Below are 57,404 nucleotides of genomic sequence, written 5' to 3'. Positions count from 1 at the left end.
TCGACCCCGAGACCGCGGCCTGGCAGTAGGGCGTGGGACTGGAGGACCGCACCCGTGCAGCGAGCGGTACAGGGCTGCTTGGTAGGGTTCGCGGCTTGGGCGGCCGGTGGACGGGCGGCCCGTGAACGCTCGGGAGGACCGGATGTCGGTGGAATTCGTGTACGGGGACGTGGGGGCGCCGGACCTGCGCCAGCGTGGCCTTCGGCCTGCGTCGGCGCATGACGGACATCTGCTCGTGGACATCGAGGCCGACCTGGTCATCCGGGACGGCGACCGGGTGGTGCTCGCGGAGAAGCTGTTCCCCGTGGCTGAGCTGGCGCAGGCTCTGGTGGGTTGGCTCCACCGGCCGGACGGCGAGCGCGGTGACTTCGTGTTCGACTCGATGTCCTGCGCGGAACCGGGTGCGGTACGGATGGTGGAGTCGGCCGAGGGGTGGCGGGCCGGCTCCGTCTTCGCGCCGGATGCCTGGACCTCGCCGGTCACTTGGGACGTCCTTGCAGCGGAGGTCGGACGCTTTGTGGCTGCCGTCCGCGAGGACGTGGCGGAGATCGGTGTCAGGCCCGGTCTGATTCCTGGTCTCTGAGGCACGGCCGCCCGTGTCTCATCGGCCGGCCTCGTGCACGGTCTGTGATCGGGGGAGCGCATCGTCCGACGAGGCCGAAGAGGCCGAAGAGGCCGAAGAAGGCGACGAGGACGACGAAGCCGAACAAGGCGACGAAGCCGAACAAGGCGAAGAGGCCGCATAGCGCCAGAACGGCCGCACGGCCAGCGCCGCTCCCACCACCAGGACCAGACAGGCGACAGCCGCACCCGACCACGCGAGCGTGAGGCCGGTCGCGGAAGCCATGGCCCCGGCCCGCAGATCGCCCAGGCGCGGTCCGCCGGCGACGACGACCGTGAAGACGCCCTGGAGGCGGCCCCGCATCTCGTCCGGCGCGTAGGTCTGCAGGATGGTCTGCCGGTAGACGGCGCTGACCAGGTCGGCGGCGCCCGCGCAGATCAGCAGCCCCACCGTGAGCGGCAGGCTGTGTGTCGCCCCGGCCGCCGCGATGGCCACCGCCCAGGCAGCCACGGCAACGGTCAGGGCACGCCCCTGGCGGCTCACCTTGCCGATCCAGCCGCTGAAGGCGGCGGCCACGAGTGAGCCCACGGCGACGGCCGAATAGAGCAGTCCCGCACCTCCGTGGAAGCGGGTCGAGGCGGCTTCCGGGAACAGCGCCGTGGGCATGGCCAGCACCATGGCGGCGATATCGGCCGCGAAGGACATCCACAGAACCGGATGGGAGCCGATGAAGCGCAAGCCGTCCCACACCATCCGCACGCCCCCTCGCTGCGGGAGTTCCCTCTGCATGCGCAGGGGAGGCAGGCGCACAGTGGAGTACAACAGCGCCGTGAACAGGACGGCGTCGACTCCGTAGGCCCAGGCGAATCCGTGCGGCAGGCCGACGAGCACCCCGGCCACCAGGGGACCGGCGACCTGCCCCAGATTCCCGGCGGTGTAATTCAGGGTGTTCGCGGCGGGCACCAGCGCGGCGGGTACGACACGGGGAATGATCGCTCCGCGCGCGGCGGAGGACACGGCGAAGGCGGCGGCCTGCAGCGCCACCAGCCCGAGCAGCAGCCCCACCGACCTGGCGCCCACCAGGGCCTGTACGAACAGGGCCAGGGTGACGGCCCAGGTCACCGTCGCGGAGACCAGGTACAGCCGGCGACGGTCGACCCGGTCGGCGATGGCACCGCCGTACAGCCCGAAGGCGACGAGCGGAGCGAGACCGACGAGACCGGTCAGGCCGACGTACAGCGACGAGTGGGTCAGGCCATAGACCTGAAGCGGGACCGCCACCTCGGTGATCATGGTGCCGATGTACGAGAGACCCTGCCCCGCGAGCAAGCGCCGGAAAGCGGGAACGCTCAGGGGGCGGGTGTCGAGAGCGGCCCCACGCAGCCGTTCGGACATCTTCCTCGCGGAGGGCTTACCGCGGTGCGTCCTTGCAGGACCAGGACCGGGCGTTTCCACAGGGCCGGTCCTCGTCGCAGGACCGGGCGAATGTGCAGGGCTGGGTGTCTCCGTGGGCATGTCCCACAGCCTGGCGCGTCCGGACGTTGGCGGGCTTCCGTAATTCCGCCGTTGACTTTCGTAGAACGGCCACACCGATGACCGGAGCCCCTGCCCTCCCCCCAGACCCTCCTCAGGAACGACAGTGCAGAGCTGCACTGATCACCGGGGACGGCGAACCGATTTCCTCCCGGTACTCTCTCGAAAGATGTCGGAGAACAGCCCCTCAGGAACGCGGCAGGCCATCACACGGAACGACCACGTCGCCGGAGAGACGATCGGCCGCCACCGCCACCCGTTCCACCAGTTGATGTACGTCAGCACCGGCGTCCTGGCGGTGCGGACCGAGGCGGCTTCCTGGGTCGCCTCCAGTGCCCGGGCGATGTGGACTCCGGCAGACACCTGGCACGAGCATCGCGTGTACGGCATCAGCCGGGTGCACACCTACGGATTCCCTCCGGACGACGCACCGCTGCCCGCGTCAACGCCCATGGTCGTCTCCGTCGACCCGCTGCTGCGCGAACTCCTCATCGCGGGCAGTGAACCCGGCCTGGCCCCGCCCGAAGCTGGGCGGCTGCTGGCAGTCGTGCACGACAGGCTCAGACGCTCGCACGTACAGCCGCTCAACCTCCCCACTCCGCAGGACCCCAGACTGGCCCGCGCCTGCTCGCTGGTCGCGGAGAACCTGGCGCGGCCGCGCACCGTGAGATGGCTGGCCCGGCGTTCCGGCGTGAGTGAACGCACCTTGTCGCGGTTGTTCCGGAACGAGTTCGGCATGACGTACCCGCAGTGGCGGACCGTCACCCGCGTCTTCCACGCCATGATCCTGCTCGCTGAAGGGCTATCGGTCACCGAGTCCGGCCGGAGCTGCGGGTGGGCGACCACCAGCGCATTCATCGACACGTTCACCCGCACGGTCGGCCAGACACCCGGGGGCTACCGGGCAGCGGCCCGCGGGACCGCCGGCCGGCAGCGTGCCCCGGAGCCCCCGTCGCACTAGAACCGGCGGGAGGGACGCGAGCGCTCCCGGGGACGGGCCAGTACGTCGTACGGGTACGGCAGCGGACGTTCGCTCGCCGCAGACAGGCGCGCGTCCTGCTCCGGCGTCAGCTCCCAGCCGTGAGCGCCCAGGTTGTCCGTCAGCTGTTCCAGGGTGCGCGCCCCGATGATCGGTGCCGTCACGCCCGGGCGCCGCAGCAGCCAGCGCAGTGCCACCTGGGCCGGGGTGCGCCCCGTCTCGCCGGCGACCGCGAGCACCGCGTCCACGATCCGCCAGGTCTCGTCGGTGTCCCGGTCCCGCCAGCTCTCCCGGCCCTGCTGCTCCTGGGCGGCCGCCTCCCGTGAGCCCGCCGGGGCGGCCGTCATGCCGCGCCGGTACTTGCCCGAGAGCCAGCCTCCCTGCAGCGGGCTGAACGGGATGACTCCGACGCCCTCCGCCTCGCTCAACGGCAGCAGTTCCCACTCCAGTTCGCGCGACAGGAGGTTGTAGAGCGGCTGCAGACACACGAACGGCTCCCAGCCGTGGAACCGTGCCACGTCCAGCGCCTTCTGCAACTGCGACGGCGTCACGCTGCTCGCGCCCAGATAGCGCACCTTGCCGTCCCGTACGAGCCTGTCCAGCGTCGACAGGGTCTCCTCGACCGGCGTCTCCACGTCCCACATGTGTGTCTGGTACAGGTCGATGTAGTCCGTACCGAGACGGCGCAGGCTGCCCTCGACAGCCGTCAGGATGTGTTTGCGGCTCAGGCCGGACGCGTTCCCGCCGCCGTCGCCCATCGACCCGAACACCTTGGTGGCGATGACGAGATCGTCGCGGTTGCCGCGGGCCTTGAGCCAACGGCCCAGGACCTCCTCGGACGCGCCCTGCCCGTAGATGTCCGCCGTGTCGATGAAGGTACCGCCCGCCGCCACGAACGCGTCCAGCATGCGGTGCGACACCACCTCGTCCGCACTGCTGCCGAACGTCATCGTGCCCAGACACAGTTCGCTGACGCGCAACCCCGTCCCGCCCAGGAATCGCTGCTCCATCTGCTGCGGCTGTCCCATGGTTCCCGCCCTGCCCTTCCGTCGGCCGATGGGGCCACCCAAGACGTCCGGACCGGCAGGGGCAACGCAATTTCCTGCGGCTGACGGGGCGGCGGGTGAAGGCAGGTGCGCCGGCGCGGGCCCCGGGGGCAGCCATGGCGCCCCCGAGGCCCGGCCGTGGACGTGGTGGTCGTGACCGTGACCCTGCAAGCTGTCCGCGACCCGGCTGCCGGCCTTAGCGGACGTTCACCGTGGTGGGGCCGGAAGTCCGCTGGCGTACGGGGTGGCGGTCGGCCGGGCTGAGCAGGCCGTACACCACCGCGCGGTACTGCCGGGCGCCGCTGTGCGTGGCCTTGACGTGTGCGGTGACCTGCGCGTCGTCTCCCCTTTCGACCACGGCGCCGCAGGCCAGCCGGTGCCATGCCTGCCCGCCGCCGCGGTTCTCCAGGCACACCTGCAGGTAGCTGGAGGCATCGTCGTTGCCGTGTGCCGTGACCGTGAAGGTCTTGCCGACCTGCGCCGCGGGCGGCGCCGTGATCTCCACATCACCCTTGGCGAACGCCGGCCCGGCGGCCAGACCCACCGAGGCCAGACCCAGCGCACCGATCACGGCCACCCGGCCGCTCCGCGCCTTCATCCCGGTTTTCTTCGTCCTGGTCATGGACTTCCTTCGCTCATGCGTATCTCTTGTGCCCGGGCTGCAAGCCCTTTTGCCTGCTGCCGTCGACGCTACGTCCGGGTACGGAGGTTTTGGGCCGTCCAGATGTGATCTACGTAGCGCGTTACGTAAACCCCACTTAGCCGGGCCTCTGCGGTGGGGGAGAGGAAGGGGGGGACAACCCCCGCCGACGGGGCAGGATTTCCGGATGTGATGTCGGTGGGCTGCCCCAGTGCCCCCGGGAAGCCGTGTGCTGTGGAATGGCGCGCACCTACTGCCTCTCAACTCTCCCGAGGACACATGCGTATGACGCGGCCCTTGCTCGCCTCCCTTCTCGCCACCGCGATCGGCGTGACAGCGCTACCGGCCCACGCCGCGCCCGTGGACGGTGCATCCGCAACCGGCAGCAGCGGGCGCGAACGGATTCTCCGGCACCTCGACGACCTCACCCGGAGCGGCGCTGTCGGCGCCCAGGTCCAGGTGACGGACGCGAACGGCACCTGGACGGCCCGGGCGGGCACAGCCCGAACGGACGGGGGTGCCCCGGTGCCGCGGGAGGGGCTGTTCCGCGCCGGGAGCGCCACCAAGATGTTCACAGCCGTCGTCCTGCTGCAATTGGTCGGGGAAGGGAAAGTTTCGCTGGACGCTCCGCTGGAACGCTACGTTTCCAAGGAACTGGTCCCCGCGGCGGGGGACATCACGGTGCGGATGCTCCTTCAGCACACCAGCGGGCTCCATGACGTCGCGCGCGATCTGCCACAGGGCGCGGAGCTCGTCCGCACGCGTTTTCGCCATTACGACACGGCCACGTCCGTGCGCGAGGCCGCGGCCCGGCCCGCCGTATTCCCGCCCGGCACGGATTACGGGTATTCCAACACCAACTACCTCGTCGCCGGTCTCATCATCGAGCGGGTGACGGGCTGTTCGTATGCCGAGGAGGTGAAGCGGCGGATCATCACTCCGTTACGGCTTCGGGGCACCTCCGTACCGGGGGACACCTCGTCCGTCCCGGGACCGCATGCGCACGGCTACCTCACGCTCCGCGGGACGGGCGACCGGCCGGGCCGCGTACGGCAGGTGGATGTCACGGAGCTGAATCCTTCGATGGCGGGCCCCGCCGGGGAGATCGTCTCGACCACGAGGGACCTGGACACCTTCCTCACCTCGCTCACCAGCGGAAAGCTCCTGCGCCCGGCGGAATGGACGGAGATGAACCGTACGGTGTCCGCGGGCGGTCCCGGCAGCCGCTACGGGCTCGGCCTCAAGCAGGAGCGGTTGAGCTGCGGGCGCCTGGCCGTCGGGCACACCGGCGGCATACCGGGCTACGCGACGCTTGCTTTCACGACACCTGACCGGTCACGCCGAGTCGTACTGTCCGCGAATCTCGCCGACTGGCCCGCCGACCCGAGCATCGGCAACCCCATCGACAAGGTGCTGGACGACGCGGTCTGCGGCTGAGGACGCGACGGTTGCCGAAGCGGCGGCGGAGGCACGTTGCGCCGCCCGGGCGGGCTCTTTCGGTAGGGAAGCGGTCCCACCCGGGCGGCGTGCGAACATTTTCGTCCGCCTTTTCGAACCATTCGTAAAGCGGCGTGGGTCTCCTCCGGATCTGGAGAGAATGACGAGGTCACCAGGGGATTCACTGGTGGTGTCGGACCGCCTCGGACCGGGGTGCGCGTCCCTTGACCGCCTCCCGGGGGCGGAGGATTCTGAGGGGCGCGGGCCGCCGCAGGGGGAATCGTCGGTCCGGGCACGGGTCGGGGGACGCTATGGCGGGACTCAACGTTGCGGCGACATGGGTGGGTACCGGCGCGCTGGGGCCGGGGTGGCGTTCGGTGGTGTGGGTGCAGGGGTGCCCGTTCCGCTGCCGGGGCTGTATGTCTCCGGACTGGATACCGGACGTGCCCGCCCGTGCGGTTCGGCCGGCCGAGCTGGCTGCCGAACTCCTCGCGGACCCCGCCGTCGACGGGCTGACCTTCTCCGGCGGTGAGCCGATGCAGCAGGCCGCGGGGCTCGCCGAACTGGCGCGCGTGGCCCGCGGGGTGCGGGAGGTCAGCGTCGTCTGTTTCACCGGTCACCGCTTGGAGGGCCTGCGGGCCCGGCCGCCCGGGCCCGGCGTGCGGGACCTGCTGGGCATGGTCGACGTCCTCATCGACGGCCGGTACGTCGCCGCGCTGGACGACGGCCGGGGACTGCGCGGCAGCAGCAATCAGCGCGTCCACCACCTGACCGGCCGCCTCGCGGGGTGCGGGTACGACTTCGCGGGCCGCGACCGCAGTGCGGAGATCGTCATCGACGGGCGCGCGGCCCTGCTGATCGGGGTGCCGCCGCCTCTCCTGCTCCCCGCGTTCGACACTGCGGTCGACCAGGTACGGACGTCACACATCGGGGGGAAGCCATGAGCGGCGGCAAACGCATTCTGGTGGACGAGTCCGAATGGTTCCGCATCCAGCGGGAGGCTTCACGGCAGAAGGACGTGCTCCGTAACGTCCCGGCGTTGATCCGGGAGATACGCCGGCAGACACAGGACGATCTGGAGCGCGTCTTCGGCGTCATGGAGGACCGCCAGCGCTCGGTGGAACAGGTGGTCGAAGGGCTGAGCGAGCAGACCCGCCGGCTGGAGACGGAGACCCAGCAGCGGCTGCGGGCGCAGGCGCGACGGATGGCGGAGGACCTGCGGGCCACCGCGGAAGAGCTGCGTGGCGACATGCGCCGGCAACTCGCCGACCAGCAACGCAGGTTACGGAGTGAGATCGCGGCCGAACGGGATCAGCGGCGCGCGGACATCCGGCGCATCGATACGGAGCTGGGCGAACTGGTGCAGGACCGGGAGCACGCCGCGGTCGTCGCCCGCGCCGCCCTCTCCGACGCGCGCGCCATGCACGGCCTGGTCCTCGGCACGCTGCCGCACGAACGGTACGCGCCCGGGCGGCTGCAGAGCCTGGAGGCCACACTCGACCGGGCCGGGGAGAACATCGCCCAGGGCCGGTTCGACGCTGCGCTGGCCACCGCGCAGGCCGCGTACCAGGAACTCGGCGAACTGCGCCTGGAGTTGGAGCACCGTGAGCGGGAGCGGGAGGTGCTGCGCGCCCAGGCGCGCGGCGAGCTGCTCCTGGTCCACCTGCTGATCGAGGACAGTGCCCGGCAGAACGCGCGCGACGAACACGGCGAGGTGCTCGACGGGTACGACCTCGACGTCGACTACTGGACACACGGCGAATTCGCCACCCTGCGCAAGGAGACCGAGGAGCTCCGGCATCGCATCGAGGACGACGAGCGGCCACTGTCCGCCGACGAACTGCGGGAACTCCTCGAACACCGGTCACCCGCGCTCCAGGAGCGTCTCGCCCGGCTCGTCCAGCGGGCGGGCGGCCGCCAGCTCGCCTCCCAGCAGCGGGTCAACCTCGCCGAGGCGGTCGTACGGACCCTGGAGGGCATGACGGCGTACGAACTCGACGCGACCACCTACCTGGGCGGGGACCAGCGGGACGCGTTCTTCGCCCGGCTCGTGCACGGCAACCGCAACGCGATCGTCGTGGAGGTCGCCCCCGCCGGCCCCGACTCGGGCGCGTCCGTCCTGCGGGTGCTGTCCTACGACCACGACACGGCTGCCCGTACCGAACTGGAGGAACGGGGAGCCGGGCTGATGCGCGCGCTACGGGGGCAGGGCTTCCCGGCCGCGGCACCCCAGGAGGAGGCCGGGACGCCGGATCCCGCGTACGCCGATTTCGCCACTCTGAGTGAGCCGCGTGCTCTGCCGGACAGTGAGCCGCCACCCCTGTCGCGCACTGAGCAGCGGGTCCTGCCGCAGGCCTCCACGGAAACCGAACCGGGATGAGCAGCCCCCTCGTCGAGCGGCTGGACGGGTTCCGGCTGCCGGCCGGTGATGCCCTGCTGGTCGTGCACGGCCAGGGAGTCGACGACATCTTCGTCTGCCGGGACCACGGTGTGCGCGGCATCGAGGAACTGCTGTGGGACGTCCTGCACGACGCCGGATTCACGCGCATCGTGTACTCGTCCCTGTCGCGCCCCGTGTACTTCCGCGACCGGCGCTCCCGCGACCTCACCCGACGCCGCCGCCCGGCCGCGAACCGGGGCGGCAGCAACCTGATGCGAGCGGAGTTCTCCGGTCCGCTGGGCCGGCGCATCCTGGCGGGCGGCGCGGCGACCGACTCTGCGGCGGCCGGCACCCTGCTGGGCGAGGCCCCTGCGCCGACACTCACCGATCAGCACCGGGTCATGCTCCTGGACCACCTCATGAGACAGGCCGAGCACCGTACGGCGGTCGTCTTCACGCACGCCGAGGAGTCGCTGCGCTACGAGCAGGCCGGCCGTACGCTCGCCGGCGCGCTGGCGGAGTGGGTGGAGCACGCCGAGGACCGCAATCTGTGTGTCCTGCTGTTCCGCCGCGACACGCTCGACGACGTGGAGGAGTTCGTCCGCGAGCTGCGCCGCGTCCCGCGCCTGGAGACCTACCTGGCCGACCAGCGCGGCCGCTCCGGCGGCGGCGCCACCGCCGCGATCGGCCTGCCGTCAGCGGAAGAGCTGGAGCGCCTGGTCCACGACGTGCGCCTGCGTGCAGGGCTGCGGGTCGAGGAGTGGAACGAGCTGCCGCTGGTCGCCCGGACGATGGCCGCCGCTCCCGAGCGGGCCAGGAACTGGCGGGCCCGGCTGCGTCTGCTGGCCCGGGAGAAGCGGTCTCTCGACGTCGCCGAACTGCGGCGGCGCCAGTGGGCGGGCGGCAGCCCCCAGGACGACCGGAGCGTCACCGACCGCATCGAGGCCATGGTGGGCCTCGGCTCCGTCAAGGAGCATCTGCAGCGGCTGCGCTGGCGGGCGGCCGCGGACGCCGCGCTGTGCGCCCGGGGCCTCGGCCGCGAGGCCGAGACGGGCTCTCCCCACCTGGTGTTCACGGGCAACCCCGGCACCGGAAAGACCACGGTCGCCCGGCTGGTGGGCGAGATCTACCGGGACCTCGGTCTGCTGCGCCGCGGCCACCTGGTGGAGGCGGAGGTCCCCGACCTGGTGGCGGGCGTGGTCGGCGGCACGGCGATCCGTACCCACCGGACCGTGGACCGGGCCCTCGACGGGGTGCTGCTGATCGACGAGATCTACCGGCTGACCGAGCCGGGGCGCGGTGGTTTCGGCTCCGAGGCCATCGACACGCTGCTCACCCGCATGGAGAACGACCGCGGCAGATTCGTGCTGATCGCGGCCGGCTACCCGGACAAGGTGGAGGAATTCCTGTCCGCCAACTTCGGCTTGCGCAGCCGCATACCCGCCGCCAACGTCATTCATTTCCCCGACTACGAACCGGCAGAACTGCACGCCATCCTGCTCGGCCGGCTGCGCGCACTCGGGCTGAGCTGGACACCGGCCCTAGAAGAGCTGCTGGGCGAGGTGACACGGGGCCTGCACGCCACCCGTGACCGGCAGTTCGGCAACGCGCGCGCCATGCGCGACCTCGCCGACGCACTCAAGGACGCCTGGGCGCAGCGCGTACGCGCGGTGGTGAGCGAACCACTGGAAGCCGAAGACCTTCCGGAACGCTACCGGGCGCACATCAGGGGACCGGTACCGCCGGTCGACGAACTCCTCGCCGAACTGGACGCGTTGGTGGGGCTCGTACCGGTCAAGGAGATGATCCGCGACCTCGTGTACCGGCTGCGGCTGCGCCGGTCGCACGGCGGCGAGCCGTTCCCGCCGCCCCATCTGCTGTTCGTGGGCCCGCCCGGCACCGGCAAGACCACCGTGGCCCGCCTGCTCGGCAAGCTGCTCCGTTCCCTCGGCCTGCTGCTGCGCGGACACGTGGTCGAGGTGACCCGGCCCGAACTCGTCGCGGGCTACGTCGGCCAGACCGCGCTGAAGACCAAGGAAGCGGTGCGATCGGCGGTGGACGGGGTGCTGTTCATCGACGAGGCGTACAGCCTGTCGCGCGGCAGCGAGGCCGGAACGGACTACGGCAAGGAGGCCTTGGACACACTGACCCGCGAGATGGAGGACCTGCGCGGCCGGCTGGTCGTCGTGGCCGCCGGCTACCCCGCTCCGATGGAGACATTCCTGGAGACCAACCCGGGCCTGCGCTTCCGCTTCGCCGAACGCGTGTCCTTCCCGGACTACTCGGGCACCGAACTCGTGGAGATCCTGCGCCGGATGGCCCACGACCGCGAGCCGCCCTACGTGCTGCCGGACGCCACCGTGCCGAAGGTACGGAGGTGGCTGGACAGGCAGCGCCGCGCCCACCCGGAGCACTTCGCCAACGCCAGGACCGTACGGGTGCTGCTGGAACGGATGGAGGCCCGCATGGCGCGCCGCATCGACGCGGACACACCGGCCGGGCGGCCACTGGAGTTCGTTCCGGAGGACGTGCCCGATGGTGACTGGTGAGAAGGCCGCCGCCAGGCACGCGGCCGAGGAGTCCGAGTCCTGCTGCCCGGTGTGTCTCACGACTGCCGAAGGCGGACCGGAGTGTGCGAACTGCCGCTGGACCCTCGAAGGTCCCGCAGTACTCGGCCCCCTCACCCCGGAGATCCGGCATGCCTTCGACGATCGGCTCGCCGGCGCACGCCGCCGTCTGGACCTTACGGCCGCGGCGCGGGCGGCGGGCTATCCCGGTCGCGGCGAGCCCGAGCGCCTGACCCGGCTGGAAGCACTGCTGCGCGGTGGTCCGCCACGGTCCACCGAGCGCGACCAGATGCTGGCCGAGCTGGCCGAGCTGGCCGAGGCGGCCGACGAGCTGACGGTGACGGACCTCCCCGAGCTGCTGCCCGACGGCGTCGTCATCGAGATCGGCCCACGGGGGTTGCGGGCCGTCGCGGTCCGGGACGGCGCCGAGCAGGCGGAGGCCACCGAATGGCCCTGGGCCGAGCTGCTGCCGGGGTTGCCTGACAGTGCGGACGAGACGCTGTTCTGCCTGGCGGGCGGCGTCGGTGACCGTACCACCAGGGCATCCGAGGCACGGGAGCCCGCGACCCTCCCCGCGACGGTGGACGTGCTGGCCAGCCGACTGCGCGGTTGGACGGTGCCGGAGCGCCTGCTGGCCAGGCTCATCCGGCGGTTCCCGCAGGCCCGGACGCTGTATCTGCCACCGGAACGCCCGGAGCCCGGCCCGCTCCGGCATGCGGGCGGATTCACCGCCGCTGTCTGCCGCGGCGCGCCCGACTCGGACGACGTACTCCTCGTGGGCGGTGGCCAGGACGGCTCCGTCACCGTCTGGAAGCTGTGGCAGTGCTCGCCACTCGCCTCCCGGAAGCTGCACGACCGAAGGGTCACCTGCGCCGACCTCACCGAGGACGGCCTGTCCGTCGTGTCGGGCGGCCAGGACGGAGCGGTGCGGCTCTGGTCGTTCGCCGCCTCCGGCAGGGCCCGGGTGCTCGCCTGGCACGACGGCTGGGTCAACGCGCTACGGCGGCGGGGCGGCGTGGTGTTCAGCCTCGGCGACGACGCCTGCGTACAGCGGACCGTGCTGGGCGCGGCCGGAGCCGTCGGCGCCGTGCTCGCCCGGGTCGGCTGGGCCTCCGCCACCGCGCTGGAGGTCACCGGTGACGGACGCGTCGTGATCGTCGCGGGCGCCGACGGGGCGAGCCTGTGGGACGGCAGGAGCGGTGCGCGCACCGGCCGCCTCACCGCGGCACACGAGGTCGCCTGCCTGGCGCTGGACCGCACGGACCGGCTGGTGGCACTCGGCTGCGCCGACGGCGTGGCACGGATCTGCACCCTGGGGGCCGCGCGGACCGCGGAGGCCGAGATGGACGGGCACACCGGCCCGGTGCGCCAGGTCGCCTTCGGCCCCGGAGGAGTACTGGCCACGGCGGACGACACGGGCACCGTCCGGGTCCGGGAGCGGGACGGCACGGCCCGGACGGTGGGGACCCACCCGGACCGCGTACGCGGTCTGGCCTTCACCCCGGACGGCCGGCTGCTCAGCGCGGGCGCCGACGGCCTGGTCCGCACCTGGCCCCTCGCGGGCACGCACCGAACCGACAGCGACAAGGGGGTACCATGAGCGAGGGATATCTCGGCGCGGCGTTCCAGTCGGCACGCACCCAGCTGGAGCTGACCCTCGACGACCAGCCCGCCACCGAACAGGCGACGCACGCGATCCGCGCCGCGCTGACACGGCTGGCGCGCGACGCGGAGACGCATCCCGAGCTGGGCGCGAGCGAACGGCGGCAGACCGCCGCCGCGGTGGAACTGGTCCGGGCGGCAATCGTCGGCACCTTGGCCGCCGTACGGGCACCGGCGCTGCCGCAGCCCCGCCCCTCGCCGCCGCGCCGGTCGCCGCTCCACCTGCTCCTGAACGGATTCGGCAGCGACGAGGAAGACCGGCACCGGGAGCGGGAACACGAGGAGGAACTGCTGCGCGTGCGGCGTCCGGTGGTTCACACCGCGTCGCTGCTCGAACAGCTGCACGCCGCGCTGGAGTCGGCCGACCGCCTGCTCACCGAAGCGGAGCCGCCTCCGCCGGAAAAGGTGCCGGTCGCCTGGCACGAGGACGGCGAACTCGTCAACCTGCTCCGCGACCTGATGGCGGCGCACAGCGAGAACGACGGCGAGCTGGCGTTGCGCCGGATCGCCGGGCTGCGCCGGGAACTGCCGCTGCGGCACGACATCGACGTGATCGACTTCGACGGCACGAACGAATGGATGTTCACCCTGGGCCGGCAGCCGGACGGTCCGGCTGGGGGTGACTTTCGCACGGTGCAGCCGGCGCTGGTGCTGAAGGACGGCCGGGTGCTGCGCCGGGGTGAGGCGACCACGCCCGTCGCGGCACCGCCGGGGCCCCCGGCGCAGGCTGTGGCTGGGGACGACGTACCGCAGCCCGGCCCGGGAGAAGCGCAGTCCGCACAAGCCCCGTCGGCTCCGCATGCGGAGAGCACCGACGAGCAGGCGCCCGCGGCCGACCAGGACAGGAAGAACAACGGGGGCAAGGAGCACCACGATGGCTAAGACGTCCGGCAGCACAGTGATCGTCGGATTCGACCTCGGGCACGGCGAGTCCGCACTCGCCAAGACGTACACCGACAAGACCGCGCCGCCGGTCGTCCTGGACATCGGGTCGACCGGCGCGGGCCGCCAGCATGTGACCGCGGTCGCCGAGCACCCCGGCCGCGGGGTGCTGGTGGGCCGCGAGGCCACCGAAGCGCGCGGTGTGACCTCGTTGTACCTGGCGTTCAAGTCGCCCGAGATAGAACGCGACGAGGTGCGTACCCCCATCCGTCTCTTCGTGGACAAGGTGGGCCGCGACGCGCGGGGGCGGGACCACGACCTGGGCGGTTCCCGCCCGGTCCGCTGGGTGTTCGGCGCGCCGTCGGGCTGGGACGACGATCTGCTCCGCGCCTACGGGGAGCTGCTCGGCCAGGCCGGGCTGGCGGACGTGGAGGTGGTGCGGGAGTCGCGGGCCGCGATGCTGTACGCCCGGGACTCGGGCGAGGTGCAGCTCGACCGCGACCAGTTGGGCGGCTGCGTGCTCATTGCCGACTTCGGCTCGCTGACCACGGACTTCACCGGCGTCCTCGGCTATCAGACCGGCGCGCCCATCGACGCCGGAGTGCAGCTGGGCGCCGGGCTGATCGACCGCACCATCCTGGAACGCCAGCTCAGCCGGCACCCGATGGCCGACGCGCTCCAAGAGACGCTCCACGACTCGCGATTCGAACGGCTGCGGCTGGAGCTGCTGTGCCGCGAGGCGAAGGAGACCTTCTTCCGTACCGATCCGAGCCGGTTCGTGGACGATCCCGAGGCCGCGGTCGGTACGACACGGAAAGTGGTCACCCGGGCCGGGGACGCCTACTTCGATGTCGCGCTGACGGCTGCCGAGATGGAAGCGGTCCTGGACACGCCGCAGCCCGCCCTCGGCAACCGTCCGTGGCGCCAGGCATTCAGGGACGCGCTCCACGAGGCGGCCGGCCGGCTCGGGCGGGAACCGGACCTGGTGGTGCTCACCGGCGGAGCCTCCCGCATGCACTTCGTGCAGGAAGAGGCGCGGGAGGTGTTCGGCGCGGACCGGGTGCTGCTCGGTCTGGAGCCCGAACTCGCCATCGCCCGCGGCCTGGCGCTGGCGGGCCGGATGGGACTGCACGCCGCCGGTTTCCGGGCCGACGTCCGCAAACTGATCAAAGGGGACCGGGTCGGTTCGCTGGTGCAGGACAGGCTGTCGGCGCTGGGCGCACGGCTGGGGGCGGCGGTCGCCGAAGGCATCACCGAGCGTCATGTGATCCCCGCGTTCCGCCGCTGGCGTAACGGCGACATCGCCACGCTCGACGGCATGGCGGAGGGAATATCCCGGGCGCTGCACGCCGAGCTGGCCGAACCGGGCAATGAGCGGCTGGCCGCGGCGATCGCCGCATGGCAGAACGAACTGCGTCCGGAGATAGAGGAGCTGACCCGCCCCATCTGCCACCGGTGGCACATTCCGCCCTCGGCGATGGAACTCCCCGCTGTGCAGGTCAACAGCGGGCAGCTGGCTATTCCGTTCGACTCGGCGGCGGCGACCGAGGTGCTCGACAACGTCGCCAAGGTGGTGAACGTGGTGGTGGCCGGCGTCGTCGCCATGACCCTGTTCGGCGCCGGCACCGCGATCATCGCGACGACCGGGCCGTTCGCCGTCATCATCGCCGCCGTCGTGCTGTTCATCGGGATGAACGAGGGGCGGGAGGCCGCCATGGCGAAGGCCCGGCAGGCGAACATCCCGTTGGCGCTGCGCAAGTTCGGTGGAGAGAACCGCCTGGTGTCGAAGCTGCGGCAGGGAGCCGAGGCGCAGGAGGCGCAGCTCGCTGCCGCGTTCAGCGCACAGTTCATCGAGGACGGCGGCCAGAAGCTGGTCAGCGAGATCAGTAAGGGCATCGCCGCGGACCTGGAAGCCCTCGCGCGCGACGCGGAGCTGTTCATTTCCTGATCCGGCCGCGCGGCGAGGACCCGCGGGTCACCGCGCCGGGTGGGTGGCCGGTCCTTCGTCGCTCCAGGCGACCAGGGACCGGCCTGCGGAGACCTCCTGGTCGTGGGCGTCCAGGGCGCCTGCGAGGGCTGCGTCCAGTTCGCCGAGCCTGCTCTCGACGGTGCCGAGGGCGTCTGTGATCTGCGCCAGCGCGTCATCGCCGTTTCCCGGCTCGGCGTACTCGGCCAGCGATACCACGATGCGGTGGTTGATCCGGGCCCAGGTGGTGAGCTGCGCCAGCCGTTCGCGCTCGGCGCGCACCTGGTCCGTCCGCTGCGCGGCCTCGGTCGCGGCCTCCTCCGCACCGGCCAGCTGACCCTCGGCCTCGGTGAGGTCGCGTTGCGCCTCGGCGGCTCGCTCCAGCGCCTGGCGCACCGGCGTGGCCAGTCGCGTCAGCCGCTCCTCGGAAAGCCGCAGCAGCTCGCCGCTGCCCAGGCGAACGGCTTCCTCGGTGCCGTCGGCGCGTTCGCGCAGCAGCGTCAGACGCGTGTCGAGCACATCGCGCTGCTCCTGTACGTCCTCCAGGGCCTCCACCAGCCGTTCCAGGCGGCGGACCTCGGCGACCTGGGCCCGGAGGCCCGCCATATCCGCCAGGCGTGCGTCGAGGTCGCTCCGGGTCCCGGCCAACTCGTCGAGCTGGTGACGTAACTCGCGTACTTTCGCGCCCAGGTCGGTGAGCTCCTGCTGTCCTTCCCGAAGGTAGGACACCACGTCCGGGCCGGGGCGAGCCGCCCGCAGCAACGACGGCACCGCCCCGGTGAGCCCGGACGCCGAGCCGATCGCATCGTCCAGCAGGAACACCGCCTCGGTGGCCACGTCCTCCGGTGCCTCACCGGCCAGCCGGGCGACGGCCTGCGCCGCCCACTCCAACGACCAGCGCAGAGCGTGCAACGCGTCCTGGTCCGTGCCGCGGGCCGCCGCCTCGGTCACGCGCGCCCTCGTCCCGTCATTCATTCCGTGTCCCCCGTCCTCGCTCCGACCGGGCCGTTCAGCGGCAGTAGTACCGTCTCCCCGCCGTCCCTCGGACGCAGGGCCAGCACACCGGGCCCGCTCCCCGCCGAGTGCAGGCCCAGGCGGTACCGCCCCGGGCGCAGAGCGGGACAGGGCACACGGATCTCCGCGTCGCCCAGCCGGATCCGGACCTCGGGGCGCTGGCCGTCGGGCACGTCCACGGTCGCGTCGTCAGCGTCGTCCCGTACGGACAGGGCGACAGGCCCGCCAGGAAAGGCCAGTGGGAGGTCGGCCTCGGTGAGCAGGCCCTGATGGACGCGGTGGACGCGCAGACTCAGCCGGTGGCGGGCGGTCTCGGGAACCTTGACGGAGCCGCGTGCGACGCGCAGCGCTCCCAGCGCGGCCGCGTGCTCCTCCAGAACACGGACCGGCGCGCCGGTCGCGGCCTCCTGGACGGCGGACCCGGCGAGCGGATGCCGGCGAAGGCCGCCGTCGAGAAGGATCCGCGACACGTCCTCCGGGGCCGTCGGCCCGGCCAGGACCGGGAAGAGCGCCGACCGCAGAGCCTGTTCGACGGGTGCGAAGGCGTCCAGTACGGCTCCGGCCGTCATCTCCTGCGGCAGCCACAGCGGCGCCGCCCGGTACCGGGCCTGTACCCGCGCCCGGGACAGCAACAGCGCGGCACGCCTGGCGTCCTGCGGATTCTCCGGCTCCTGCGGCGACCTGACGGGCGGACCGGCGCTCACCGTCCGCCACTCGACACCGCACAGGGTCACGAACTGCCCGCGCGCACCGCACACGGCGGCCACGACCTCGTCCGCCTCCAGCCGGCACACCAGGTGTCCGCCCGAGGACTGCTCCAGCGAGGCAGCGGCCGCCACCGCTCTCGGTACGAACTGGCGCAACGGCATCCCCAGGTCCTCGGCGAGTTCGCCGTACAGTGCCTCCCGGCGGGCCGCTCCGGACGCGTCGAACCACTCCTCCGGCACGGCGAGCACCAAGCCGTCCACCGGCTCCGTGAGACCCCGCAGATATGCCCCGGGCCCGGAGACGAAGGGCTCCGGCGGCCGGACGCCGTCCGCCGCGCCGGTCACGGCGACACCCGCCGTGACATCGATACCCACGAACACGGCCACCACCCGCCCGCGTCCACCACACCCGTGCGCACTCCGCACGCCCCAGAGTAACCCTCCAGCCGGACGCCCGTCCGTCCGCCGGAAAAATGACGTCGACGCGGAATCGGCCCCGGAGAGCGGGACTAGACTCGAAGCGCGCTGCGGTCGGGCCGGACTGGTCAAAGGGGGGCGGCACATGAGTGATCTGGTGCGGTTCAGGACAGCGGGCGGCGAGGATCTGCTCGTCGAGATCGATGACGCCTCGCCCGGCCTGGAGAACGTGGCGCGCGGCGAGAACGGCATCCTGGAAGCGGCCCGGACCCTCGACGAGATGCTCACCGGAGCCCGGCCCACGATCGACGCGGTACTGGACTGGCTCCGCCGGCTGGCGCCCGACGAGTACGAAGTCGGGTTCGGCATCAAACTGAACGCCGAGGCCGGGGTGGTCGTTGCCAAGACCTCCGCCGAGGGGCACTTCACCGTACGGCTGGGCTGGCGCCGGGACGAGCCCGCCGCGCCGGCCGGCTAGGCAGCCCGCGGTGTCCTTCCAGTGGGAACAGGCCCCCTGGCTGGTGAGCATCGCCCGTGCCGAAGACCGGCCGCCCAGCGGCGCCGGCGTACTGGTCGACGACCGACACGTACTGACCTGCGCCCATGTCGCCGCCGCGGCCGCAGACCGGGCCGAGCCGCCCGACGCCCCCCTGTCCGTGCGGTTCCAGTGGGCCGAGCCGCATGATCCGATACCGGCGGCGGTGGTGGCCGGGGGCTGGCACCCGCAGGACGTCAAGGAGCGCCGGGGCGACCTGGCCGTACTCGAACTGCAGGGTCCGTTGCCGCCGTCGGCCGCCCCCGCACCCCTGATCAGCCCCCAGGGCAGCACGGCCGACGACCACGGCTTCCATGTGTACGGCTATCCCCAGAACCACGAAACCGGTGGCGTCCCGGCCTACGGAACCGTCCGCGGCGCCGCGGAACGCGAGTGGATCGGCCTGGAGTCGGAGTCCGCCCTCGGGCACGCCCTCGCCCCCGGCTTCTCCGGCTCCCCGGTGTGGGACCGCACCCTGGGCGGCGTGATCGGCATCGTCACCACCCGGGACAGGCCGTCGCAGGGCCACGACACGCGGACGGCGTACGCGATCCCGGTCGACACCCTGGTCAGGTACTGGTCGCCACTGCGTGACCTCATCCGCGACCCGGTCAGCGAGGCGCAGCGGGCCGCACTCGAAGAACTGCTCGCCCTCCCCCTGGACGCCGCGGGCGAACTGCCCAGACTGCACGACGTCCGCATCTACGACCTGGGCGTCACCCCGTCCAAGAACCTCCAGGAGCACTCGGACCCGCCCTACGTCCCCCGGCTCCAGGAGGACCGCGCACTCGCCGAGGCGCTGCGCACCAGGCCGTTCGTCCTGCTGGCGGGGGACGCCAAAGCCGGGAAGTCCCGCACCCTCGTGGAGAGCCTGCGCCGCGTACTGCCGCACGGCACCCGTCTCGTCGTGCCCGGCCCCGCCCCCTCGGCCCCGGGCGGTATCGCCGCTCTGCCGCTGCCCACCGGGGGCGACCGCGCGGTGCTGTGGCTCGACGACATCGACGCATACCTCCGGCCCGGCGGCATGGACACCAAGGTGCTCGACGCCTACGGGGCCATGGTGCCCCCGGTCCTTGTGGTCGCCACCATCACCTCCGAGTGGCGGGACCGCATCCTCTTCCCCCAGGGAGAGGTGAACCGCGCGGCCCGGGGGGTGCTGGACAGGGAGCCGCAGCCGGTCCGGCTGCCGCGGCTGCTCCGTCAGGAGGACCTCGCGGACGCCCGTCGCCTGTACCCGGACGAAGACTTCGCCGACCGCGGGATCGGCGAGCTGATGGTCGCCGCGCCCCTGGTGGAAGCGCGCTTCAACGGCGGCCGCGCCGGCTGCCCCGAGGGGTGGGCGGTGGTCCTGGCCGCGGCGGACTGGCACCGTATGGGCTGCGAGGGGGAACTCACCGGTGCGGCGCTGGCAGGTCTCTTCACGCACTACCTGGAGGCCGGGCCGAGCCACCGCGCCGCCACCGACGCCGCCCTGCGCTCCGGGATCGCCTGGGCGACCGAACCCGTGGCGGGCAGCATCGCGCTGCTGACCGAGTACAGCCGGACCGGCGCACCGGGGCCGGGCGGCGAGGCCGACGGCCGCCGTTACGAGGCGTTCGCCTACCTGCCCGGGTACCTCGACAGCCGCGACGACCCGGACACCGAGCGCGTCCCTCGCTTCGCCTGGGACTGGGCGGTCCGCGGCACCCCCGCCGACCAACTGCTCGGTGTCGCCTTCGCCGCGTTCACCCGGGAAGAGGGCGAGGCGGCCAAGAGCGCACTGGAGCGCGCCCTCGCCGAGGCCACGGACCGCGACGTCGTCGCCTGGGCGGCCCTGATGCTCGGCGAACTGGCGATGTACCGCAGCGACTTGGCCCGAGCGAAAAGCCTGCTGGAGCGAGCGACCGACTGCGATTCCCCGGACGTCGTGTCCTTCGCCCAGGTCGACCTGGCCGCCGTACTGCAGCAGTCCGGCGACCTGGACGCCTCGCGCGCGGTGCTGGAGACGGTGATCGCCTCCGGTGACCCGCTCGCGGTGCCGCTGGCGCAGGCAAGTCTCGGCGGGCTGCTGCTCGGGCAGGGCGAGACCGACCGGGCCCGGGAACTCCTCGAAACGGCCCTGCGGTCCGGGGACTCACAGGTCGTGCCCCTGGTCCAGATCGGCTTCGGCGGTTGGATCGTGCAGCGCGGCGAGATGACCGGAGCGGCCACCACGGTCAAACGGGAGCCCTCCGGGCCCGCCTCCGCGGAACCGCCGTCCCGCTTCGGCACCGCGGGCCCGCTGAACCTGCCACGGGCGGTACGGCAGTCCGCCATCTCGTCGGCGGTGCCGCTGGCCCAGCTCAACCTGAGTGCGGCCCTGGTCGGCGAGGGCGAACTGGAACAGGCCGACGAACTGCTCCACTCGGCCCTGCGGTCCGGAAGCCCGATGGTGGTGCCGCTGGCCCAGGCGAACCTTGGGGGCCTGCACATTCAGCGGGGCGAGCTGGCAGAGGCCCGGGAACTCCTGGACGCCGCGGCGGTCTCGCGGCACGTCTTCGCCTCCGAACACGCACAGGTGACCCTTGCCTGGCTGTGCTGTCTGACGGAGAAGTACGACGAGGCGACCGAGATCCTGCGGCGTGCCGTGGACTTCACCAACCCGGAACAGGTGCTGCGGGCACGGTGCCTGCTCAGCACGGTGCACGCGGCACGCGAGGACTACGCGGCCGCCGCGGAGGAACTGCAGCCGGTGGTCGACTCCGCCGACTCCGACTGGCCGCTGCTCGCCCGTACGGACCAAGGTCTGTACTGGTGCCAGGCAGGGCAGTACGAGCGGGCCCGCACCGCGCTGAGCGAGATGGCGGGGGCCGGTCACCCGGAACAGTCGCCGCGCGCCGCCGATCTGCTGGGAGACCTGGAAGCGGCGCAGGAGAACTGGCCGCAGGCGGAGGCCGCATACCGTACGGCGATCGACGGCGCACACCCGTTCTGGTCCCGCATGGCCGCATTCGACCTGGCCGTGATGTTCAACCGGCTCGGTGACCGGCGGGGCCGGGACCTGCTCGCCGAGGTCGCGGCGTCCCGGGAACCCGACCTGGCACCGCGCGCCGCGGACCTGCTCGGGGACGTACTGGCCGCCCGAGGCGACTGGGAGGACGCCGAGGCCGCTTACCGGCTCGCCATCGACGCCGCGCACCCGCACTGGTCCGCCGTCGCCAGGCTGGACCTGGCGATGATGCTGGCGGACCGGGGCGAACTGGCCCGCTCCGAGGCTCTGTTCAGGGAGGAGTCCACGTCCGGCTCGGCACTGGCGGAGGTCGCCGAGGCATTCCTGGGCATCCTGCTGGTGCAGCAGCGAGGGCGTGCGGCGGAGGGACGTCCGCTGCTGGAGCGGCTCGTGACGTCCGACTCCGACACGGCCGCGGACCTCTGCCGGGTGCAGCTGGGCAAGCTGGCGGTGGAGGAAGGCCGCTTGGAGGAGGCGACCGCGCACTTCGAAGCCCTGCTGGACTCCACCAGCGAGGTCGCCGTCTCGGTGATCCCGCTCGCCCGCGCCCACCTGGGTGCGATCCTGCTCCAGCAAGGACACGTGGAAGAGGCACTGGAACGGCTCGACGAGACGGATTTTGAACATCCGGGCGCGGCTGCGGTGGCACTGCTGAGTTACGGCGAGTTCCTGATCGGGGTGGGCGACACCACGGCTGCCCAGGAGTACCTGAACACGGCACTCGGTATGGAGGTGCCGGACACCGTCCCGAAGATCCTCGCACTGCTCGGCGTGGCCCAGCTCGCGGAAGGCGACCTCGACGGGGCCAGGACGGCCCTGACGGAGGCGCTGGCCACCGGTGAGCCCGCGATCGAGCCGCTCACCCGCCGCTACCTCGGCAGCGCCCTGGCCAGGCTGGGGCGCCTCGCGGAGGCCCGCGACACCCTCCTCCCGCTGGCCCGCTCGGACGACTGCGTCCACCGGCCCCAGGGCCTGGTCGTCCTCGGGCAGCTGGCCATGCTCGACGGACACACCGACCAGGCGCACGACTGGCTCACCCAGGCGGCGGCGTCGGACGACCCCGAGGCCCGGAGCCGCGCCCGCCAGGCACTCGACGAGGCCGGGACCACACCTGCCCCGTCTCTGGACACCGGCCCGCCAGGCATCTCAGGCCCGGAGCCCACCGACGCGCCTCCGCCCGTTGCCCCGGCGGATCCGGCCGGCAGGCAGCCCGCTCCGCCCCCAGGCCGGACACTCCCAGGTGACGGTGACGACCAGCCCCGGCCGTCGCTCCACGCGGAGAGCCTGCCGGCCGGCCTCCTCCTCGTCTTCGGCCGGATCGCCGAGGGGGAGGGGCTGCCGGACGAGGCCCACTACTGGTTCGAGCGGGCGCTCGCCACCGGCGAGCGCACCGAGGAGGCACAGGCACTGCTGGCTTCGCTCACGAGCGACGACGGACCCGCTGCGTGACCACCTCGCTCTCATGCGCCGCCCTGTCGACTCAGTCCTTCAGGCTGTAGAAGCGGATCGGCGAGTTCGGCTGGAAACCGATACGCGGATACACCGGGGCCCCGGCGGCGGTCGCGTGCAGAACGGCGCGGGTCAGACCGGTGGCCCGGGCACCCTCGTACAGCGCCTTGCGGGTGACCGCCTCGCCGTAACCCCTGCGCTGCCACTGCGGGTCGGTGGCGACGAGTACGACGAACAGGCGGCCCTCCGCTTCGACCGTGGCGGCGCACGCCACCGGTACGTCACCTCGCATGCCCAGGTAGGCGTACACGTCGTTCTTCCAGAGCGCGGATCCGGCGAGGCCGTCGTGACCGTCTTCCAACGGGAAACCGTAAGCGCGGGAGTTGATGTCCGCGTAAGCCCGCACCTGCTCCTCGGTGCGCACGCGCGTGAACGTCAGCTCGGAGTGGGCCGGTTCCGGGATGGGAAGCAGGTCCCCGGCCATGCCCGTACCGGGGAAGGCGTACTGCAGACCCGCCTGTTCCGCCGCCGTGTCCACCGCGGAGCGGGCCTCGCCGTCGAGAAGGTCTTCGAAGAGCCACAGGAAGCCCGGGTGCTTCTTCGCACGCATGATGTCCGCTGCCTGGCCCAGGCGCTGTCCGAGAGCCTCAGCGCCGACGCCCACGTCGGTCAAGGTGACGCAGTTCCAGAATGCGAAGCGGCAGTCCGCCCAACGGACGGCGATACCCGGGAGATCGCGTACGTCCGCATGCGGGTCGCGGTCGAGCACCATGGAGCGCCAGACCACGGTGAGCTGGCGCGCCGATTCGACGGACTCCGCGAGATTCTCGGTCACCGTACCTCCTGTTGCGTCGAGTTCGTGCAGGCACCTGAGCAGCCGGCGGACGGGTCCGGTGGGTGCCTGGCGGTCAGGGGGACTCTACTGGCGACGCGTCGGTACGACGACACGGAGGCTGGACGGCACGGGATCATCGGCCACTGCCTTCGAACTGGCCGACCTCGGCGGGGGAGCCGGCATGGGGTACGCGGTACGACCGGCGCCCCACCCGCCACCACAGGGCAGCCATGCCGAGGGCCACCGCCACGGCGACGGGGGTGTAGTTGAAGGTCGTGCCGGTGACCGGGCTGGTCTGCGGCAACAGGAACAGCACCGTGACCGCGGCGGCCCACACCACCGCCACCCAGCCGATCGGCCGGCTCCAGCGGCCCAAGTGCCAGGGCCCGGGGGTGAACCGGCCGCGGTGGCGCAGCCGTAGCAGTACCGGAACGGCGTACGCCGGAGTGAAGCCCACGACGGAGATCGCGGTCACCGCCGAGAACGCCGTGGCGGAGTACAAGGACGGCAGCGCGAGCACGAAGGCGGCACCGACCGCGAGCCGGACGGCACGGGCCGGGACGGCCGTGCGGCGGCTGACCTGCCGCCACCGCGCCGAACCGGGCAGGGCGCCGTCCCGGGCGAAGGCGTAGATCATGCGACTGGCGGAGGCGGTCACGGCGTAGCCGCACAGGAACTGCGCCACGATGATCACCAACAGCAGTACCTTGGCCACGGTCAGGCCGAGGGCGTCCAGCAGGATCTGGGCGACCGGTACGCCGGTCGGCCCGGCCAAAGTCGTGGCGTAGTCCTGCACCGCGAACAGCAACGCGGCCAGCAGGACACCGCCGGCCAGCCAGGACACCGCCACCGAGCGGACGATCCCACGGGCCGCGGCGACAGCGGCGCGGCTGGTCTCCTCGCTCAGGTGCGCCGAGGTGTCGTATCCGGCCAAGGCGAACACCGGGAGCAGCATGCCCAGCAGGATCACGTAGATCGAGGAACTCCAGCCGGTGTTGTTGGTGAACTCGGAGAACACGAACCCGGCGGACCGGTGGTGGGAAGGGAGAAACGCCAGAGCGCCGACGATGACCACGGCCCCCACCAGATGCCACCACGCACTCAGGGACGTCAGGACATTCATCAGCCGAGTGCCGAAGAGGTTCAGCATCGCGTGCAGTGCGAGAACGACCGCGTACAGGATGAGCAGGGAGCCCGGAGTCGGCGTGTGACCGAACTGCAGGTTGGCCCAGGCAGCGGTGAAGGTCGCGATGCCGTAGTCCTGGGCGGCGAGCCCGCCCAGCAGACCCAGGAGGTTGAGCCAGCCGGTGTACCAGCTCCACCGCTCGCCACCGAGCTGGCGCGCCATGTAGTAGAGACCGCCGCTGGTGGGGTACCGAGAGGTGATCTCCGCCAGGGCCGCCGCCAGGCACAGCACCAGCGGCCCGGCAGCGAGCCACCCCCACATGATCACGGCGGGGCCGCCGGAGTTCAGGCCGTAGCCGAACAGCAGCAGGGTCCCTGACATGATGGAAATGACCGACAGGGAGGCGGAGAAATTCCCGAACGCGCCCAGGCGACGTTGCAACTGCTGGGTGTAGCCCAGCGATTGGAGCGCTCGCGCGTCTTCCCCGCTGTCGTGCGGGGGCTCTGGTCGCCGGTGCCGCGCACGGGCGGGAGTACGCACCGTCAGACCGCCGGAAGCCGTCGGGCGTAGACCTTGCCGCCTCCGTCGAAGAGCGCGGTGGTGCCCGAGCCGTCCACGGAGAGGGAATTCGGCGTCCAGGAGATGTCTGTGCCCTCTCCGGTCGTGCTGATGCGTTCGATGCGGCCGGTCCGCAGTTCGCGTCGGAAGATGTCGACGGCCTGGTTGGTGTCGCCAGGCACCAGGTTGTCGGCGCCCGAGGCGAAGTACAGCCGGCGGCCGTCGGCAGTCACGGTGCCGCGGTACGCGTCGTGCACGGTCCGGGTGCCCGGCAGGGGAGGGCCGGCTTTCGTGGTCGTCCCCTGTCGGAGATCGCGGACGTGGAGCTCGATGTGCGAGCCGTCCACGTCGGGGCCGTTGGACTCGAAGCCCCTGAACAGGGCGTACCGTCCGTCGGGGCTCAGGGTCGCGTACGGGTGCGCGTCGCGCAGTACCCCGTTCAGGTCGATGGAGGCGCCTTGGACGCGGCCGGTGCGCGCGTCGTAGGTGAAGAACGGGAAGGTGTGGCGCGCGGGAGGAGGCTTGGAAACGGAAGTGGCGGGGGCCGCCGGCGAAGTGCCTTGCTCCGTCGGCGGTGCGGTGTCCGCCGTGTGCGGCCGTACGGCAGGGGCCTGGCCGCGGGGGAGGAGGTTGGTGGCCTTGGAGCGGAAGCCGATGGTGGTGCCGTCCGTGCTGATCACCGGGTCGGTGGAGGGCTGGTCGGCGGGGCGGCCGTCCGCGCCGGCCGTGACCAGCCGGGTGGTGCCCTGCCGGCGGTCGGTGACGTGGATGTCGCGCCGGTTCACGGTGTACGCCACATACCGGCCGTCCCCGCTGATGGCCGGGCTCTCGGCGCTCCCGGCGGCGCTGACCAGCTCGGTGTGTCCGGTCCGGCGGTCCCGGACGAAGATCTTCCACCCGCCGTCCGCCGGCTGCCCCGGCACGACACCGGGTGCGTCGGTGCTGAACGCCACGTACCGGCCGTCGGCACTGATGGCCGCCTGACTCGTGGACCCGTCCACCTGCGATCCGTCGTCGGCGACACTGGCCCGCTCGGTGTGCCCGGTGAGCAGGTCCCGGACGAAGATGTCGTACAGACGGTTGGTGTCGCCCGGCACCAGGTTGGACGCCATGGAGGTGAAGAGGGCGTACCTGCCGTCCTCGCTCACCCCGCGGGCTTGCGACCAGTTGTCGGGCTGGGCGCCGTCGAGGCCGAGGTCCACCTGGACGACGCCGTCCTGCCGCGGGGCGGCCTGAGCCGGTGGGACGAGCCAGGTCAGCAGGACGGCAGCCACGAGCGCGCAGCTCCGGCGCGCTTGCCGCCGTCCTCTTGCGCCACCAGGCGTTCGCTGCACGAGCACCCGTCTCCCGTACGTCCGTCCCGTATGCGTCCGTCTCACCTGCATCAGTCCTCCTCTGTGGCCGGGCGCGGTCGGACAGACGTCCTCCTGGGCCCCGCCCGGCCGGCCAGGGTGAGCCAACCGGCGGAAGGCCCAGCTGGTCAACGACACGGGTGGGGCGCGGGTGGAAACGCGCCAACGGCCCGAGGGGGCCGGCCGGCGGTCAGGCGGCGAGGTAGTCGTGGACCGGCTCGGCGGGGGCGAGGGTGAGGTCGGTCAGGATGTGGCCGGCGTCGAGGACCTCGCGTACGGGCAGGTCGGCCAGGGGTGCCATGACGTGCTCGAAGAGCTGGAGGCGGGCCGGGCCGCGCCAGGCTTCCTTCACGGTGATGTCGGTGATCTGCATACGGACCAGGTCGCAGACGCGGGGCCGGAAGTCGTAGCCGGGGACCGTCTTGACGGCGAAGGTGGGCACGGTGATCTGGGCACGGGCCTCCTCCGGGTCGAGCGGCTGCCACTTGTAGGCCATGGTGGCGGTGGCGACGCGCTCGCTGCCGTAGTCGAGGGTCCCGACGAGGGCGCCGCGCTCGTGGCGCAGTGCGGGCTCGCCCGCGACCTTCGGGTAGGCGCTCAGTTCGCGGCCGGCGGCGGTGGCGCCGAAGGAGTCCAGGTACATGGCGTGCAGGTACTCGCCCCGCTCGGCTCCGTGACGTACCGGGATGACCTGACCGCACTCCGTGTACGGCCCGTAGCCGTCCACCTCGCCCATGCGCATGACCTCGAAGCGCACGAGGGGCTCGGTGATCTCCAGCGGCTCCGGGACCACCGCGCGCAGGGCGTCCGGGTCGGTGCGGTAGACGACGTTGAAGTACTCGCGGTCGGTGAAGCGGGTGGGCCGCGGGGGGTAGAGCGGGACCGTCAGGGGGGTGGTCACGGCGGCGGTCACCTGGTCGGCGCGCATGGGCTGCTCCTTCGCGGTGGCGCGGCGGGCGCCCCCTCAGTTGCATACACGGTGTATCGGATACACACTGTATCGAGAAGTTGGGTGGTGCAGCCACCCGCGTTCGGCCCCGTCCCGCTCGCGCGGCGGGGCCACGAGACAGGAGAAGTCATGAGCTTCACCCCTCCCGCCCGCCACCAGGACCGGCCGGTCGCCGTCATCGGCGCGGGCACGCTCGGCCGCCGGATCGCCTTGATGTTCGCCACCCGGGGCGGCCTGGTCCGGATCTACGACCCCGCCGCCGAAGCGGGTGAGGCGGCCTGCGTCTACGTGGCCCGCGAGCTGCCCGAGGTGGTGAAGACGATCGACGGCGGCCGTCCCGGCACCGTCGAGGCCGTGACCGATCTGGCACCCGCCCTCGCGGACGCCTGGCTGGTCATCGAGGCCGTACCGGAGCGCCTGGACCTCAAGCGGCGCCTCTTCGCCGACCTGGACGCGCTCGCCGAGCCGGACGCTGTCCTCGCCAGCAATTCCTCGTCCTACGCGACGAGCCACCTCGTCGACAGCGTGCGCACCCCCGAGCGCCTGCTGAACCTGCACTTCTACATGCCGCCCCGGCAGAACGCCGCCGACGTGATGTCCTGCGGCCACACCGACCCCGCCGCCGTCGCGCTGCTGCTGAAGGTGCTGCCCGACTACGGCATTCACCCGTTCGAGGCCCGCCGGGAGAGCACCGGCTTCATCTTCAACCGCGTCTGGGCCGCCATGAAGCGGGAAAGCCTCGCGGTGGTCGCCGAAGGCGTCTCGACCCCGGCGGACATCGACCGCATGTGGCAGGTCAACACGGGTGCCGCGGCCGGTCCGTTCCGCCTGATGGACGCCATCGGGCTGGACGTCGTCCTGGACATCGAGAACCACTACGCCGCCGAACGCCCCGGGCTGCCCGAAGGCCCCCGTGAGCTGCTGCGGGAGTACGTGGACGCGAACCGCCTCGGCGTCAAGACCGGTGCCGGCTTCTACGACGACTACCAGCGGCAGGGCTGACGGCGGGCCCGGAACGGGCGGGCACGTACCCTTCGGGAGGAACCATCACCTGCAGGGAGCGGTACGTGCCCAAGTCACCCACCAAGCGCCGGCCGGCCACGGTCGCCGCACTCACCGACAGCGCGCTCGCGCTCTTCGCCGAGCGCGGCTTCCACGCCACGTCGATCAGTGACATCGTCCAGCAGGCCGGGCTGACCCGAGGCGCCTTCTACTCGAACTTCCGGGACAAGGAAGAACTCTTCCTGGCCCTGTACGACACGCACACCGACCGGCTCCTGTCCCAACTACGGGACCAGGTCGAGACCTTCACGGACGACGCCGACCCGGTGGCCCGCGTCTTCGACCTGCTGGCCACGCACGACGCGCAGGAACACTCCTGGTTCCTGGTCTCCATGGAATTCACCCTGCACGCGGCGCGCCATCCGGACATCGCACGGGCCCTGGCCGAACACGAAGAGCGCCTCAACACCGGCCTGGCCGAAATACTGGGCCGCTGCCTCGCATCCTCCGGACACGCCCCCGACGTGTCCTCCACCGCCCTCGCCCGCCTGGTCGTGGCGCTCTACGAGGGCCTCACCGCCATGCGCGTCACCCACACGACCGCCGACGCCGACCCCACCCCCCTGGCCCGCCGGGCCCTGCCCCACCTCGTCCGCGCTCTCGGGACGCCGTAGGTCCCCGGGGCGCCGCAGGAACACCTGGAAAGGCCGGGGCCCGGAGGTATCACACCTCCGGGCCCCGGCCTTTCCAGGCAGCGCGCTGCGGTGCGCGGCGTCCGCGGCGGACGAGCCGGCCGCCGCGTCCTGCCGCCTGCCGCCCGCTGCCCCGGCTCTGCGACCGGCGGACCGTTACTTCTTCTCGTCCGCTCCGATCTTCGCGCTCTTGTCGAGGATGGCGAAGTCGACCGTCACCTGGTCGTCCTTCACCTCGGTGACGGAGATCGTCATCGACTTCGGCCGGCCCTTGTAGACGGCGGTGCACTGCATGCTCGCCGCCTCCTTCGCCGGCAGTCCGCCCGGGCAGCTCACCGAATCCGGCTCCTGGTCGCGGAAGGGGTGGCCCTTGGCGTTCTCCTCCACGTCCGCGCGCGACACCTCGTGCCCGGCTCCGCTCGCGGTGAGGACCGCCCCGCCGTTGTTCGTGTTCAGGCTCAGGGCGATTCCGCCACCCGCCGCCAGTACGACGATCACGGCCAAGGCGATGATGATGCGCTTCATGCGGTGTTCCCCGAATCTCGTTCCGGCCGGTTCCGCCCGGCTGTTCTTCCTCACCCGTCCGCTCGGACGAGGCGGAGGAGTGCTGGGCGCCGGACGCGCACAGTGCGCATCGCGTTCTCCCGTCGCGCGGTTCCCTCGTCCCGCTCCCGGACGGAAGTCAGCTTCGAAGATCACGCTGGCGTTCCACTAACGGACGGCTAATGCGGCGTAGCAGCGCACTCTCGCGGTGATTCCGGTTCCGGTTCCGGTCCCGGTCCCGGTCGCGATTCCGGTCCGTCGGTCGTCGGCCGCCGCTGTCGGCGGGGGGCGTCGAAGAGGAAGCCGGTCTCCATCGCGGGGAACGCCAGGTCGCCGGGCAAGGGCAAGCGGGGAATTCCGGGTTCCGCAGGCCGGAGAATGTCCCCCGGGGCGGTACCGTCGCCGTTCAGCGCGATCCACGCACGTGCCTCGGACGGCAGGGGCACCTCCTGGCCGTCGAACCCGACCTCCCGGAACCACCAGACGCCTTCCGCCGGCAGCCCGCCCGCGCCGGCCGGTCGCTGCTCCTGGCCGACATATCCCTTCTGACCCCACTCGTGTCCCTGCCGGACGTCGCCGACGGGCCGTCAGCCCTCCTCGCGGTGGCCATGAAGCCGCCGCACGAACCGGACCGTTCCGGCAGGTGGTCCGATCAGCGCGGTGTTCCGGCCCGGCCGCCCGAAAGACCCTTGGGCGCCATCATCAGCCTGGTGATGCCGAAGCTCACCGCCACCAGCGCGACAGCGACCCAGAAGGCGACCTGGACCGCGTGCAAGGCGGCGGAAGGGCCGCCGTACGCGGCGTTGCCGAGGTACACGCTGCCCAGGGCGGGCACTCCGAGCGTGGCACCGAGCTGCTGTACGGCGTTCAGCCGTCCGGCGGCCGATCCGATCCCCTGAGGTCGCAGCGGCTGCAAGGCGATGGTGAAGAAGGCCAAGCCGAAGAGGCCGACGCCCAGGCTGACGGGGCCCAGCGCGAGCAGACCGGCCACGATGGCCTCCCAGCTCCACCCGGACAGCGTGGCGAGGTCGCCGCCGATGACGGACATCCGCCGTCGGCCGGCGATGTCGCCCAGCCGGCCACCGGTGATCAGCAACACCGCGAACGGGAGGGTGCAGGCCGTCGTGAACCACTGGATGCTCGTCCCATGGATCAGGACACCCTCGGGAACAGGGGAGGGCACCGAGCTCGACTCACTCCGGTCAGGGTGGAGGCAGGGGACCGGCTGCCTCCAGCCAGAGCCCCGGGATCGGGGAGCCCTGCCGTCGGGGGGCCTTCCGTTGCGGATTCCCACGCGGCTGCCTGTTGTGAGGCCCGCTCGCCGACATGGTCGCGTCTCCTGGCGGGCCAACTCGGCGCGTCAACAAGGGCGTTAGCCACGCGTTAGCGGAGTGGCAGCTTCACGCCAGGGGCCCTGGACAGAGTGGGTGACGTACCGAGGAGCCAACGGCACCGACCGACCTGGGGGACCCGAAATGAGCACCGAGCCGAGCACGAGCACTGTCCGCACCACCCGCCGTCGCACGCTGCGCGTCGCTGCCGCCGCCCTGACCGCGGCAGCGGGCCTGACCTTGACGGCCTGCTCCGGGACGGACGCCACCGGTACCAAGGCAGCGGGGCGGACGAGTGCGGATATGGGTACGGATACGGGTACGGACAGGGGTACGGCCGACGCAGAGTCCGGCAGTTCGGGTTCCGCCACCGGTGAGCAGGGCGCCGGCGGCAAGGCGGGAGACGCGGGCAAGCAGCCGGGCAGTGAGAACACCGCCCGGGGCGGCAAGGCGGGCTCGGGTGTCCAGCGCTGCCACACTTCCGGCCTCAAGGCGGCCTTCGCCACCGGCGAGGACGCGGTCCCGGACCCGAACGCGGCCGGGGGCACGACCACCAGCATCGTGCTGACCAACACCAGCGGCCGCACCTGCAAGATCGGCGGCTTCGCCGGTGTGGACCTCAAGCCGGACGCGGGTGGCCAGAGCTGGTCCCTGGCCCGGTCGTCCGCCAAACACGGTTCGATCGTCCTGGGCCCTGGTGACAGCACCGACTTCACGATCAACCTCGGGATGGCCGAGGAGAACGCCGAAGGCTCCTGGAAGCCCGCCACCGTGGCCGTCACCCCGCCCAACGAGACCACCGCGCTGACCCTGAAGTGGCCCTGGGGCCCGCTCGTCCACCAGGACGGCGCCACTCACCCGGCCACCTTCGTCAACCCCATCGGCTGACCGCCTCCCGCGGGTCCACGTCGGCGCCCCTGGCTGTCTGTGGCCAAGCCGTATCCCTGGCGGACGCAGGGGCCGGCGTTGCCGTGGATCTGGGTGCTGGCGCCGCGTCGAAGGCGATGACGCAGCGCTCGTTACGGTCCGCATCGGCGGCTTGAGCAGGAGCCGTGAAGGGGACGACGGACCGTCCCGCCTACGGCAAGCACTCCGCCGAGCAGTTCTGATCCCCGTGCCTCCCGACCGCGCTTCGCGGCCGGGAGGCACGGCGCGTGCGGCAGCCGTTCTTCTCTCCGTCACACCCACGTGTCCAGCAGGTCTTCATCAAGCGGAATTGCTCCTACTATTTGAAATCCGGCGCACTGCTTTACTGGATCATTGCGTGGTTATCGGGTTAGGGTCCGTGTGACCAGCTCAACCGGGCAGCGTTCCGCAGGGGACCGAAGAGGCAGTGATGCTTCGGCGGTCCGGACGCCCCGAGGTATGTCACCTGCAGACCAGGGGGAAACTGTGAGGTGTAAGTCTGTGCTTTTCGCCTTTCGGGCGGACGCCCGTGCAGCTCTGCTGCCCGATGGATCGCCCATCCACTGTGCGCGATCCCGTGTCGCTTCCCGCTGACACCGCGGCATTCTTTCCCGTAGCTCTTTCACCTTTCACCTCTCACCTCTCACCTCTTCTTCGCCCCGGGGTCGTTGACGGCTCCGTCCGTGGCCGAGAAGCACTTCATTCCGGGACCGTGAGCGACCGCCGGGTCGTGCGTCCCGCACCACCGCGCCTTTCGGCTCGCTGATTCCCCTCGCCGCCCGCAGGGGGACCACGGCGACGACCGTACGGTTCTGCCTTTCCGACGCTGTTCCGCGGCGATGCCGCCTGCCCGCGGAACGCCGCCCGTTGCCACCCACCTTTCGCATGTCTAGCCGCCGGTACCAAGGCGGCAGGAGGAGTACTCGCATCACCATGGACACACAGCGCATGACTTCCGCACGGATGAGACGGATCGTGACGCGGGGCCTTGTGACGGCCACCGCGCTCGCGGCCGTCACGGGCGCCGTCGCGCCGGGTGCCGTCGCCGACAGCGGCCCCGGGACATCGGACGTCGTGGCCGGCCCGGGAGGCATCGGGACGTCCGACACCCAGCGCGTCGACGCCGCGGCCGTGGTGGGGCTGGACCCGACCGCCGCGGTACTCCTGCTCGGCGACTACGACTTCATCCACGCGCTGTGGCAGAAGGCCAGCGACGCGGGGGAGCGGCTGGACGCGGTACGTACCGCCGCCGAGCAGGCGATGGCCAGTGAGGTCGCCGAGGACCACGTGCGCTTCATCGTCTCCGGCGTCCACGAGGCGTACAAGCTCGACCAGCAGCGCGAGCGGGAGAAGGCCGAGGCCGAGCGGGCGGCCCGGCTGGCCAAGTCCCAGGTGCTGCTCACCGTCGGCATCCCCAGCACGCCGGAGCTGCTCGCCCTCAGCGACGACAACTTCGTCCGGGCCGTCGCCAAGCACACGGCCTCCGGCCCCGAGGTACGGGCTGCCGCGCTCCAGGCGCTGCTCGGTGAGGCGGCGGACTGGCGGGAGTTCATCGTCAACGGCGCGCGCGAGGCCCACAAGCGGGACGTGGCCAACGAGTTGAAGGAACTGGAGGAGCAGAACCGCAAGGAGGCCGAGCGCCGCAAGGAGCTGGCCGCCCGCAAGAGCGCCGCGGCCCTGTTCCGCATCGCGCCCACCGAGGCGATGCTCACGCTGAGCGATGACAACTTCATCCGTGAGCTGCTGCGCCAGGCCCCCGCCGACCTGCGCGACACCGAGCTCTACGCCGAGGGCCAGCGTGCCACCCTCAGCTCCGACGCGGCCGTGTGGAAGGCGTACATCCACACCGGCGCCGACGCCGCGTACAAGCGCGACGACGAGAACCGGCGCAAGAAGCTCGCCGAGGCGAACCGCAAGCTGGCCCTCCAGATCCAGGCTGCCGCGGAGAACAGCAAGGTCAACCCCAACCTGGCGGCCGCGGCCAAGACCGCGCTGCAGGGCAGCGACGCGGACGTCGAGCGGTTCCTGAAGCCGGACACCCAGTACCGGCTCAAGCGCCAGACCCTGAAGGTGTGGACCGTCAACCAGGTCGTGCGCCAGTCCAGTGCGGACGGCGGGAAGGCCCTCCTCAGCGACTCGATCAAAAAGACCAGCTCGGCGGCCGACCGCGAAGACGCCACCTGGGTGATCGTTCCCTCCCTCGCGAGCGAGCCCGGCTGCTACTCCTTCGAGTCCGTGCGCAAGCCCGGTTACTACCTCAGGAGCGGCAAGGCCGAGCGGGTCGGGCTCCGGGTGGAGGTCGCGGCGGACGACCGCAGCTCCAAGTTCCGCAAGAGTGCCTCGTGGTGCTTCCGCGAGACTTTCGGCGACGGCCCCGGGCCCATGCGCTCCGCGGTGTCCTTCCAACAGAACACCACGGACGGCAAGAAGTGGCTCGCGCCCACGACGAAGGACGTCTACGTGCGCAAGGAGTTCTCGTTCGACCTGCCCGGCGGCAAACCGGGAGAGGCCCAGCCGGCCCGCCCGGCGGTCTGGCAGATCGCCGCGCCGCTGGCGCCCTGACCTGCCGGCGCCGGACCGGACAGGCAGCGAACACGTACGAGGGCGCACACGCCCGCCATGCAAGCGCGGAAGGGGGAGAGCACATTGGTGGCGGATTCCGCCGCTCATGCCATGCGACGTCGGAGGTGGGCCGCGTCCTGGGTGGCGGTCGGCCTGCTGACAGGCGCCGGTACGCTCGCGGACGCGACGCCTGCCCAGGCGTACACCGTCGCGGTCGGCGCACCGGCCGGTCAGCCGTCGCAGGTGGCTGCCGCCGCGGCGGACGAGGCGCGGGCGAGTGTGCTGCGCCTGGCCAAGTCGGGGCTGCCCGCGGAGATCCGCGCGTCGGCGTGGAACGCGTTGCGCAGTACCCGGGGGGACGCGGCGATTGCGGAGTGGCTGGCCCCCGGGGGCGGCTATGACGCGGCCAAGCAGCGCGTGCGTGACGCGCGGTCGCGCAACCGGGCGTTCTGCGAACGGGTGGTGAGCACGCATCCGGCGGGCTTCTCCCCGGAGGTGCGCTCCGCCGCCGAACGGGCGTTGAAAGGTACGGATGCCGACCGGGCGGCGTTCGTGAAGACCGGCTACGCCGAAGCACAGAAGCGGGACCGCGTGCAGCGGGACGCCGACGCGCAGCACCGCCTGGAAGTCGGTGAGCGGCACCGCGCCTTCGTGCGTTCGCTCGCCGAGGCCGATCCGGGAGAGCAGGTGCGGGTGGCGGCGCAGTGGGCGCTGCGGCCCGGCTCCGTGGACGCGGACGTGGCGGAGTTCTACGGCTACGGCTGGGCCACCGGCGCGGCATTGGACGTGGAGGCGTACCGGCTGCGGGTCGCGGACACGGAGGTACGCCGCCACCACGTGCTGTCGATGCTGATCGCGCGGGCGGTGGCCGCCGAGGAGGCGCTGAAGTCGTCGGCGGACGCGGCGAAGGCGCGCGCCGAGGCCGAACGGGCCTGGCAGGCGGTGTCCGGGCACGCCGACGGCGCCCACACGGCGTGGTTGGACGAACAGCGGGCCGCCGGGGCACAGGCGGAGAGCTGGCAGAGCATCGCCAGGCTGGCCAAGGAGGGCGCGGACGCCATCTGGGAGAAGATCGCCGCCCCGGCCGAGGCACGGCAGGGCGACTGGGCCCAGGAGCGTACGGAGGCAGCCGCGACGGCCGCCTTCTGGAAGGACATGCTCGACCGGGCCCGGGACAGCGAGAACCGGGTCAAGAGCTGACGGCGCGGGCCCGGCACACCCCGCCGGGCCCGCGCCGACGCCGGTTCCCGGACACGCCATGCCATGCCACGCCATGCCTTCGGCCCGATCCCCTCCCCCTGCCCGCGCATTCAAGGGCAGGGGGTTTTCTCTTGCCCCTTCCTTTTCTTCTCCTTCCTTTTCTTCTACCGACCGATTCGTCGAAAGGGTTTCCAGTGCGGGAAAGATCCCGGCCCAGAGCCGGAACGAGACGCCGCCGTGTGACCGGCCGAATGGGCAGAGCGGCGTCCGCCGTCATGGCCTTGGCCATCCTCGTCGGCGCGGCGGGGGAATCCGGCGCCGCCGCCTTGCCGGGGCCGGACGGCACCGTCGCACTCCGGCAGGCCATGGCCGGACCGCCGAAGCCGGCGGCGGCTCCGCCACCGGCGCGGTCCGCGCTGGACCGGCTCAGCGCGGACCGCGACCGGCAACTGGTGGAGGACATCGCGGAGCTCGACGAGGAGGAGGAAGTCCGCGAGGCGGCCAAGAAGGCGTTGGAGAGTACGGACCCGAACGCGGTACGGGACTTCCTGGAGCACGGTGAGGCCGAGGCGCGGCAGCGTGCCAAGGACAAGCGGGACGCGGCCGACGCCGCCAACCGCCGCAGCATCGAAGCGCTGCGCGGCACCGGAGGCCCGTTCTTCAACGCGGAGGTCGAACGGGTCCTGAAGGGCACGGCCGGGGACCGCGCCGACTTCCTGGCATTCGGCGCCGAGATCGCCCGGCAGCGGGACAAGGCCACCGAGCAGAACGAGCAGCAGCGCGCGGCGGAGAACCGCAAGCGGGTCGAGATGCTCGTCGCGGTCGGCGGCCCCGAGGTGAAGCAGGCCGCCCAGGCCGCCCTGGCCACGGGCGACGACAAGGTGATCGCCGAGTTCCTGGAGAAGGGCTATCTGGTCGCGGCGCGGAAGGACGCGGACGACCGGGCGGCGCACGAGAAGGCGCAGAAGGAAGCGCTGGAGGCGGCGGAACGGCTGCGCGAGCTGGCGGCGAACGCGGCCCGCGCCGCCGAGGCCCGTACCAAGCTCATAGCCGCCCACGGCAGCGCGGTGCGGGCCCTCAAGGGCGCCGCGAACGCGATGACCGCGGCGGCCGCCCAGTCCCGCGAGGCCGATCGGATGCTCGCCGCCGACCGCGCCGGCAAGCGGCTCTCCGACTACGGACCGGTGAAGACGGAGATCGCCCGGCAGACCGGCAACGCCGAAGAGGCCGCGCGGCAGGCGCAGGTGGCAGCGGGCCAGGCCAAGGCGCAGGCCGACGTCCTCGTCGAGACCGGGCTGCCCCACGGCGCGCGGTGGTCGGAAGTCGCGTCGGGCATCGCGAACGCGGCGGACGCGGCGGCCAAGGCGGCGGCGACCGCACAACACGCGGTGGACGCGTCGGCGGCGGACGCGGCGGGGCTCAACTCCAAGAACCAGGCCGAGCTGCACGCGCAGCAGGCCGCCAAGTGGCGGGCGAACGCCGAGGAGCACGCCAGGGCGGCGGCCCGGCTCGCCGAGGCGGCGGACCGGCAGGCCAAGATCGCGGCGGACGCGGCGGCCAAGTCCCGCCAGGCCCGGATCGAGGCCGAGCAGGCCGAGAAGCAGGCGTGGGAGCACGCCAGGAAGACCCGCGAGGCGCGGATCGAGGCGCAGCGCCAGGCCAAGGTCGCCGCCGAGCAGCGCAAGATCGCCGAACGCGAGCGCGACCTGGCGGCGGCGGCGCGCGTGCGGGCCGAACGGGAAGGTGACGTCGCTGCCCAGGCACGCGCGCGAGCCCAGTCCGAGGCACGCACCGCCTCGTCCAGGCGGGCCGACGCGCAGGCCGCCGCCTCGGTGGCGGCGGAGAAGCGGGACAAGGCACAGACCCAGGAAGGCATCGCCGCCAAGGCCGACGGGCTGGCCCGGGGTGAGGAGAGCAAGGCCCGCAAGGCCCGTAACGACGCGGTGGAGGCCGAACGCCTCCACCAGGCGGAAGAGGCCAGGGCCAGGGCCACCGACGCGCTGGCCGCCAAGGCGAAGGGCAGCGAGCACGCCGAGACCGCGCGAGCCGCGGCGACCGAGGCGCGATCCGCCGCCGACGCGGCCGGAACCGCCGCCGGTACCGCCCGTACGGCGGCCGACCAGGCGTCCGCGGCGGCGATCCGGTCGCGGTCGGCGGCCATCGAGGCGGCCGGCGCGGCCGCGCGTGCGCGTGCGGCGGCCAGTGAGGCCACCGCGCATGCCGCGCGGGCCAACGCCGCCGCCACCAAGGCCGAAGCAGCGGCCGCCGCGGCCAACGCGGCGGCGAACGAAGCCGAGCGTCAGGCCGCCGCCACGCACGCGGCGGCACAGCGGGCCAACTCCAAGGCCGCCGAGGCCACCGCGCAGGAAGCCCGCGCCGGGATCGCCGCCCACGAAGCCTCCCGGCTGGCCGGGCTGGCCGCGACCCGGGCGAGCCAGGCCCTCCAAGCCGCCAACCGCACGCGGGAGGAAGCCGACGGCGCCACCCGCGAAGCGGCCATGGCCCGCCTGCAGGCGACGACCGCGGTCCAGGCCGCCGCGTCGGCCCGTACCACGGCCGCGGGCATCGCCGACCCCGCGAACACCGCCATCCTCCTCACCGCGCCGTTCACCGGCGCGGACGTGAACGCGGACTTCGCCGCGGAGGTGGCGCGGGCCTCCCTGGAGATGGGCGCAGCGGAGGCCACCAAGGCCGAAGCCAGAGCGGCGGAGGCGGTCAAGGCCGCCGATGCGGCCGAAGCCGCGGCCGCACGCGCCAACGCCGAGGTGCGCCCGGCCTTCAAGGCGGCGGCAGCCGCGGCGCGGTCCGCCGCGGACGCGGCGCGTTCCTCGGCGGCCGCGATGAAGTCCGCGGCCCAGGCAGCCGAGGACGGCGCCAAGGCACGGGCCGCCGCGGCACGGGCCGACGAGGCCGACGCCCAGGCCCGGGCCGACGCGAAACTCGCCCGCCAGTCCGCCGACCAGGCATTCGCGGACGCGGCGGCGGCACGCAATGCCGCCACCCGGGCCGAGGCCGAGGCCGAGCGTGCCCGCGGCGCCGCCACCGACGCGGAGAACCAGGCAGCGGCCGCCGGCAGCGCCGCCGCCCTGGCCGAGAAGGAAGCGGGCATCGCCCAGGGCGCGGCCACCCAGGCGGAGCAGGACGCGGCCGACGCCGACAAGCTGGCCGACTCCGCCGAGAAGCACGCCACCTCGGCCGAGACCGCGGCCAAGAACGCCGGCACCTACGCCAAGGAAGCGGACGAGGCCGCAAAGAGAGCCGAGGAATACGAGCGCGAGCAGCAGCGCAAGGCCAGGGAGGAGGCCGCCAGGAAAAAGGAGAAGGGCGGCAGCTCGTACTCCCTGGAGGAATACGAGCGCGAGGCCCTCGAAGCGGCGGGCATCACCGCCGAACAGCTTGCGGCCGCCGAGGCACTGGCCCAGCAGGACCTGCTGGACTACCTGATGGACAACGGCGCCGAGATCCTCGTGGAACTCGCCGCCGAGGAGATCAAGGAGTGCTGGGACGACCCCGACATCCCGACCTGCCTGTGGGCGATCGTCACCAACCTGCCCTGGGCGAAGGCCGCCAAGCTGGTCGGCAAGCTCCCGAAGATCGGCAAGGTCATCTGGGGCATCAACGGCTTCCTCGACAAGTCGGCCAAGGCGAAGAAGCTGGTCGACAAGAGCGAAGACGTCCTCGACAAGGTTTGGAAGAAGCTCCCGGCCTGCGTGAAGGACAAGAAGAAGAGCCCTTCCCCGGCGCGGAGTTCCGCGTCATCCGTGAGTGGTGCACACCGCTCGTTCGCGCTGCCGTCCGGTGGTGGCCACGACGCGGGAGGCGTGGGCCTCAAGCGCGAGGAGTTCATCGCTAAGCTGGTCGGCGGAAAGGTGGCCAAGGACGCGAACGGGCAGGACATCAAGATTGAAATGCCCAACGTGGGATCGAGCGGTCTCGACGTCATCGGACCGAACGGTGAATACATCTACGTCGGCGGTGGCGCCAAGGCCAAGAACCCCGCCAAGTTCGGCAGCGCCCTCAAAATCAACAAGTACGCCGCCGACCAGGCCGGCGTGAAGGCGATCTACTATCTGGCGGACAACACGCCGGAATCGGCCATCAAGCAGGCCAAGAAGGTATTCGGAGACGAGAATGTGCACATCTTCACACTGCCGAGCTGCTAGCCATGGCTGACGGATTCATCCGGTGGTACCGGGAATCGGCGGCCGTACCGGCCTTCGCCGAACAGACGCAGCTCTTCGCCGCACACGGCATCGCGCTCACACACCCGGTACGGGGCACAGCCGTGGTCCTCGACGTCGAAGGCGACGGTGTCCTCATGCACCAGGAGGAACTCGGCCGCCTTCTGGGCCTGCGCATCGCGTCCCTCACGATGCAGTGGTGGTTCTCCGCGGACATCGACGTGACCGACGAGTACGCGTACGAGCCGCTCGGCTGCGAGATCCAGACGCTGTGGCTGGACGGCCTCACACCCGGGCAGGCCGACACGGTCGAGGCAGCCGTCGTCGCGGCGACGACGGCCCTTCCGACACCGACCCGCGCCGTGATCGTCGACCGGCATGGCGCGGGTGACCCCGCCGACTGGGACTCGCCCGTCCTGTACGACGGAGAGAACCTGCCGACCGTCCACGACCGGGTATACGCCCGTCACCCGCTCACACAGAAACTCCTGACAGCACAACCAACCCTGAACAGCAACGAAACCGTCGGCGACCTGACCGCGGTATCCCCCACCCCCACGCACTGACAGCCGAAGACAGCACACCGCACGGCGACCGACCGGGGACCGCCCTGACACGTCGGCCGCCCGCGCGACAGGGCCGGGGACTGGAAGCGAGGCATCGACCTCCGCGCCAGTCCCTGGCCCGTGTCAGTCCCCGGCCTGACCTCGGGCGTGCACACCCGACCATAAAGAAAAGGACATGTTTCTTCAGCGGCCACCCGGAGAGCGTCCGGGAGGGCGTTCAGGAGGGTGGTGGGTTGACGGGGAGCACCGTTCCGTAGTGCCCGAGGATGTCGGTGTGTTCGGTGTCGCTGCGCGCGTCGGCGAAGCCGATCGCATGGAAGTGCCCTAGATGGCACCGGGACACCTTGGCTCGTTCTCGCGCCTCCTGGTCGGCGTTGCCGTTCTGACGTGGACGCCGGGCGCCAACGCGTAAACCTGTGGCGGACGTTCGCCCGGCGTCGGAGAATCGGCGCATGGCCTCGTCCCTCACCCCGCCGCCCGGCCTGACCGTACGCCCCGCGACGCTCGATGACTCGGCGGCCGTGTGCGCGCTGCTCAACGAGATCGACCTGCTGGAGACCGGCCGCGCCGACACCGACCTGAGCGAGGTGCAGGCGGACCTCAAGCACCCCGAAGCGGACCTGGAGCACGACTCCTGGCTGATGTACGACGCCGGGCGGCTGATCGCGTACGGTCTGCTGTGGGACGAGTCCGGCGGCGAGCGCATCGACATGGACCACTACGTCCTCCCCGGCAGACTGCCGGGCGCCCTGCACCTGTACGACCTGATGGAGGCGCGGGCCGTGCAGCGGGCGGTTGCCAACGGAGCGGCACGGGCGGTGATCCACCTGCACCTCAACACCGCACCCACCATGGACCTCGACGCGCTTCGCCGGCGGGGCTGGCGTACGGTGCGCCGTTACAACGTACTGACCCGGGCCCTGTCCACCGCCACCGACCGGCTGCCGGCCCCGCCGCCCGGCGTGACCTTGCGCCCCTGCCGCACCGAGGCCGACCGCGTGTGCGCCCACGGGTTGCTCCAGGAGACGTTCGCCGGCCACTTCGACTTCCAGCCCCGGACGTACGAACAGTGGCTGGACGACATCGACGCCGACCGCGCGGACTGGTCACTGATATGGATCGCGCGGGTGGACGGCCTCGGTGACGCCGCGGTGCTGCGCACCCACGACGCCCGCGCCTCGATGGCCTGGATCGCCCACCTCGGTGTCCTGGAGCGGGCCCGCGGCCAGGGGCTCGGCAGCCACCTCCTCCGCCACGCTTTCGGTCACTACGCCAAGCTGGGTCGGCACCTCATAGGACTCGGCGTCGACACCGACAACAGCAGCGGTGCGCTCGCCCTCTACGAACGGCACGGCATGGTTGTCGACTTCGCCGTCGACACCTGGGAGCTGGTTCGCCCGGCCTGAGCGGGGACTGCCTTGGCCGGCGGCTGAGCTGCGGTGGCTGAGCTGCGGTGGGTGTGCGGAGCTGCGCCGAGCTGCGGTACGTCTGGGGAACCGCGGTCAGGTGTGTGACGTCGACAGCAACATGCGAAGAAGTGTGGATGGGGCTGGGTCCGGAACCGTGGATGGGGCTGGGGTCGGCTGCCTGCTGGCCTTTCTGGGGGCCTGTGTGGGATTCGGAGTGTGGCTGCCCGGGGCTCGCGCCGGCCTCGGTGGAGGATTCGAGGGGGAGCGGGAGTGGAGCCTGCTGTATGTAGAGCTGCCGGTGATGGTGCTCGGTGTTCCGGCGCTCACGCTTGCGAGCTGGGCGTTGGTCCGAGCGGCCATGGGCGGTCGGGGCGGCCGTTGGGCTCGGGTGGCGGTGTCTGCGGGGACCGCGGTGGCCGCGCTCGTGGTGCTGGGTCTGGCCTGCCTGGCCTGGTGGGCGGCCCGTGACGCCGGCCGTACGCCGATCTGACCGGAGGCGGAGGCAGCAGAGGCAACAGCGCTTCTGAAGGGCGGGCGCAAGTTGGGACGGGGGCCAGCCTGGGCAGGGGCCAGTCTGGACAGGCGACAGTCAGGGCAGGCACCAGCCAGGGCAGGCGCCAGTCAGGACAGGCAGCACAAGTTCATGCCCCGCACACCTGTAGGCCCGATGCCCGTAGGCCGGAGTGCACCCCACGCCGTGATCTTCACAAACGACAGGGGGCACCCCGTACAACTCGCGCATTCGGAGCCGCACATGGACCGCAGAGCCCTTCTCGCCGCGGGCGGTGGCACCGCCCTGGCGGCCGCCGCCAGTGTTCCGCAGGCATCCGCCACTCCGCCCAGAGGTCCCGGCCGGGGCGCCGCCGTACGGTTCAACGTCATCAGCGACATCCAGGGGGACCTGCGCGATTTCGGCCGGGCCCTGGAAGACATGGCGGCCGTCAACCCGCACAGCGCCGGTCTCGCCGTCGCGGGCGACATCACACCGCGCGGTTACGACGCCGAGTACGCGCAGGTCAGCGCCGAACTGGCGCGCCACTCGCACCCCCACGAGGTGGCCTGGGCGATCGGCAACCACGAATTCTACGTACCGAAGTGGCGCGACCCCGGCACCCTGTCCCAGGACACCTGGCCCAACAACACCACCGAGGACTCCCTCTTCCGCAGCTTCCACCGCTTCGCCCGGCGCGGCACGGTCCACGCGGAAACCTCCTTCGGCGGCATCCCCGTACTGACCCTCGGCACCGAGCGGTACGCGCACTACCACGACCCGAAGCTCTGGGACGAGGTCTGGATCAGTGAGGCCCAGTTCACCTGGCTGGAGGACCGCCTGTGGCACTGGTCGCGCCGCCGCAAGCCGGTCATGGTGATCACCCACCACCCCCTGCCCGACACGGTCTCCGGCACCCGCAACAAGCTCTACGCGAGCGACTACCTCCAGGCCGACCGCCTCCTGGGCCTGCTCGGCCGCCACCCGGACGTCTTCCTCTTCAGCGGCCACACCCACTGGGACCTGGAGCTGTCCGACTGGGTGGTGCGCCGGGTGGTCCCCGGCACCGCGAACCTGAGCGGGTTCACGGTGGTCAACACCGGCGCCGTCCAGACCGGTTACCGGGACGACGGCAAGGGCGGCGAAGTCTCCGTCGGCGGGACCTTCAACCAGGGTCTCCAGGTCGAGGTGCGCCGCGACACGGTCGTCATCAAGGCCCGCGACTTCGCCCGCCGGGCCTGGCTGAAGGAGATCACGGTGCCGCTGGCGCGTTGAACGGGTGCCGCGCTCGGCCGTTCCCAACTTGCAGCCAAGCTGTTAGCCTGGCTGCAAGTTCTTCGAGGAGGGTCGGCCATGACATCCGAACGTCGTGCTCTTGAGATCGCCATCCTGGTGTGCCCCGGCTACATGCCGGTCGACATCATCGGCTTCCACACCGCCTTCGGCCTGCTGCCGGACGTGAACCTGCACCTCGTCTGGAAGAACCTGGACGAGCTCGCCGGCATGCCGCACTTCCCCACCCGCGCGACAACCACCTTCGCGGACTGCCCCGCGGACCTCGACGTCCTGTACGCCGGTGCCGTGCCGCCGGAGATCTTCGAGGACGAGGAAGTGCTCGCCTTCCTCGCCGACCGGGGCAGCCGGGCCACCTGGGTGGCCGGAGTGTGCGCCGGGTCGCTGCTGCTGGGCGCGGCGGGCCTGCTGCTCGGGTACCGCGCGACGACCAACTTCCAGCTGCACGACCATCTCACGCACTACGGTGCCGTACCGGCGCGCGGCAACGTCGTGGAGGACCGCAACCGGATCACCGCCGGCCCGGCGACCGGAAGCTTCGAGATCGGGCTGCGGCTCCTCCAGGCATTCTTCGGTGACGACGTCGCACGGAAATCGGAACTCATGATGGAGTACGCGCCCCGGCCCCTGTTCGGCGTGGGTACCCCGGAGCTGGCCGGTCCCGAACTCACCGAGCAGCTCCTCGCCAGGAGCGCCGACATGGGCGCCGTCTTCGCGCAGGTCGCGGAGCGGGCGGCCCGGCGGCTCGGCGTCCACGCGGAAACAGCGTAGGTGGCGGTGTAGCCGGCAGGGCGGGGCGAGGCGGGGGAGTGGGCGGCCGAAGGGGTGGTGCGATGCCGTCGCACTCTTCGACTCCGCGCCGGAGAGTGCAGTCCGCCCGTTTCGCTGCCCCCGGAGCGCCCGGTACGGCAAGGTCGTACCACCGCCCCGGCCGTGCGGCAGGGCGGGCCGGGGCGGACGAGGGTGAGGAGCGCGCGGTGGAAGAGAGCTGGACGGCCGACGAGTACGGAGCGTCACACGAGGGGACGGTCAAGGTACTCCTGGACGACGGCAGTACCGCCGAGCCCGTGTACTTCGACGCGGGTTCCGGAGGGTACGTACCGAGCTCCAGTCACTGGAGCATCTACGACGGCCGGAGCGCGAGGACGCCGCGCGCGTCCGCGTTCCGCGCCACATGTGCCTGCGGCTGGGTGGGGGCCAGCCATGTCCTCGACTGGGACAAGGTCGGCGACCAGCCGTTCCACACGGCCGCCGCCGCGGACGCGGACCGGTGCATGACGGACTGGGACCGGCACATCATGGAGGTGGGCGAGTCGACCGTCCCGGTGCCCGAGCGGATCGCCGAGCTGCTGGAGACGCTGGAGGCGGAGGTCGAGCGGTACACCGAGGAGTCCCCGGTGGGGGCCGTCAAGATCGCCCGTCGGATGGAGATCTCCGCGGCCAACCTGGGGTACTGGGCGGCCCGCAAGGCCCGCGGCGCGATGTCCCCGGAGGAGGTGGCCACGGCTCTCGGGCTGAGCACCCGCCAGGCCGCGAGCCTGCTGGCCCGCTTCGGCCGGTGGAGTCCGTACGTCTGATTCCGCGGACCTCGGGGTGCGGACCTCGGGTCTCGGGGGCTCGGGGTGCGGGGTGTCCGGCGTTCCGTCCGGAGCGTTCGGTCCGTCGCGGGAGTGCGGCTTGACTTAGGTATGAACTCATACCTAAAGTGGTCCGTATGACCGCCTCCCGTGCGTCCGGCCAGGACACCCACCGCATCGCCTCCGGGCTCGCGGCCGTCCTGCCCGCACTGCACCGGGCTCTCGACCGGCGGATCGTCCAGGACCTCCCGTTCCCCAGGCTTCCCGAGAGTCAGATCGCGCTGCTGCGGCACGTCGCCGAACACGACGGTGTCACCGTGCGCGCGGCGGCCGACGCGCTGCTCGTCAAGCCCAACAACGTGAGCGCCCTGGTCACCCAGCTGGCCGCCCAGGGGCTCCTGGAGCGCAGGCAGGACGCGGCCGACAAACGGGTCGCGCACCTGCACCTGACGGCAAAGGCCCGGCGCCAGGTCGCCGAGGTCGACCAACTGGTGGACGGCTACCTCGTCGAGGCGCTGCACGCCCTCACCGACGGGGACCTCGACGCCATCGGGTCCGCTCTCGGCGCCCTCCAGGGACTGGCGCAGGGGATTCATCCTGCCGCGGACTGACTGACTGATTGATTGACTGAGTGACCGCCCGGCCGACCGATCGTCCGGACTGACAATCCGGGGTGATCCGGGTCGGCAACCCGGGGCGATCCGGGTCGGCAATCCGGGCAAATCCGGGTCGGCAAATCCGGGTCGGCAATCCTGGCTGACAGCCCGTCGGCGGTCGGCGGCGATGCCGTGCTGCCGGTCCTGCCGTGACTCCGGCCGTGCCGTGTCCCATGTGCCGTCGGCAGTCCGCACCCGTCGCCGGCACGCGCCTGCATTCCGTATCTCCACATCCCCACATCTCCACCTCTCCGTAATTCTCCCTTCACAGAAGCAAGGCACCTCCATGTCCTCCTCCGTCATGGGCCACTCACCCCTGCCCACCCACACACCACCCACCCCGCCGGAACCGGCCCGGGGCCGCCGCGGGCATCCCTGGCTGACGCTCGTCGCGGTCGCCTTCGGCCTGTTCATGGTCGGCCTGGACGGTTCGGTCGTCTCGATCGCGAATCCGGAGATCGGCCGGGACCTGCACGCCTCCACCGCCGACCTGCAATGGGTCACCAACTCCTACCTGCTGGCCCTGGCCGCGACGCTGATCCTCGGCGGCAAGCTCGGTGACCGGTTCGGCCGGCGGACCTACTATCTGATCGGTGTCGCCGGTTTCGCCCTGGCGTCCGTCGCCATCGGCCTGGCCGGCTCGATCGAGGGCGTCATCGCCTTCCGCGCGGTGCAGGGCTTCTTCGGCGCGCTGCTGATGCCCAACACGCTGGGCCTGCTGCGCGCGGCCTTCCCGCCGAAGAAGTTCGGTATGGCGGTGGGCATCTGGGCGATGGTCTCGTCCGTGTCCACGGCGCTCGGCCCGATCGTCGGCGGTCTGCTCGTCGAGCACGTCGACTGGGAGTCCGTCTTCTACATCAATGCCCCCATCGGCGTCGTGGCCCTGGTGTTCAGCGTGCTCGTGCTGCCGCAGAGCAAGAGCGCGGCCGGCCGGCAGCGCTTCGACATACCGGGCGTGGTCCTTCTCGCGCTCGGTCTGCTCCTCGTCGTCTTCGGCGTCGTCAAGGGGGAGTCGTGGGGGTGGGGCGCCGGCTCGACCCTCGGAGTGCTGGCGGCGGGCGTCGTCGTCCTGCTGGGGTTCGGCTGGTACGAGACGCGCCTCGGGCGCCCGGCCCCGGCCGCCTCGGCCTCCCCGGTTTCCCCGGACTCCCGGACCGGCGCTTCCCGGACCGGCCCGGCCGAGGAACGGCGCGGGCACCCCATCCTGCCGATGCGGCTGTTCCGCAGCCCGGCGCTGACCATCGGTACGGTCATCAGCGCCGTCAACTTCTTCGTCCTGCTCGGCGTGATTTTCTTCGTCATGCTCTACCTGCAGAACGTACGCGGCTTCACGCCCGTCGAAGCCGGTGTCCGCACCCTGCCGCTGAGCCTGGCCTCCGTGGTCGCCTCGCCGCTGGGGGCGAAGCTCACCGAGCGGTTCGGTGCCCGGCTGACCATGCCGCTGGGCATGGTGCTGCAAGCGGGCGCCTCCTTCGCCATCCTCGGCTGGGGAGTGCACTCCTCGTACGCCGCCATGTGGCCGCCGTTCATCGCGCTCGGTCTCGGCGTGGGCACGGTGATGGCCGCCTCCTCCGACGCGATCGTCGGCAACGCGCCGGTCAGTGACGCGGGGGTGGCCGGGGGACTGCAGGCCACCGCGCTCCAGGTCGGCGGCGCGCTGGGCACCTCCGTACTGATGTCCCTGATCAGCGTCAGGGTCGGCGCCACCCTGACGGGCGAGCTGACCTCGGCCGGTGTTCCCGCTTCCGCCGCCGCACGGATGCACGAGGCCAAGGACGCGGTCGCGATGGGCGTGTCGCCGGTCGGCGACGGTATGCCGCAGCAGCTGAAGTCCGCGGTCGTCGAGGGGAGTGGCCAGGCATTCATCAACGGTGTGCACACCGCGGCCCTCGTCACCGGAGTGCTGTGCGTGATCGGCGCGGTGCTCGCCGCGGCCGGCGTCCGACGCGATCCGCAGGTCCCCGCCGGGCACTGAGAACGGCGGACCGGCCCGGCCGGGGCATGCCTGTGCAAGGCAGGCGCCCCGGCCGGGCCGTTGTGACGCTGACGGGGCGGGGGGCGGACCCCTTGTGTCTGGGGGACGTCCTTGACGAACACGAGTCATGCCTGTGGGACGTCCTTGATGAACACGAGTCCGTCGATGTCCGTCAGGTGGGCCGGATCGAGCGGGGCGTAGCCGAACCAGGGGGAGACGCGGGCCGCCGGCGGCGTGTCACCGAGGGCGGTGGCCAGCCGGGGAGCGTCGACGACGAAGCGGTCCTCCGGGAGCGCGTACAGCAGCCCTTCGACGGTGTCCGCCGGCGGGGCGCCCACCCCACGGTGCCACATCGTGCCGAGAGCCGTGGCCAGGACGGCGTACTCCTCGCCCAGGCGGGCGTTCACGATCGCACCGGCGCCCCACCACTCCAGCAGGGGGTGGTCCCACATGCGCATCGCGCTCTTGCGCCGCTGGAGATGGGCGTTCTGGGCGTGGACCAGGGTCGGGCCCCGGTCGACGAGGGCGAGGAGGTTGTCGGCCATCATCTGGTCCCGTATGCCCAACAGGTGCGTCATGCGGCCCGGTGACGTGTCGGCCATCCAGTAGTGGTAGCGGAGCAGTCCGGTGGCGGTGCGCCCGTACAGGCACGCCCGGTCCCAGGCGTCCCGCGAGGTGGCCGCGATCAGGTGTGGCGTGTGGGCGTGCAGCAGTGTCTCCAGATCGTCGGCGAGCAGCCGCAGTTCCCTGGCCTCGGCCGACCGGCCCACGGACTGCGACGGGTCCGTCATCGCGGCGGGACCGGTCCACCGGTCGTCGGCGCCGACCAGGCGGTCGAGGGTGTCCGCGGTGCAGGGGAGCAGGTCCGGGGCCACCCAGGTGGCGAGGTAGCCGTGGAGGGCGGTGAGGACCTGCCGTGGGCTCGCGGCGTTGGTGATCTCCAGCGGGCCGTCGAAACCGGCGAAGCGCAGCTGCTCGGACGCCGGCCGGCCGTCGTTGTACGCCCGTGTCCACCGTACGAGTTCACGGTTGGCCGCGGACGCGCCGAATCCGTGGCTGAAGCCGCGCGCCATGACGTCGTCGAGCGTGCCGGTGCCCGCGGTGACGTAATCGTCCACGATCAGCCCCGCCAGGCAGTCGCTCTCGATCGCGACGGTGCGGTACCCCTCCTCTTCGACGAGCTGCTGGAAGAGGTCGTTGCGCAGGTCGAGCAGTGTGTCCTCCCCGTGGGTGGGCTCGCCCAGGGCGAGCAGCCGCGGCCGGGCCGGGAGCAGCCGCAGAACGGCGGCGGCTTCGACGGCATGGACGGTGTCCTTGATGTCGGTTGCCATGCCTTCAACGGTATCGTTGAACCTTCGGTTGAAACTTTTGCTCTCTCACGGCGGGAAAATGGGTAAGAACCTTCAAAACGAGGGACGGCTCAGGCCGATCGACCTGGCCCGCGGGCACGGCCTGTCCACACAGGCCGTCAGGAATTACGAGGAGGACGGCATCCTCCCGGCCGCGGACCGCACACCGCACGGCTACCGCACCTACACACCCCTGCACGCGCTGGCCCTCCGCGCCTTCCTCGCCCTGATGCCCGGCCACGGCCACCAGGTGGCGGCGTCGATCCTGCGGGCGGTGAACCAGGGCGAAGCCGACGAGGCGTTCCGTCTCATCGACGAGAGCCACGCCCAGCTCCTCGAAGACCGGCGCACCCTCCAGGCCGTCGAGAGCGCCATCCGCGACCTGACGCAGACCCCGGTATCCGGGGCCGCAGCGGCAGCCGAGGCGGGCACGGTGTCCGCACCCGAGGCGGCGTCGGAGACCGGCAGTACCTTCATCGGGCCGTTGGCGGCGAAGCTGGGCATCCGGCCCGCGACGCTCCGCAAGTGGGAGAACGCCGGTCTGGTACGCCCGCGCCGCGACCAGCTGACCGGCTACCGCGTCTACGACGCGTCCGACGTACGGGACGCCCGCCTGGTCCACCAGCTCAGGCGCGGGGGCTACCTGCTGGAACAGATCGCCCCGCTGATCGACCAGGTACGGGCGGCAGGCGGGCTGGAGCCGCTGGAAGGCGCCCTGCGTGCCTGGCAGGGGCGCCTGTCCGTCCGGGCCCGCGCGATGCTGACCGGGGCCGCGGAGTTGGCGGCGTACCTGCGCGAACGCGGATGAACGGCCGGGCCGGGCCGACGGACCGCGAACTGCCCGGACAGCTCGGACCACGCGGCCCCGGACGGCTCGGGCCGCTGTCCGCTACGGCCGCGGTGCGGACCGGTCCGCCGCCGTCGCCCCGGAGCCGCCTTCGCCGGAGACCGCGCGCAGGTCGGAGTCCCAGTCAAGTTGGGCGATCAAGGCATCGTCGCCAGTGCGCCGCGGTGACGGTGCCGAGCCGGTACGCGGGGGCGTGCGCGTGCCGCGCGAAATCTGCCCGCTGACGGTGATGTTGTGCTCGACGCGGGGGCGGCGGCACGCCTCGTACAGGGCGAACGCGCGCTCCGCGTCGGGTGCGTCCCGCAGGGACTTGGCCAGGATGACGGCGTCCTCCAAGGCCATGGACGCGCCTTGGCCCGTCGCCGGCGACGCCGCGTGCGCGGCATCACCGATGATCAGCGTCCGTCCGGAGTGCCAGGGAGTGCCGGGCGGGATCTCGGTGGCGTTCGTGGCCATGATGCCGTCCGTGGCGGCGGCGACGATGTCAGCGGCGGGCGTGGCGTCCGCGCGCAGCAGGGCGACCAGTTGCTCTCGTCGGCGGGAGGGGCCGGAGGCTGCGGGCTCCTCGGTGGGAAGGGCTTCGGTGGCGACCCGGGCGAACCAGTACGTCTCCCGGTCCGGCGAGACCGCGTAACCGAAGGACGCGTTGCTGCCCCGCACCATGGTGATGTGACCGGTCTCTTCCGCCACCGAAGCGCCGCGGGTGTAGCCGTAGAAGACGCGCTGCCCCGCGGAGACGGGTTCCACGCCGGGGGCGATCGACCGTCGAAGGGTCGAATTCACCCCGTCCGCGCCGATGAGCAGGGCACCGGTGGCGACGCTGCCGTCCGCGAACCGCGCGGACACCTGGTGCGGCCCGTTCTCGAAGGACACCAGCCGCGCTCCGTGCACGATCCCGATGCCCCGGCGGACGGCCTCGGCCTGCAGGGCGGCGTTCAACGCGCCGCGCCGCAGGCACCGGTAGCGCAGCAGAGCGTCGTCGGCCTCTCCCATCGGCGCGTGCGCCACCTCGCTGCCCCGGTCGTCGAGGAGGCGCAGGGAACGCAGCGGAAAGCCGATCGAGGTGACCGCGTCCGAAGCGCCGAGCTGTGCCAACGCGCGCATACCGTTGCTGGCCAGGGTCAGAAAGGCACCGATGTCCTCGGCCGTGTCGGGATGCGCCTCGTGCACGACGACATCGAAGCCCGCCTTGTGCAGCGCCAGCGCGGTTGCCGTGCCGGCGATCCCGCCACCGACGACCAGTATGCGTTCCACGAACCACTCCGCTCTTCCGTGCGTGTCCCATGACGTGTCAAGTCTGCGTCCAGTCCGGGTGCGGCGTGGCCCCGACCCGGAGTCGGCCGGGAGTCGGAACGCGAGGCACCGTCCGTGAGCGAGTTCATCGACTTCGAGTACAAGTCCGGCCGCAACGGCAAGTGGCCCCGGTGGACAGAAACGCGTCCAGCTTCGCGACCGACGGCGTCCTGAAGGCCGGGGTGTCGATGACCTGCGGACTGGGTCTGCGCGCCGCGGCGGACCTGCCCCGGTGCCTGTCCTCGGGCACGGTCGACGTCGAAGCTCTGTTCCTCGGACCACTTCCGCATGCCCGACGGCAGGGTGGAGCCCTGCACGGCAAGCGCCTACGAACGCAAGAACCTCAAGGCCGTGGAACCGGCCGCCAAGCCCACTCCCGGCACGCCGACCGGTCCGAACGGCCGTGGCCCCGCTTGTCGAAGGCGACGCAGCGCAGTCCCCGTCCGGACAGCGGAAGCATCTGGAACTCCCCATGGCGCTGCTGAGCCAGGCCCCGGCCACGAACACCACCGGTTTGCCCTGCCCCAGTCGGTGTGGAACAGGCTGGTTCCGCCTCAGCGACGCAGGGCGGTCTCCCGCTCCATGTGCGACAGCTTCTCGGGGTTGCGTACGGCGTAGAGCCCGGTGATGAGCCCGTTCTCGACGTGCGCCGTCACGACGGTGTCCAACTCGCCGTCCAGGTGGATGAGCAGCGCCGGACCGGCATTGATCTGGGCCGGCCGCAGCGAGATCGGCCCCGTCTTGCGCAGGCCGCCGACCAGCAGGCGGGACACCTTGTCGACCCCGACGACCGGCCGCAGGACGGCCTGCTTGACCCCGCCGCCGTCGCCCAGGAGGACGACGTCCGGCGCGAGGATGTCGACCAGGGTCTGCAGATCACCCGTTTCGACCGCCCGCCGGAAGGCGTCGAGCGCGTCGCGGGTCTCGGCCGGGGAAACGGTCCCGCGCGGCCGGCGCGCCGCGACGTGGGCCCGGGCCCGGTGCGCGATCTGGCGGACCGCGTCCGGACTCTTGTCGACGGATGCGGCGATCTCGTCGTACCCCAGGTCGAACACCTCACGCAGCACGAACACCGCCCGCTCGGTCGGCGTGAGCGTCTCCAGCACCAGCAGCATCGCCGTCGAGACGCTGTCGGCCAGTTCGACGTCCTCGGCCACGTCGGGCGTGGTGAGCAGCGGTTCGGGCAGCCAGGAGCCGACGTAGGACTCCTTGCGGCGGCCGAGCGTTCGCAGCCGGCCCAGCGCCTGGCGCGTGGTGATCCGGACCAGGTACGCGCGGTGCTCCCGTACCGTGGCGAGATCGACGCCCACCCATCGCAGCCAGGTCTCCTGCAGGACGTCCTCCGCGTCGGCGGCCGAGCCGAGCAACTCGTAGGCGACGGTGAACAGCAGGTTGCGATGGGTGACGAACACCTCGGTGGCGAGGTCCGTGCCTCCGCCGTCGGCGTGCCGCTCCGCCGCGTCCTCCGCGCGCTCACTGCACTCACTGTTCACCGGGTTCACGGGTTGCTCCTGCCTTTTCGCTTCCGACCGTGGTACGCGCACAAGACGTCGGACACCACCGCGTTGTGACATCCATGGGCGGTGTCGTACGTCACACGGCCGCGCTGTCACAGGGAGCGGGGCACCGGCGTCTTGTGGTCGTTCCCTGCACACCACGAGTGAGGACGACATCATGAACGGAACCCGGTTCAACCTGTTCGAGAACGAGTTCGGTGCCAAGTTCGCCAAGCGGTTCGCCAACGCCGGCCTGCTCGTCCAGCAGTCGTCGCTGCCCAAGGCGACGCAGGAACTGATGGCACTGCGCGCCAGCCAGATCAACGGCTGCGGCTGGTGCATCGACATGCACACCAAGGACGCCGCGGCTTCCGGTGAGACCGCGGTCCGGCTCAACCTGGTCGTCGCCTGGCGCGAGTCCACCGTGTTCACCGAGGCCGAGCGGGCGGCGCTGGCGTTCACCGAGGAAGGCACCCGGCTCGCCGACGCCCACCAGGGCGTCTCCGACGAGACCTGGGCCGAGGTGCGCAAGCACTACGACGACGACCAGACCGCCGCGCTGATCGCCGTGGTCGCCCTGATCAACGCGGCCAACCGGCTCGCCATCATCACCCACCAGCAGGGAGGTACGTACGAGCCGGGCATGTTCGCTGCCGCGGTCAACTGATCGACGGGAGATCGACGAGGGGGGCCAGGGGCCGCCCGGGCCGTGCTCGTGCTCGCCCGGGCCCCTCGGCGGGACCGGAGCCTTGGGTCAGGCCGTCGAAGGGGCCCCAGGACCGGGCCCCTTCGGCTCCCAGCACAGCAGGTCACCGCACGAGCCCCGCCAGAACGTCCGGTGCGGGCGGGGCTCGGCGGGACGCGGGAGCTGCTTCCCCGCGGGGTGGTGCGCCGCCATGCGGGAGCACGGCGACGCGCCGGGGCAGGGAGCCAGCCGGGGGCCCACACCGGTACGGACCAGAGCCCGCTCAACCGTTTCGCTGGCCACCGCCAGTTCCAGGCTCCCCTGTGCGGCGTGCACGGCACCGCGTATGCCCAGGAGCGTGTAGAGGCTGGCGTTGTCGCACCAGGTGATGCCGGACAGGTCGAGCCGCAGCCGACGGTGGCCGGACTTCAGGTGGGCGACGGTGGCGTCGCACAGCAGGCGCACCGTACGCACGTCGAGCTCGCCGACGACCCCCAGTTCCGTGGCGCCGCCGGCCTCGCGGCGGGTGCTGACGGTCAGCCGGAGATCGGGTGGCTCGATCAGCGGGAGCCGGAGGAGAGAGGCCATGAGGGGCGGGCCGCTGCGCATCGGTCCCTCCAGGAGGCCGTCGGGCGGGCCCAGGACATGGCCCTTCGAACGCCGACCAGACTTCCCGGCACACCCTGCGCCCTCCGGAGCATTGAGGCCACGGTAGCGGCCGTGGCCGCAGTGTGGAAGCTGAGCTGTCCAAAGGGCCCCGGGAGGAGCGGCGGGGCCGGACTCCAGTGCGGCCGACGGCTGTCCGGACGGTCCGCGGCCGTCGGCCCGCCGCACTCAGAGGAGGCCCCGCCGCGTGTACGTGAACTCGTCGGCCGGGCCGGCCGGCCGCCGTCTGCCCGATGGGTGACCACGCGATCCGGCTCCGTGCGGAAGCGGGCGGCCCGGGAGCGAGCTGATGTCGTTCCGGGGCGCCACCTCGTCCGTGGCGTCCCTCAGTGTTTCTCGGGGACGACGAACAGGGCGCGCGTGCCGGTCAGTTCCAGGAGCTGGTTCATGGCGCGGTTGCTGGTGCGGATGGTGACTGTCTTGTTCAGGTGCTGTGCCCGGCTGCGCAGGCGCAGCAGTGTGCTTAGGCCCGCGCAGTCGCAGAAGTGCACGGCGTCGAGGTGCAGGTCGAGGCCGTGGACGGAGTGCCCGAGGGCCGCGTGCAGGCCGGGTTCGATGTGCCGGCCGGTGTCCAGGTCGAGGCCTCCCCGGATCGCGACGCGTGTGCGGTCGCCGTCCGCGGTGACCTCCAGGGCCAGGAGACACGGTTCGGGGACCACTGGTGGCGCGATGCTACGGGCGAGGGCGCGTTCGGTGTCCTGCTGGGTGAAGGGGGATGCGCAGCGCGCAGGCTCCGGCATGGCCTTCCTCTTCCTTGTCGGCTCACCTGCCTCCGCATTCCAGAGTCGCCCCTCCGGCCATACACGTCAACCGATACATGAAGAATGGTACGTGCATCTGGGTGCGTGAATCTTCCGTCGGTAGAATCAGTGCATGAATGACGTGCCGGAGCCGTACAGTGGGTGGACGTTCGTGACCAACCATGCCCGGGTGCTGGCCGCCATCGCCGACGATCACCACGCCCGCATCCGCGACATCGCGGCCCGCTGCCGGCTGACCGAACGCGCCGTCCAGAAGATCATCGCCGACCTGGAGGGCGACGGTTACCTCTCGCACATCCGGGAAGGGCGCTCCAACACGTACCGGATCGAACCCGGCAAGATCCTGCGCCACCCGGCCGAGGCCGGTCTGACGGTGGCTTCGCTGCTCTCCCTGCTCGTCCAGGACGAAGCGGACCGCGCGACGCCGCCCGACGAACGCCGCCGGCCCGGCGCGCCCTGACTTCGGGCACACACGGGCCGGCGGGGGCGGGGGAGCGGGCAGGGGCCGGTGCCACGCACCGGCCGCTCGACGGCGGCCGGTGCGGCGCTACCAGAGCACGGTCTGCCCTTGGTGGTCGACGAAGTGGAGGCCGGGCTTCCCCCGGTGGTTCTCGATCGTCTCCGCCACCCCGGGAACACTCTCCTCCACGCTGAGTTCGGCCTCCATGCCGCCGAGTTCGGTACGCACCCAGCCCGGGTCCATCAGGAGCAGGGTGCGCGGGTCCCCGGCGTAGCGGGCGGCGTAGCAGCGCATCAGCTGGTTCAGCGCGGACTTGCTCGCCCGGTACAGGTCCTGGCCGCCGCCGGTGTTCAGCGTGATGCTCCCCTGGTCGGAGGACATGACGCCGATGGTCCCGTCCGGCGCGACCAGCGGGCGCAGGAACTCCACGACCCGCATCGGGCCCAGCGCGTTGGTGGCCATGACCTCGGTGAACATCTCCGTCGGCACCTCGCCGATCGGGAGGTCGCCGCGGGTGATGGCGGCGTTGACGAAGAGCAGGTCGAGAGGGCGCCCCGCCAGCCGGTCGCGCAGTGCCGTTATCTGGTCAGGGTCGGTCATCTCCAGCGACTCGACGGTCAGCCGCCCCTCGGACGTCTCGGCCAGTTCGTGCAGGCCGGTGCGTCCGGTGCCGCGCACCGTACCGATGACGTTCCAGTCACGGCGGAGGAACTCGGCGGCGAGCCCGAGGCCCAGCGTCCGGGAGGCCCCGACGATGAGAGCGGTCTTGCGGGTGTCGGTCATGTGAATCCTGTCGTGGGTCAGCGGATCGGTGCGCTGAGGCGGAGTGGTGCACGTCGTAGTGAGGGATCGTCGTACGCGGCCGTCGCCGACCGGCGGTCGTTCGCCGCCGGGCGCTCGCAGCGGAAGGCGACTGCGGCAGCGGGCAGGTGGCAGCGGCCGTGCCCGCTCCGTACGGACGCGGAGCGGGCGGTTTTCAGGCCGGGCGCCGCGAAGTCCCGGTGCGCCGGCGGCGATCGGCGGTGGCGGTCTCCAGCGGGATGCCTGTGGCCTGGCTGCCGGCGCCGTCCACCGCGACGGTGTCGACGATCATGACCCCATTCTCCGAGCGGTTCGTTGGGGCGTCCAATACTCTTGCGGCCACATTGATACCGTTACGGCATGGATCTGGACCTGGATCTGCGCAAGCTCCGCTACTTCGTCGCGGTGGCCGAGCACCGGCACTTCGGCAGGGCGGCCCAGGCACTGTTCATCGCGCAGCCGGTCCTCAGCCGGCAGATCCGCGCGTTCGAGCAGGAACTGGGCTGCCGGCTGCTCACGCGGACCACCCGCAGTGTCGAACTGACCTCGGCGGGACGGCAGCTGTACGACGAGGCGCGCACCATCACCACGGCGGTGCACACGGCGCTGCGGCGCGTGCACGCGGCCGCGCGGGGCGAACAGCGGCTGATCGTCGCCTTCTCGCCCGGTCTGCACGTGTCGGAGGCGATCCGGACGTTCACCGCGCGCCACCCGGAGGTCGAGATCGATGTCTTCCCGCTGCGCTGGTGGGAGCAGGACGCGCCGCTCCGCGACGGCCGGGCGCACGTCGGACACCTCCGGCGCCCCTTCGACGACACGGGGCTGCGTACCGTCCCCATCGGCCAGGAGACCAAGGTCGCATGCCTGCCCGTGACCCATCCGCTGGCGGGCCGCCGCACCCTCACGTCGGCCGATCTCGCCGGTGAGCCGATCCTCGACGTCCGGACGCGGCGGACGTCCTCACTGGAGGAGAAGTTCGAACTCATCGCCTCCGGGCAGGGCATCGCGCTCGTCCCGCTCAGCGTCGCGGGCTCGTACTCCCGCTCCGACCTGGTCTATCTGCACGTCACCGACTCCTCGCCGGTCGAGACCTGCCTGG

Annotated in this window: 47 protein-coding genes (2 of these 47 only partly in view); 30 read left to right on the top strand and 17 right to left on the bottom strand. The window is 71.7% G+C overall.

The window, feature by feature from the left end:
* Positions 1-29, top strand: the 3' end of a protein-coding gene (locus tag OEIGOIKO_RS01280) for a MerR family transcriptional regulator (protein ID WP_125050998.1). The gene continues 784 nt to the left of window position 1, outside the view; 29 of the gene's 813 nt are visible here — the last part of the coding sequence; its start codon lies off the left edge, out of view; its stop codon occupies positions 27-29.
* 92 nt (positions 30-121) lie between these two features.
* Complete coding sequence (locus tag OEIGOIKO_RS01275; protein WP_246177108.1) at positions 122-583, top strand: DUF7878 domain-containing protein; 462 nt, start codon at positions 122-124, stop codon at positions 581-583.
* 18 nt (positions 584-601) lie between these two features.
* Here the strand turns inward: OEIGOIKO_RS01275 and OEIGOIKO_RS01270 are convergent, their stop codons facing one another.
* A complete protein-coding gene (locus tag OEIGOIKO_RS01270) occupies positions 602-1,957 on the bottom strand; it encodes an MFS transporter (protein WP_125050996.1) in 1,356 nt (451 codons plus the stop codon).
* A gap of 307 nt (positions 1,958-2,264) precedes the next feature.
* On the opposite strand from OEIGOIKO_RS01270, the gene OEIGOIKO_RS01265 reads away from it, so the two are divergent.
* On the top strand, positions 2,265-3,056 hold the full coding sequence (locus OEIGOIKO_RS01265) for an AraC family transcriptional regulator (protein ID WP_125050994.1): 792 nt from the start codon (positions 2,265-2,267) through the stop codon (positions 3,054-3,056).
* Here the strand turns inward: OEIGOIKO_RS01265 and OEIGOIKO_RS01260 are convergent.
* Together OEIGOIKO_RS01260 and OEIGOIKO_RS01255 are read right to left on the bottom strand one after the other, a co-directional pair.
* Positions 3,053-4,084: an aldo/keto reductase gene (locus OEIGOIKO_RS01260; RefSeq protein ID WP_125058372.1), complete on the bottom strand. Its 1,032-nt coding sequence runs from the start codon at positions 4,082-4,084 to the stop codon at positions 3,053-3,055. The two genes, OEIGOIKO_RS01265 and OEIGOIKO_RS01260, sit on opposite strands and share 4 nt — an antisense overlap.
* A 232-nt stretch (positions 4,085-4,316) precedes the next feature.
* A complete protein-coding gene (locus tag OEIGOIKO_RS01255) occupies positions 4,317-4,742 on the bottom strand; it encodes a hypothetical protein (RefSeq protein WP_125050992.1) in 426 nt (141 codons plus the stop codon).
* Between the two features lie 303 nt (positions 4,743-5,045).
* On the opposite strand from OEIGOIKO_RS01255, the gene OEIGOIKO_RS01250 reads away from it, so the two are divergent.
* The 7 genes from OEIGOIKO_RS01250 (at position 5,046) to OEIGOIKO_RS01220 (ending at position 15,636) form a co-directional block, all read left to right on the top strand.
* Complete coding sequence (locus OEIGOIKO_RS01250) at positions 5,046-6,197, top strand: serine hydrolase domain-containing protein (RefSeq protein ID WP_170251472.1); 1,152 nt, start codon at positions 5,046-5,048, stop codon at positions 6,195-6,197.
* Between the two features lie 311 nt (positions 6,198-6,508).
* On the top strand, positions 6,509-7,141 hold the full coding sequence (locus tag OEIGOIKO_RS01245) for a 4Fe-4S single cluster domain-containing protein (RefSeq protein ID WP_125050989.1): 633 nt from the start codon (positions 6,509-6,511) through the stop codon (positions 7,139-7,141).
* A complete protein-coding gene (locus OEIGOIKO_RS01240; RefSeq protein ID WP_125050987.1) occupies positions 7,138-8,577 on the top strand; it encodes a coiled-coil domain-containing protein in 1,440 nt (479 codons plus the stop codon). The genes OEIGOIKO_RS01245 and OEIGOIKO_RS01240 overlap by 4 nt, the downstream gene beginning before the upstream one ends.
* Entirely contained in the window at positions 8,574-11,126 is a 2,553-nt protein-coding gene (locus OEIGOIKO_RS01235; protein ID WP_125050985.1) for an AAA family ATPase, read from the top strand. The genes OEIGOIKO_RS01240 and OEIGOIKO_RS01235 overlap by 4 nt, the downstream gene beginning before the upstream one ends.
* Complete coding sequence (locus tag OEIGOIKO_RS01230) at positions 11,113-12,744, top strand: WD40 repeat domain-containing protein (protein WP_125050983.1); 1,632 nt, start codon at positions 11,113-11,115, stop codon at positions 12,742-12,744. Before OEIGOIKO_RS01235 ends, OEIGOIKO_RS01230 begins: the two co-directional genes overlap by 14 nt.
* Positions 12,741-13,688, top strand: a complete 948-nt coding sequence (locus tag OEIGOIKO_RS01225; protein ID WP_125050981.1) for a hypothetical protein — start codon at positions 12,741-12,743, stop codon at positions 13,686-13,688. The genes OEIGOIKO_RS01230 and OEIGOIKO_RS01225 overlap by 4 nt, the downstream gene beginning before the upstream one ends.
* Positions 13,681-15,636 carry an Hsp70 family protein gene (locus OEIGOIKO_RS01220; protein WP_125050979.1) on the top strand — a complete coding sequence of 652 codons (1,956 nt, stop codon included), beginning with the start codon at positions 13,681-13,683 and terminating at the stop codon, positions 15,634-15,636. Before OEIGOIKO_RS01225 ends, OEIGOIKO_RS01220 begins: the two co-directional genes overlap by 8 nt.
* Positions 15,637-15,663: 27 nt before the next feature.
* Here the strand turns inward: OEIGOIKO_RS01220 and OEIGOIKO_RS01215 are convergent, their stop codons facing one another.
* On the bottom strand, positions 15,664-16,605 hold the full coding sequence (locus tag OEIGOIKO_RS01215) for a hypothetical protein (RefSeq protein WP_125050977.1): 942 nt from the start codon (positions 16,603-16,605) through the stop codon (positions 15,664-15,666).
* 20 nt (positions 16,606-16,625) lie between these two features.
* Positions 16,626-17,750: a hypothetical protein gene (locus OEIGOIKO_RS01210; RefSeq protein WP_125050975.1), complete on the bottom strand. Its 1,125-nt coding sequence runs from the start codon at positions 17,748-17,750 to the stop codon at positions 16,626-16,628.
* Positions 17,751-17,937: 187 nt separating this feature from the next.
* Here OEIGOIKO_RS01210 and OEIGOIKO_RS01205 point away from each other — a divergent pair, with 187 nt between their 5' ends.
* Together OEIGOIKO_RS01205 and OEIGOIKO_RS01200 are read left to right on the top strand one after the other, a co-directional pair.
* Positions 17,938-18,270, top strand: coding sequence for a CU044_2847 family protein (locus OEIGOIKO_RS01205; protein ID WP_125050973.1), 333 nt, complete (start codon positions 17,938-17,940; stop codon positions 18,268-18,270).
* Between the two features lie 10 nt (positions 18,271-18,280).
* The gene (locus OEIGOIKO_RS01200) at positions 18,281-22,744 is read left to right on the top strand and encodes a tetratricopeptide repeat protein (RefSeq protein WP_170251470.1); all 4,464 of its coding nucleotides are present in this window, start codon (positions 18,281-18,283) and stop codon (positions 22,742-22,744) included.
* Between the two features lie 31 nt (positions 22,745-22,775).
* Here OEIGOIKO_RS01200 and OEIGOIKO_RS01195 read toward each other — a convergent pair whose 3' ends face one another.
* From OEIGOIKO_RS01195 to OEIGOIKO_RS01180, 4 genes are all read right to left on the bottom strand, one after another.
* Positions 22,776-23,516, bottom strand: a complete 741-nt coding sequence (locus OEIGOIKO_RS01195) for a GNAT family N-acetyltransferase (protein WP_125058371.1) — start codon at positions 23,514-23,516, stop codon at positions 22,776-22,778.
* Positions 23,517-23,712: 196 nt separating this feature from the next.
* The gene (locus OEIGOIKO_RS01190; protein ID WP_125050969.1) at positions 23,713-25,245 is read right to left on the bottom strand and encodes an amino acid permease; all 1,533 of its coding nucleotides are present in this window, start codon (positions 25,243-25,245) and stop codon (positions 23,713-23,715) included.
* Positions 25,246-25,247: 2 nt separating this feature from the next.
* Entirely contained in the window at positions 25,248-26,537 is a 1,290-nt protein-coding gene (locus tag OEIGOIKO_RS01185; protein WP_125050967.1) for a TolB family protein, read from the bottom strand.
* Positions 26,538-26,805: 268 nt separating this feature from the next.
* Entirely contained in the window at positions 26,806-27,543 is a 738-nt protein-coding gene (locus OEIGOIKO_RS01180; protein WP_125050965.1) for an acetoacetate decarboxylase, read from the bottom strand.
* 150 nt (positions 27,544-27,693) lie between these two features.
* Here OEIGOIKO_RS01180 and OEIGOIKO_RS01175 point away from each other — a divergent pair, with 150 nt between their 5' ends.
* On the top strand, positions 27,694-28,566 hold the full coding sequence (locus OEIGOIKO_RS01175) for a 3-hydroxyacyl-CoA dehydrogenase family protein (RefSeq protein ID WP_125050963.1): 873 nt from the start codon (positions 27,694-27,696) through the stop codon (positions 28,564-28,566).
* A gap of 65 nt (positions 28,567-28,631) precedes the next feature.
* A complete protein-coding gene (locus OEIGOIKO_RS01170) occupies positions 28,632-29,240 on the top strand; it encodes a TetR/AcrR family transcriptional regulator (protein WP_125050961.1) in 609 nt (202 codons plus the stop codon).
* A 174-nt stretch (positions 29,241-29,414) separates the two neighbouring features.
* Here OEIGOIKO_RS01170 and OEIGOIKO_RS01165 read toward each other — a convergent pair whose 3' ends face one another.
* Positions 29,415-29,783 carry a DUF4333 domain-containing protein gene (locus tag OEIGOIKO_RS01165; protein WP_125050959.1) on the bottom strand — a complete coding sequence of 123 codons (369 nt, stop codon included), beginning with the start codon at positions 29,781-29,783 and terminating at the stop codon, positions 29,415-29,417.
* 670 nt (positions 29,784-30,453) lie between these two features.
* Positions 30,454-30,984 (bottom strand): MFS transporter, encoded by a 531-nt coding sequence (locus OEIGOIKO_RS42040; protein WP_174857108.1) that lies wholly within the window; start codon positions 30,982-30,984, stop codon positions 30,454-30,456.
* Between the two features lie 292 nt (positions 30,985-31,276).
* Here OEIGOIKO_RS42040 and OEIGOIKO_RS01155 point away from each other — a divergent pair, with 292 nt between their 5' ends.
* The 12 genes from OEIGOIKO_RS01155 (at position 31,277) to OEIGOIKO_RS01100 (ending at position 47,947) form a co-directional block, all read left to right on the top strand.
* A complete protein-coding gene (locus OEIGOIKO_RS01155; protein WP_125050957.1) occupies positions 31,277-32,020 on the top strand; it encodes a DUF4232 domain-containing protein in 744 nt (247 codons plus the stop codon).
* A gap of 993 nt (positions 32,021-33,013) precedes the next feature.
* On the top strand, positions 33,014-34,600 hold the full coding sequence (locus tag OEIGOIKO_RS01150) for an AbfB domain-containing protein (RefSeq protein ID WP_246177104.1): 1,587 nt from the start codon (positions 33,014-33,016) through the stop codon (positions 34,598-34,600).
* A 111-nt stretch (positions 34,601-34,711) separates the two neighbouring features.
* Entirely contained in the window at positions 34,712-35,800 is a 1,089-nt protein-coding gene (locus tag OEIGOIKO_RS01145; protein WP_170251468.1) for an ALF repeat-containing protein, read from the top strand.
* Between the two features lie 251 nt (positions 35,801-36,051).
* Positions 36,052-39,963 carry a hypothetical protein gene (locus tag OEIGOIKO_RS01140; protein WP_246177102.1) on the top strand — a complete coding sequence of 1,304 codons (3,912 nt, stop codon included), beginning with the start codon at positions 36,052-36,054 and terminating at the stop codon, positions 39,961-39,963.
* A gap of 2 nt (positions 39,964-39,965) precedes the next feature.
* Positions 39,966-40,547, top strand: coding sequence for a hypothetical protein (locus OEIGOIKO_RS01135; protein ID WP_125050951.1), 582 nt, complete (start codon positions 39,966-39,968; stop codon positions 40,545-40,547).
* A gap of 452 nt (positions 40,548-40,999) precedes the next feature.
* Positions 41,000-41,953: a GNAT family N-acetyltransferase gene (locus tag OEIGOIKO_RS01130; protein ID WP_125050949.1), complete on the top strand. Its 954-nt coding sequence runs from the start codon at positions 41,000-41,002 to the stop codon at positions 41,951-41,953.
* 205 nt (positions 41,954-42,158) lie between these two features.
* The gene (locus tag OEIGOIKO_RS01125) at positions 42,159-42,446 is read left to right on the top strand and encodes a hypothetical protein (RefSeq protein WP_246177101.1); all 288 of its coding nucleotides are present in this window, start codon (positions 42,159-42,161) and stop codon (positions 42,444-42,446) included.
* Positions 42,447-42,710: 264 nt separating this feature from the next.
* On the top strand, positions 42,711-43,721 hold the full coding sequence (locus OEIGOIKO_RS01120) for a metallophosphoesterase family protein (protein WP_125050945.1): 1,011 nt from the start codon (positions 42,711-42,713) through the stop codon (positions 43,719-43,721).
* Between the two features lie 78 nt (positions 43,722-43,799).
* Entirely contained in the window at positions 43,800-44,510 is a 711-nt protein-coding gene (locus OEIGOIKO_RS01115; protein ID WP_125050943.1) for a DJ-1/PfpI family protein, read from the top strand.
* A 206-nt stretch (positions 44,511-44,716) separates the two neighbouring features.
* Positions 44,717-45,316 (top strand): hypothetical protein, encoded by a 600-nt coding sequence (locus OEIGOIKO_RS01110; RefSeq protein ID WP_125050941.1) that lies wholly within the window; start codon positions 44,717-44,719, stop codon positions 45,314-45,316.
* Positions 45,317-45,453: 137 nt separating this feature from the next.
* Positions 45,454-45,927, top strand: coding sequence for a MarR family winged helix-turn-helix transcriptional regulator (locus tag OEIGOIKO_RS01105; RefSeq protein ID WP_125049025.1), 474 nt, complete (start codon positions 45,454-45,456; stop codon positions 45,925-45,927).
* Positions 45,928-46,258: 331 nt separating this feature from the next.
* Positions 46,259-47,947 (top strand): MFS transporter, encoded by a 1,689-nt coding sequence (locus tag OEIGOIKO_RS01100; protein WP_125050939.1) that lies wholly within the window; start codon positions 46,259-46,261, stop codon positions 47,945-47,947.
* Between the two features lie 125 nt (positions 47,948-48,072).
* Here OEIGOIKO_RS01100 and OEIGOIKO_RS01095 read toward each other — a convergent pair whose 3' ends face one another.
* Complete coding sequence (locus tag OEIGOIKO_RS01095) at positions 48,073-49,278, bottom strand: erythromycin esterase family protein (protein ID WP_125050937.1); 1,206 nt, start codon at positions 49,276-49,278, stop codon at positions 48,073-48,075.
* Positions 49,279-49,336: 58 nt separating this feature from the next.
* Here OEIGOIKO_RS01095 and OEIGOIKO_RS01090 point away from each other — a divergent pair, with 58 nt between their 5' ends.
* A complete protein-coding gene (locus OEIGOIKO_RS01090) occupies positions 49,337-50,104 on the top strand; it encodes a TioE family transcriptional regulator (RefSeq protein WP_125050935.1) in 768 nt (255 codons plus the stop codon).
* 81 nt (positions 50,105-50,185) lie between these two features.
* Here the strand turns inward: OEIGOIKO_RS01090 and OEIGOIKO_RS01085 are convergent, their stop codons facing one another.
* Together OEIGOIKO_RS01085 and OEIGOIKO_RS01075 are read right to left on the bottom strand one after the other, a co-directional pair.
* Complete coding sequence (locus tag OEIGOIKO_RS01085; RefSeq protein ID WP_125050933.1) at positions 50,186-51,397, bottom strand: FAD-dependent oxidoreductase; 1,212 nt, start codon at positions 51,395-51,397, stop codon at positions 50,186-50,188.
* A 593-nt stretch (positions 51,398-51,990) separates the two neighbouring features.
* Positions 51,991-52,929, bottom strand: a complete 939-nt coding sequence (locus OEIGOIKO_RS01075; protein ID WP_246177935.1) for an RNA polymerase sigma-70 factor — start codon at positions 52,927-52,929, stop codon at positions 51,991-51,993.
* A gap of 181 nt (positions 52,930-53,110) precedes the next feature.
* Here OEIGOIKO_RS01075 and OEIGOIKO_RS01070 point away from each other — a divergent pair, with 181 nt between their 5' ends.
* Positions 53,111-53,599: a carboxymuconolactone decarboxylase family protein gene (locus tag OEIGOIKO_RS01070; protein WP_125050930.1), complete on the top strand. Its 489-nt coding sequence runs from the start codon at positions 53,111-53,113 to the stop codon at positions 53,597-53,599.
* Between the two features lie 87 nt (positions 53,600-53,686).
* On the opposite strand, the gene OEIGOIKO_RS01065 is transcribed toward OEIGOIKO_RS01070, so the two are convergent.
* Positions 53,687-54,226, bottom strand: coding sequence for an STAS domain-containing protein (locus OEIGOIKO_RS01065; RefSeq protein ID WP_125050928.1), 540 nt, complete (start codon positions 54,224-54,226; stop codon positions 53,687-53,689).
* 383 nt (positions 54,227-54,609) lie between these two features.
* On the bottom strand, positions 54,610-55,023 hold the full coding sequence (locus OEIGOIKO_RS01060) for an STAS domain-containing protein (RefSeq protein WP_125050926.1): 414 nt from the start codon (positions 55,021-55,023) through the stop codon (positions 54,610-54,612).
* A 133-nt stretch (positions 55,024-55,156) separates the two neighbouring features.
* On the opposite strand from OEIGOIKO_RS01060, the gene OEIGOIKO_RS01055 reads away from it, so the two are divergent.
* The gene (locus OEIGOIKO_RS01055) at positions 55,157-55,504 is read left to right on the top strand and encodes a helix-turn-helix transcriptional regulator (RefSeq protein WP_125050924.1); all 348 of its coding nucleotides are present in this window, start codon (positions 55,157-55,159) and stop codon (positions 55,502-55,504) included.
* Positions 55,505-55,591: 87 nt separating this feature from the next.
* Here the strand turns inward: OEIGOIKO_RS01055 and OEIGOIKO_RS01050 are convergent, their stop codons facing one another.
* A complete protein-coding gene (locus tag OEIGOIKO_RS01050) occupies positions 55,592-56,287 on the bottom strand; it encodes an SDR family NAD(P)-dependent oxidoreductase (RefSeq protein ID WP_125050922.1) in 696 nt (231 codons plus the stop codon).
* A gap of 384 nt (positions 56,288-56,671) precedes the next feature.
* Between OEIGOIKO_RS01050 and OEIGOIKO_RS01045 the strand changes: the two genes are divergently transcribed.
* Positions 56,672-57,404: the 5' portion of a LysR family transcriptional regulator gene (locus OEIGOIKO_RS01045; protein ID WP_125058369.1), read on the top strand. Its footprint extends 137 nt past the window's final position; 733 of the gene's 870 nt are visible here — the first part of the coding sequence; it begins with the start codon at positions 56,672-56,674; its stop codon lies beyond the right edge, outside the window.

The sequence above is a fragment of the Streptomyces paromomycinus genome (assembly GCF_003865155.1).
Taxonomy (GTDB): domain Bacteria; phylum Actinomycetota; class Actinomycetes; order Streptomycetales; family Streptomycetaceae; genus Streptomyces; species Streptomyces chrestomyceticus.
This window is presented reverse-complemented; position numbering and strand designations above follow the sequence as displayed.

What these genes read in the sequence shown, in the direction of transcription:
- OEIGOIKO_RS01270 (WP_125050996.1), bottom strand. Translation starts at nt 1,957, where the DNA reads ATGTCCGAACGGCTGCGTGGGGCCGCTCTCGACACCCGCCCCCTGAGC.
- OEIGOIKO_RS01265 (WP_125050994.1), top strand. Translation starts at nt 2,265, where the DNA reads ATGTCGGAGAACAGCCCCTCAGGAACGCGGCAGGCCATCACACGGAAC.
- OEIGOIKO_RS01260 (WP_125058372.1), bottom strand. Translation starts at nt 4,084, where the DNA reads ATGGAGCAGCGATTCCTGGGCGGGACGGGGTTGCGCGTCAGCGAACTG.
- OEIGOIKO_RS01255 (WP_125050992.1), bottom strand. Translation starts at nt 4,742, where the DNA reads ATGACCAGGACGAAGAAAACCGGGATGAAGGCGCGGAGCGGCCGGGTG.
- OEIGOIKO_RS01250 (WP_170251472.1), top strand. Translation starts at nt 5,046, where the DNA reads ATGACGCGGCCCTTGCTCGCCTCCCTTCTCGCCACCGCGATCGGCGTG.
- OEIGOIKO_RS01245 (WP_125050989.1), top strand. Translation starts at nt 6,509, where the DNA reads ATGGCGGGACTCAACGTTGCGGCGACATGGGTGGGTACCGGCGCGCTG.
- OEIGOIKO_RS01240 (WP_125050987.1), top strand. Translation starts at nt 7,138, where the DNA reads ATGAGCGGCGGCAAACGCATTCTGGTGGACGAGTCCGAATGGTTCCGC.
- OEIGOIKO_RS01235 (WP_125050985.1), top strand. Translation starts at nt 8,574, where the DNA reads ATGAGCAGCCCCCTCGTCGAGCGGCTGGACGGGTTCCGGCTGCCGGCC.
- OEIGOIKO_RS01230 (WP_125050983.1), top strand. Translation starts at nt 11,113, where the DNA reads ATGGTGACTGGTGAGAAGGCCGCCGCCAGGCACGCGGCCGAGGAGTCC.
- OEIGOIKO_RS01225 (WP_125050981.1), top strand. Translation starts at nt 12,741, where the DNA reads ATGAGCGAGGGATATCTCGGCGCGGCGTTCCAGTCGGCACGCACCCAG.
- OEIGOIKO_RS01220 (WP_125050979.1), top strand. Translation starts at nt 13,681, where the DNA reads ATGGCTAAGACGTCCGGCAGCACAGTGATCGTCGGATTCGACCTCGGG.
- OEIGOIKO_RS01205 (WP_125050973.1), top strand. Translation starts at nt 17,938, where the DNA reads ATGAGTGATCTGGTGCGGTTCAGGACAGCGGGCGGCGAGGATCTGCTC.
- OEIGOIKO_RS01195 (WP_125058371.1), bottom strand. Translation starts at nt 23,516, where the DNA reads ATGGTGCTCGACCGCGACCCGCATGCGGACGTACGCGATCTCCCGGGT.
- OEIGOIKO_RS01180 (WP_125050965.1), bottom strand. Translation starts at nt 27,543, where the DNA reads ATGCGCGCCGACCAGGTGACCGCCGCCGTGACCACCCCCCTGACGGTC.
- OEIGOIKO_RS01175 (WP_125050963.1), top strand. Translation starts at nt 27,694, where the DNA reads ATGAGCTTCACCCCTCCCGCCCGCCACCAGGACCGGCCGGTCGCCGTC.
- OEIGOIKO_RS01165 (WP_125050959.1), bottom strand. Translation starts at nt 29,783, where the DNA reads ATGAAGCGCATCATCATCGCCTTGGCCGTGATCGTCGTACTGGCGGCG.
- OEIGOIKO_RS01155 (WP_125050957.1), top strand. Translation starts at nt 31,277, where the DNA reads ATGAGCACCGAGCCGAGCACGAGCACTGTCCGCACCACCCGCCGTCGC.
- OEIGOIKO_RS01145 (WP_170251468.1), top strand. Translation starts at nt 34,712, where the DNA reads ATGCGACGTCGGAGGTGGGCCGCGTCCTGGGTGGCGGTCGGCCTGCTG.
- OEIGOIKO_RS01140 (WP_246177102.1), top strand. Translation starts at nt 36,052, where the DNA reads ATGGGCAGAGCGGCGTCCGCCGTCATGGCCTTGGCCATCCTCGTCGGC.
- OEIGOIKO_RS01135 (WP_125050951.1), top strand. Translation starts at nt 39,966, where the DNA reads ATGGCTGACGGATTCATCCGGTGGTACCGGGAATCGGCGGCCGTACCG.
- OEIGOIKO_RS01130 (WP_125050949.1), top strand. Translation starts at nt 41,000, where the DNA reads ATGGCCTCGTCCCTCACCCCGCCGCCCGGCCTGACCGTACGCCCCGCG.
- OEIGOIKO_RS01120 (WP_125050945.1), top strand. Translation starts at nt 42,711, where the DNA reads ATGGACCGCAGAGCCCTTCTCGCCGCGGGCGGTGGCACCGCCCTGGCG.
- OEIGOIKO_RS01115 (WP_125050943.1), top strand. Translation starts at nt 43,800, where the DNA reads ATGACATCCGAACGTCGTGCTCTTGAGATCGCCATCCTGGTGTGCCCC.
- OEIGOIKO_RS01105 (WP_125049025.1), top strand. Translation starts at nt 45,454, where the DNA reads ATGACCGCCTCCCGTGCGTCCGGCCAGGACACCCACCGCATCGCCTCC.
- OEIGOIKO_RS01100 (WP_125050939.1), top strand. Translation starts at nt 46,259, where the DNA reads ATGTCCTCCTCCGTCATGGGCCACTCACCCCTGCCCACCCACACACCA.
- OEIGOIKO_RS01095 (WP_125050937.1), bottom strand. Translation starts at nt 49,278, where the DNA reads ATGGCAACCGACATCAAGGACACCGTCCATGCCGTCGAAGCCGCCGCC.
- OEIGOIKO_RS01090 (WP_125050935.1), top strand. Translation starts at nt 49,337, where the DNA reads ATGGGTAAGAACCTTCAAAACGAGGGACGGCTCAGGCCGATCGACCTG.
- OEIGOIKO_RS01070 (WP_125050930.1), top strand. Translation starts at nt 53,111, where the DNA reads ATGAACGGAACCCGGTTCAACCTGTTCGAGAACGAGTTCGGTGCCAAG.
- OEIGOIKO_RS01065 (WP_125050928.1), bottom strand. Translation starts at nt 54,226, where the DNA reads ATGCGCAGCGGCCCGCCCCTCATGGCCTCTCTCCTCCGGCTCCCGCTG.
- OEIGOIKO_RS01060 (WP_125050926.1), bottom strand. Translation starts at nt 55,023, where the DNA reads ATGCCGGAGCCTGCGCGCTGCGCATCCCCCTTCACCCAGCAGGACACC.
- OEIGOIKO_RS01055 (WP_125050924.1), top strand. Translation starts at nt 55,157, where the DNA reads ATGAATGACGTGCCGGAGCCGTACAGTGGGTGGACGTTCGTGACCAAC.
- OEIGOIKO_RS01050 (WP_125050922.1), bottom strand. Translation starts at nt 56,287, where the DNA reads ATGACCGACACCCGCAAGACCGCTCTCATCGTCGGGGCCTCCCGGACG.